The following is a 55,293-nucleotide window of genomic DNA, read 5'->3' as shown; positions in this document are numbered from 1 at the left end:
TGGTCGTTCCTCCCGTCCTGAGATGCGGACAGGGCCGATGCAAGACAGAGAAGACGTTCTTCAGCTCGTCACCGAGACGGCGACGATCGAAAAGCGTGACCTGCTTACGAGCCGGGTCCGCGTCACCACCCAGACCGAGACAGCCGAGCAATTGGTGTCGGCGGCGCTGGAGCGGCAGGATGTGGAAGTTGTTCGAGTACGCCTCGATCGCGAGATTGATGCGGCCCCTCCGGTTCGTACCGAGGATGGGGTGACCATCGTTCCCGTGGTCGAAGAAATCCTCGTGGTCGAGAAGCGCCTCGTGCTTCGGGAAGAAATCCACATTCGTCAGACCAAGACCACCCAAACCGTTGAACTGCCGGTGGAGCTACGCAAGCAGCACGCCAAAATCGAACGCGAAGACGTCAAATCGAACCCAATCGAAGAGGATATTTGAAATGAGCCAGTATTCCGCGACCGCATCGACAACCCTTTCCGCCATTTTCGACAGCCAGCATGACGCGCAGCGCGCCGTCGATCGCCTGATCGAGGCCGGTATCTCCCGCGACAGCATCAGCCTCATGCCCGGCTATGAAAGCGATACGCCCGTCACCGAGCGCCGCGAACAACACCAGGGCTTCTTCTCCGCCCTTGCCGATTTCTTCATGCCCGACGAAGACCGCTATTCTTATGCCGAGGGCCTGAGCCGCGGCGGCTATCTCGTTGCCGTCAGCAACCTGCCTGCCGCCCATTATGACGTCGCCCTCGACATTCTCGACGATGAAGGCTCGATCGACCTCAACGAACGCGAAGAAAGCTGGCGTTCGGAAGGCTGGACCGGCTACCAGGCCGGCACCAGCGAAGCCCTTGGCTATGGCGCAGGCACGACTGCCGGCTCCACCACCGCTGCTTCTACCGGTTCGTTCGGCGCCGCCGGCTCGGCCGACTATGCCAGCGACAACACGCTCTCCTCGCGCAGCGATGAAGACGTGATCCCAGTGGTCGACGAGCGCCTCGTCGTCGGCAAGCGCGACGTCAATCTCGGCCGCGTCCGCGTGCGCTCCTATATTCGCGAAGAAGGCGTCAGCGAGAATGTCAACCTCCATGAAGAGCGCGTCAACATCGAGCGCCGTCCGGTCGACCGTCGGGTGAGCGATGCCGATATCGCCTTCCAGGATCGCACGATCGAAGCCGAAGAGCATGCCGAACAGGCAGTGGTCGGCAAGGAAGCGCGCGTGACCGAAGAAATCGCCCTGCGCAAGGACGTTTCGGACCGTCAGGAAACGATCAACGACACGGTTCGCAAGACCGAAGTCGAGATCGAAGACGATCGCGATGCCTTGGATCGCCAGAGCATCAACCGCCGCTAAAGGCAGCGAGGATATCGGAGAAAGCGGGCCCTTCGGCCCGCTTTTTCTTTGCGCTAACCAGCGATCTCATCCACCGCCGAGGCCAGCGGAATAGCCGGCTGCGCGCCGGGATTGAGGCAAGCCAGGCTGCCGGCAACCGCGGCACGGCGGAGCGCAGCTTCGAGGCTTAGTCCGGCGTCGAGGCCTGCGGCAAGGTAGCCGCAGAAGGTGTCGCCTGCGCCCACAGTATCGACGGGCTTCACCTTGTGTGCCGGGACCGAAAGATCGCCTTCGGGGGTGCGGGCGCGAGCACCATCGGGACCGAGCGTAACGACGATGCTCCGTCCCGTCTCCTTCACCCAATCGGCCATGGCGGCGTCGAGCTCGGCGATGGGCCGTCCGGTCAGAAGCGAGAACTCGGTTTCGTTGGCAACGACGATGTCCGCCAGTGGCGCCATCTCTGCCGTGTCGGGCAAGAAGGGCGCCGTGTTGAGAACGCTACGAGCGCCCCGTTCCCGCGCAATTTCGAGGGCGCGGCGGGTGGCGGCTTGCGGCACTTCCTGCTGCACCAGAATGGTGTCGTTCGCGGTGAGATGGGTAAGACCCGCTTCGGCATCGGCGGCGCTCACCGTTCCGTTGGCCCCCGGCAGGATGGCGATGACGTTTTCGCCTTCGGCATCGACGAAGATCATGGCGATGCCGGTCGCGGCCTCGGCCTGGCGCATCTGCCCAAGATCGACGCCGCCGGATCTCAGAAGTTCCAGCGCCATGTCGGCGAAGGCATCGTCCCCCACGGCCGAGACGTGCCGCACCTGGGCACCGGCCCGGCGGGCAGCCAGGGCTTGATTGGCTCCCTTGCCGCCTGGCGCCATCGAGAAGGTGCCGCCGGCAACGGTTTCGCCGGGCTTGGGAAGGCGCGAAACGGTGCCGACCTGATCGAGATTGGTGGAGCCGAAGACGGTGATCACTTGAGGATCTTCTCCATGGTGTTCCAGTTGCGCATCGTACCGGGATTGGTCTTGCCGATGGCCTTGCCGAGCGGTTTGAGCACGACCTCTACATTTTCGGTATAGCGGCCATTGGGCTGGCGGTATCCGGCAAAATAGAGTTCGCGCTCGTCGACGCGCAGGATTTCGACGTCGCCCGGACGGCTTTCGAGTTCGACCGTCGGTAGCGGCTTGTCATAAAGGATGACGTGGCGGGTAAGATCGGCTTCGGCATCGAGGCTGGCGAAGGGATGGTTGGCCAGAAGCCCTCCCATTTCCTCGCCGCTGCGCAGGATCACGTCGGACTTGAAGCCGAAGGTCGCGGCGATGATGGTTTCAAGATCGGACTTGATCGCTTCGGCAGTGGCCGTCGTCGTGAAGCGCACATTGCCGCTGGCGAGGATGGTCTTGACGTCGCCATAGCCGTTTTCTTCGAGAAGCAAGCGCAGCGCGCCCATCTTCATCTGGCGCTTGCCGATATTGACGCCACAGAGGAAGGCGACCCAAAGGCTCATGGCTTGGCTTTCTGCGGATAAATGGTTTCGCCCCGCGCCAGCATCTGCGCAAAGGCTTTGACTTTCTTTTCGCGCGCCGCGGCAGTCTTGAGCGCATTGGTGCGAAAGATAAGGGCGAAGCGGTTTTGCGAGGAGAGCTGTTCGAACATGGCCAGCGCACCGGGCGTCTGCCTGATCGCTGCCATCAGGTCCTCTGGCGGGTCCATGCTCATGGCATAAGCTGCGTCCCAGCGGCCATCGGCCTTCGCAGCCTCGACATGGACCATGCCGTGCTCGGTCATGAGGTTCGACTGCAGGAGCCGCTCGACATTGTCGCGGTTGACCTGGCTCCAGACAGACTTGGGCCGCCGGCGGCAATAGCGCTGGACGAAGCTTTCATCGTCCCAGCCCTTGCGGATGGCATCGATCCAGCCCCAACAAAGCACCGCGTCGATGGCCTCTAGCGGCGTGATCGTCGGCTTGCCCGTGCTCTTCTTGAAAATGCGGATCCAGACCTCGTCTTCAAGGTCGCGATGCTTTTCGAGCCAGGTGTAGAAGCTGTCGAAATCGGCAAATTCATGCAGCCTGTCCAGCCGAACCTCCACCGGCGGCGCCATGGTTCAGAGCGGAGCCTGGTCGGGGGTGTCGGGCGGCAGAGGGAACAGGCGCGACAAGGCGAGGTCGAGCCGCTCGTCATTGGGAAGGGTAAGGCCGAACTCTTCGCTGAGCACCGAGCGAAGCGCTTCCATGCTCTCGAGCTCGCGCTTTTCCGCTTCGCCACCACTGGTCTGGATCGTCAATCGCAGGTCGCGCAGCTTGAGACGGCGACCCGGCGGGGAAAGCGCAACCCGCAACTCCTCAGTCATGCCAGGATCGCGCGACATCAATTGCGCTGCCTCGACCAGCTGCTCGGGCTCGACCGCATCGAGGGTAAAGGCAAAAACGTCGCGCCAGTCATCTGCGATCTTGACCTCGAGCGTCCATTCGGGCGCACCACCGACAAGGCGGAAGGTTTCATGCGGCGTTGCCTGTTCGACATCGGCGCGCAGCCGCAGCGGCGCCGTCAGCGTCAGCCCGCCAAAACCGACATCGGCGATGTAGTTCTGGCCATTGATGATGTCGATCAGCAGCACCATGTGGCCCGCCGGACCACTGCGGCCATCGGGGTTGTTCCAAAGACCACGCGCCAGCAGCGGCCGAACGGAAAAGTCCAGGTCCTCCAGCACGCGCATCAGGAGCGTGTTGTGTTCAAAGCAAAAGCCGCCGCGCCGCTCGGCCAGGAGCTTGCGCTCCAGCGCGGGTTGATCGAGCGCGACCGGGCTTCCGGTCAGCGGGTTAAGGTTCTCAAACGGGATGCTGGCGGCGTGGAGCGCCAGCAGCGTTTCAAGCGTCGCTACGGTCGGGGCAATGGAGCCGGCAAAACCGATGCGCTCGAAATAGGCGTTGAGACTGACCTTTACAGGCATCAGCCACCCTTGATGCTGTTGAAACGGCGCGCACTATGGCCTTGCAGGATGGGTTTGTCACGGGCGACCGGAGCCGGACGCCCTTGACCCCCAGATTACTCAGGCTGCGACTTGCGAACGCGGATCACCACGTCGACATGGGCCACTTCCATGCCGCTCGGCGCGCGCGGCAGGGTCTTGAACTCGACCGCATCGGCCGGAATATCGATCATCCGCTGCTCGTCTTCGACAAAGAAGTGGTGGTGATCGGACGTATCGGTATCGAAATAGGAGCGCGAGGCGTCGATGGCGACTTCGCGCAGCAGGCCGGCTTCGTGGAACTGGTGCAGCGTATTGTAGATCGTTGCCAGCGATACATTGACATTGGCCGTGCTCGCCTCGGCATGCAGCTGTTCGGCGCTGATATGGCGGTGTGGACCATGAAACAGGAGTTCGGCCAGGGCCACGCGCTGCCGTGTGGGGCGCAGGCCCGCAATGCGCAATACCGCCGTCACGCAGGGGCGGTGGGAAGGATGAGCGGCAAGGCTGCGATCGGGCATTGGGCCGGAAGGTCTCGTTATCGTGGTCGAAATGCTGGATTTCTTATACTTGGACGATGGGTTTGAGACAAGCGGCGGCTCGCCGCGCCCAGCAGCCGGGGCTCTTCGGCTTGACCCTCCCCGTGCCCCCTATACGAAGCGAGGCTTTGAAGCATCTTGGGAACGGCGCGATGAGGCAGCAGAACGCATTCAACAAGCAGGAACTGCTGGCGCATGGCCGCGGCGAATTGCCGGGCCAGGGCGACGCGCGCTTGCCCGCCCCTCCCATGCTGATGTTTGATCGCATCACCCAGATCGACGAGACCGGCGGCGCTTTCGGCAAGGGCCAAGTGCGGGCCGAGCTCGACGTCAATCCGGACCTCTGGTTCTTCCAGTGCCACTTTATCGGCGACCCGGTGATGCCGGGGTGCCTGGGGCTCGATGCCATCTGGCAGATGACCGGCTTTTACCTCTCCTGGATCGGCCAGCCGGGCAAAGGCCGCGCCCTTGGCGGCGAGATCAAGTTCACCGGCCAGGTGACCAATGACGTCAAGCTCGTCGAATACGGCATCGACCTCAAGCGCGTCATGCGCTCGCGGCTGACGCTCGGGATTGCCGATGGCTGGGTCAAGGCTGACGGCAAAGTGATCTATGAAGCCAAGGACTTACGCGTTGGTCTCTTTACCGACGCGCAGCTGGCCGACCAGAAGGTCTCCGCCTGATCGGCCTTAAAGCTGCGCCGTTTGCCACCTATATGGGCGCCGACGAGAAGCGCTCGCTAATAAGACCTATGAGGAAAAGCAAAGCATGAGACGAGTTGTCGTAACCGGGATGGGTATCATTTCCTCGATCGGCAATTCGCTCGACGAGGTGACGCAGAGCCTGCGCGACGCCAAGCCGGGCATCATCTTTGCCGAGGACTATGCCGAGCTGGGCTTTCGTTCGCAGGTCAAGGGCGATCCGCGCCTTGATCCCTTCGAGCAGCTCGATCGCCGCGTGACCCGCTTCATGGGCCGTGGCGCGGCGTGGAACTATCTCGCCATGCAGCAGGCCATCGCCGATGCGGGCCTGACCGAAGCCGACATCACCAATCCGATGACCGGCATCGTCATGGGGTCGGGCGGCGCCTCTACCCGCACCATCGTCGAAGCTGCCGACATCACGCGCGAGAAGAAGTCGCCCAAGCGCATCGGGCCGCTGGCCGTGCCCAAGGCCATGGGATCGACGGCGTCTGCGACGCTTGCCACGTCCTTTGGCATCAAGGGCATCAACTATTCCATCACCGCGGCCTGCGCGACCTCCAAGCACTGCATCGGCAATGCGGCCGAAGCCATCATGCTGGGCAAGCAGGACATCGTCTTTGCCGGCGGCCACGAAGACCTCGACTGGACCTTGTCCGACCTTTTCGACGCTATGGGCGCCATGAGCTCGGACTTCAACGACAATCCGAGCAAGGCCAGCCGCTGCTATGATGCGGCGCGCGATGGTTTCGTCATCTCGGGCGGCGCCGGCGTGCTGGTGCTCGAAGAGCTGGAACACGCCAAGGCCCGCGGCGCCAAGATCTGGGCTGAAGTCGTCGGTTATGGCGCGACGTCGGATGGCGTCGACATGGTCGCCCCGTCCGGCGAAGGCGCCGCCGAGCTGCATGCGCATGGCGCTCCAGAACGTCAAGGCGCCAATAGACTATATCAATCCGCACGCCACCTCGACCCCGGTGGGCGACCTCAAGGAAATGGAAGCCTTGCGCGCCGTTTTCGGCTACGAGGACAAGTGCCCGCCGATCTCGGCCACCAAGTCGCTGACCGGTCATTCACAGGGCGCGACGGGCGTCCATGAATCGATTTATTCGATCCTGATGATGAAGCACCGCTTCATCGCCGAAAGCGCCAATATCGAGAATCTCGACCCGGCCTTTGCCGACATGCCGATCATCCGGCAGCGACGCGACGATGTCGACCTCGGATACGTTCTGTCGAACTCGTTCGGCTTCGGCGGCACCAATGCGGCGCTGGTGTTCAAGCACCCCGACGCTTAAAACCTACTTCCGTTCATCGAGATAGTCGCGGCCGGTCTGCGTCAAGACCGGCCCACCCTCCTTCTGCTCCAGCAGAGCCATCGACAAAAGCTTATCGAAGTGGAGCGGATCAACGTCTTGCGGCTGTTCCGCACCGGCAAAGCTTTGGAGCGTTGCGCGCTCTTCCCTTGTCAGGTCGTCATCGGTCATCTGCAGTCCCCAGATCTGGTCCTGCGAGAATGGCTTTGGCGCCCGAGAAGTTGCCCTTAGTAGCTGAGTTCGGAAAAACTCGCGTCGCGTGCATCATAAACCAGGAGCCGTCCAAGCAGCGGTGTGCCGATGCCGATGATGAGCTTGATCGCCTCCATGGCCATCAGCGTGCCGATAACCCCGGTCACGGGCCCGATGATGCCATTGGCTTCGCAGGATGGCAGCGCATCGTCGCTGGCCTCCGGCGGGTAAAGCGCATGGTGCGGCGGACTGCCAAGATGGGGCGCAAAGACCGTGAGCTGGCCGGAAAACATCGACACAGCGCCGCTGACCAGCGGTAGGCGCAAGCCTTCGGCGGCCGCGGCAACGGCACGGCGGGTGACAAGATTGTCGGTCCCGTCGAGCACGAGATCGTAGTTTTCGAGGATTCCGGCGGCGTTCTCGGCCGTCAGCGCGAGCGGATGGAGGTCCAGCGTGACATAGGGATTGCGGGCCGCGACGAATTCGGCGGCGCTTTCGGTCTTGGAGCGGCCGACTGTAGCATCGCTGTGGATCACCTGACGCTGCAGGTTCGAGAGCGACACCGTATCCGGATCGATCAGCCCAAGGCGACCGATACCGGCAGCGGCAAGATAGGCGATCGCCGGGCTGCCGAGCCCCCCGCCCCGACGACGGCCACGCGAGCGGCCTTGAGCTTTTGCTGGCCGGCGCCCCCGACGCCCTTGAGCACCAGATGGCGGGCGTAACGCCGAGTTTCTTCGGGCGAGAGTGCCGGGTCAGAGGCCAAGCGGCACCGCGAGAAAGCGCCGGTCCGGCCCTTCGAAGCCGCCGGGATAGACCGAAACGATGGCCACGGCATTGCCCATGGTCGTGCCGCCATAGGGCATGACGACGGCATAGAGCCGGTAATCGAGCGGACAGCCGCGCGAGCGGGGCAGGTCGTCGTCCCGATACACCAGCCGTTCGGCACCCGCATCCGAGATGCGCAGCTCATAGCCAAGCGGGCCAGTGCCGAACCAGTCGCCGCAGGGTTCGGCGGCTGTGGTGTCAAACGTCGAGAGGCTCAGGGTGTAATCTCCGGAAACATTGCCGGGATTGTAGCTCGGCGCACCGAACCGGAGGCTTTTGGCATCGGTATTGGGAACACCGTCACCGATCAGCGCGGCGACTTCCACCGGAACGGTCAGGCCAAAATCGTCCACATAGTTGTCGGCCAGTTCGGCGGATTTGGCGCGAATGGCGGCAAGCTTCTCCTCCTCGCTGTCGGCGCGGACACGGATAGGCGTGCCGACAACCCAGCTGTCGTTGCTGAGATCGACGACATAAACGTTGGAGTAAGCAAAGCCGGAGCCGTCCTGCTCACCGAATTCCTCGAAGGCGAAATAGCGGAAGTCTTCGGAAAAGCCGACGAAATCGATCAGCGCCCGATCGCCCGCTATGGCAGGGGAGGCAAGAGCAATTGCCGCAAGGAAAAGGCTAGTAGCGACCCGTAGAACCGAAGCCGCCCGTGCCGCGTGTCGTTGCATCAAGATCCTCTCCCACCACAAAAGCCGGCTGCACCACCGGCGCCACGATCATCTGCGCGATGCGCTCGCCGCGCTCGATCACAAAACTCTCCTGGCCCAGATTGATCAAGATCACCATGACCTCGCCCCGGTAATCGGCGTCGATCGTGCCGGGAGAATTCAGCACGGTGACGCCATGCTTGGCGGCAAGGCCCGATCGCGGCCGTACCTGCGCCTCAAGACCCTCTGGCAGCGCCATGGCGAAGCCGCAGGGCACGATGGCGCGCATACCGGACGCGAGCGTCAGCGGGGCATCGGCGGAAAGCGCCGCGCGCAGGTCGGCGCCCGCCGATTGCGCAGTAGCAAAATGCGGCAGGGGCAGCCCTTCGCCATGCGGCAGCCATTTGATCGTTACGGCAACACTCATTGCGCACGTACCACGGCGTAAAACTCCTGCGGCAGCTCGATCTCGCCCTTAATGATGTCGATGATCGGAAGCGACTTCGTGGCAATAGTTGCGTCTTCGCTCAAGGTCATATTGGTGTCGGTGATCTCGGCGCCGGAAAAGCTCAGCGTGAAAGTGCGACCGATAAAGATCGCTTCGGCAAGGCTTGCAGTTTCAGCATCCAGCGGTTCGCCACCGCTGATTTCTTCGCTCAGCGCTTCAGTTGCCATGGCAATGCGGACGAGCCCGTCACCAGCAGGGCTGAAGGTGATGCCGCCCTCCTGCTGGCCGAGGTCGAGATCGGCGAAAGCCCCGACTTCGGAGATGATGCAGGTGGCGCTGCCATCGGCGTTCTCGGTGAGGTCGCCCTCCTGGCAGAAGACGTCGGCAGCGCTTTGCTGCTCGGGGTCTTCGCTCATCCCCTTCATGGCATAAAAGTCGGCAACCATGGTCTGCGTCAGCGTTGCCTCTCCGCCATGGTGGAGCTGGTCAGCCCCACGTCGACCGCGACATCGACACAACCGGCAAGCGACAGGGCTAGACCTGTGGCAGTCACGATTTTCCAGAGCGTGCGCATGGTCATCGGCTCCCTCAGAGCAGTTGCAGGGCGGCAAAGGTCGCGGTGCCGAGCGCGACAAAGGCCATGGCCAATACTGCCAATAAGGCAAAGCGCAACATGCCGTCGCGCGGGCGATGCATCATGGCGCGGTGTTCGGCCATGGTGAGTTCGGCCTGGGCGATGAGGTTGGGCACGCGACCCAAAGCTTCGGTCACGCGAGCAACGTGGCCGGAGAGATCCTCGATGCGGCCGAGCGGGCCTTCTTCGCGCCGCAGCCAGTCGCCGACCACGGGTTCGGCCACGGTCCAGATGTCGAGATCGGGATCGAGGTTGCGGGCGACGCCTTCCACCAGGACCATCGACTTTTGTAAGAGGATCAGTTCCGGCCGCGACTGCATCTGGAAAAGTTCGGTAATGGTGAAAAGCTGACCCAGAACCTTGGCCATGGAAATGTCGGCGGCGGTGCGGCCATGCAGCGGTTCGCCGATGGAGCGGATGGCGAGGGTGAAATCGTCCACCGATTGCGCCGCCGGCACATAGCCGATGTCGAAATGGCGCTGCGCCACGAGGCGATAATTGCGGGTAATGAAGCCATATAGGATGTCGGCAAGGAAGCGCCGCTCGTATTTTGTGATACGGCCCATGATGCCGAAATCGACGGCAATGACATCGCCGGTGCGCGGATCGGCGAAGAGATTGCCCGGATGCATGTCGGCATGAAAGAAGCCGTCGCGAATGGCATGGCGCAAAAAGGACTGCAGCAGCTTTGCCGCTAGCGCCTTGCGATCGATGCCGGCCCTGTCGAGGGCGGCATGGTCGCGGATCGGGATGCCATCGACCCAGGTCGTGGTGAGAACGTTCTGGGCGACGTGGTTCCACTGCACCGAGGGAATGGTGAAACCGGTATCGTCCTTGATGTTCTCGCTCATCTCGGAGATGGCGGCCGCCTCGAGGCGCAGGTCGAGTTCGAGCCGCATGGAATGGTCGAGGGTGCGGACAATTTCGGTGGGTTTTAAGCGCCGCGACGAGCGGGCAAAGGTTTCGGCGAGGCGGGCGCCGGCATAAAGCGATTGCGTATCGGCGTTGAAGCGCTCGGCGACGCCGGGCCGCAGCAGTTTAACCGCCACGACCTTTGGCGAGTCGCCGGGTTCGCGCAGCGTCGCCTTGTGCACCTGCGCAATCGAGGCCGCGGCAACCGGTGGCGTGATGTCGTGCAGCTGCGCGGCCTTTGGCCCGAGCGCATCTCTGAGGATCGTTGGCACCAGAGCTGGCGCGAAGGGCGGCATGCGGTCCTGGAGGCCGGCAAGATCAGCCGCCGCCTCGGCGCCGACGATATCGGGCCGGGTGGCCAGAGTCTGGCCGAACTTGACATAGGACGGTCCAAGCTTGTGCAGCGCAGTATTCAGCCGCTCGATCCGCCCGGTCTCACGCACCGACCGGCGTTCCACCAGCCGCGCGAGGCCGATACCGGCCTTCATCATCGGCGGCAGTGACTGGCTCGGCAACACGGAAAAAGCGCCCTCGCGCGCCAGCACCCAGCCGGCATGGAGGAGACGGAAGGTAGAAGCTATTGAACTCAAGCGATGGCCTCGATGTCAGCGGCTCCTGCGCCTCCCTCCCCTCGATGGGGAGGGAATGAGGGTGGGGTGGGGCCATGCATGCCGACCCCAGTGCCAAGGTTCACCCCACCCCGCTTTGCTACGGCCTTGCGGCCTAGCGCCGCTACCCTCCCCTCAAGGGGAGGGAGTGGCCCTGTGCCAAAATGCTCAAAGCTTCCAGCCCGAATGCAACGTCGCGATATTGCCCGTAAAGCTCTGGTGCTTGACGCGTTTAAAGCCCGCCTTGCCGACCATGGAGTCAAAGGTCAGGGGATCGGGGAACTTGCGGATGGACTCGATGAAATACTGGTAGGGCTGGGCGTCGCCGGTCACCAGCCGCCCCATGGGCGGTATGACGGTGTCCGAGTACATGCGGTAGGCGGCGTCAAAGCCCGGAATATCGACCTGCGAGAATTCGAGCACCAGGATGCGCCCGCCACGCTTCAAAACGCGATGGGCTTCGTCCAAAGCCTTCTGGATACGCGGCACGTTGCGGATGCCGAAGGCGATCGTATAGGCATCGAAGCTCTTGTCCTCGAAGGGCAGCTCTTCGGCATTGGCTTCGGTGAAGGTCACCTGCTGCGGATAGCGCCAGTTCAGCGCCCGCTCGGCGCCGACTTGGAGCATATCGGCATTGATGTCGGAAACGACCACTTCGGCATAGCCGAGCGAGGAGTTGACGATGCGCTCGCCGACATCGCCGGTGCCGCCTGCCATGTCGAGCACGCGATAGGGACGCGTGCCGGCGCGGGGTGGCGCCAGTTCTGCCACCATCGCATCCTTCCAGAGCCGATGAACCCCGCCGCTCATCAGATCGTTCATCAGGTCATAGCGGCTGGCGACGTCGTGGAACACCTTGTTGACCAAGCCCTGCTTGTCTTGGAGAGCAACGGTCTGCTCGCCGAAATGGGTGGTTTCATAGGGCTGGGTCATGGCGGCGCTCCGATAGCGTGTCTCGGTCGGGCGCACCATATATAAGGCGCTGGAAATTGCCCATGGCCCAAAGGGGCGCAGGGCAAAAGGAGTTGCGATGCCGGAATTGCCGGAAGTGGAAACGGTGCGACGGGGGCTCGAACCCTGGCTGGAAGGGGCGACGATCCTCTCGGTGACGCTCAACCGCAAGGATCTGCGCTTTCCGTTTCCGCGAAATTTGAAGGAGGGGATTGAGGGGCAGACCGTCACGCGCGTCGGCCGCCGGGCCAAGTATCTCCTCATGAGCCTTTCGAACGGCAAGACGCTTTTGAGTCATCTCGGCATGACCGGTTCCTGGCGCTTTGCCGAGCACGGCATCGACAAGCCGCCGCGCTATTACGAGCCAGGCACCGAGCCCAAGCACGACCATATGATCTGGGAGCTGTTCCACCCCCAGCATGGCAAGAGCCACCTCATCTATGCCGATCCGCGCCGCTTCGGCTTCATCGATCTTTACGACGACATCGAGCAGAGTCCCTATTTGAAAGGCCTCGGCCCCGAGCCGCTCGGCAATGACTTCAACGCCGCCGAAATGGCCGCCGCCTTCAAGGGCAAGAAGGCACCGATGAAGGCAGCGCTCCTCGACCAGCGCGTCGTCGCCGGCCTGGGCAATATCTATGTCGCCGAGGCCCTCCATCGCGCCCATATCCTGCCCACCGTTGCAGCCGGCAGACTGGTGACCAAGACCGGAAAACCCAAAAAGGCGCTGGAGGATCTGTCAGCCGCCGTCCGGGAAGTGTTGATCGCGGCCATCGAGGTCGGCGGCTCGACCATTCGCGATTTCCGCAGCACGACGGGCGAAGGCTATTTCCAGCACAATTTTGCGGTTTATGACCGAGAGGGCGATCCATGTCCGACCCCGCTGTGCACCGGCGTGGTCAAACGCATCGTCCAGTCCGGGCGCTCGACCTTCTACTGCCCGGTGTGCCAGAAGGCGCCGTGAGGGGTCGCCGAACACCAAGTAGCCCTCATCCTGAGGTGCGAAGCCTCGAAGGACGAGGGCGTGGCACACAGGTCTCCACTCTCTCGCCCTCGTGGCTCGAGGCTACCTACGCTGCGCACCTCACCATGAGGGCTCCGTGCCTTGGCATCTTGGATCCGCCTGAATCTTATTGACGCTCCCCCGCCTTTCCCCTATACCGCGCCCAACTTGGCGGCAGTCGATGTGCCGCCGATTTCATTTTTTCTCCGGACGTCTGCGACTTTGAGCGCTGATCCGGCTTGGTTAGATCAAGAGGACCAACATGGCCAATACGCCGTCAGCCAAGAAGGCGACCCGCAAGATTGCCGCCCGCACCGCGATCAACAAGTCGCGTCGTAGCCGCGTGCGCACCTTTATCCGCAAGGTTGAAGAAGCGATCACCGCCGGCGACCACGCCACCGCTTTTGCCGCCCTCAAGGCTGCCGAACCCGAGATCCACCGCGCTGCTGGCAAGGGCATCGTCCATTCCAATCTTGCCTCCCGCAAGGTGTCGCGCCTCAACTCGCGCGTGAAGGCCCTGGCGGTCTAAACTGCCCTGCTGCCGGGCGCCTGCCTGGCGCTTCCGAAACTGCCCGATGGGCTCCTCGCGGAGCCCATTTTCTTTGGCCTCGGCGGGCAAGCTTTTTCGCAACACAACTGTCATGTGTCTCTTTGGTGACGGTTCTGCCAGCACCAGAACGGATCGCGTACGACAGGATTTTTCCAGTGCCACGAAGATCTTAGCTTCGTCGCTGTACGAAAGGCCGGGCAGCCAAAAGGTCGCATCCCGGTCTTGAACGAAATTAATTTTTCACCATCTCAAAGACGCTAAGTGATCGAATCTGCATTGAGTCACAGCGGCTTGCACGCCCTCACAAAAACTGAGTCCGGAGCCGGGTTTTGAGCACTTCTGAGTCAAGCCCCTATTTCAACGATTCACGTGTTGCGGGGGCAAATCGAGCCATTTAAGGTACTTTGGCCGGCGGGGAAAAAGGGGATTGAACGACCCCTTCAAGCCAAGTCGGCGGGTCTCGCAAGAGACCAAATCAGTAGGGTAGATTCTGGGGCAGTTCCTCAAGGAAAGCCAGAAGAGATTGGCGCCTGTGCACAACAGTCGTCATTTTGAATTTGGTGCGATCCTTTCGTCCTTCGGCTGATCAAGCCGGGTTCACGCGAGAAAAGCATAGGCAAACGGCGGCTCAACCGCCGAACGAAAACGTGCGTCCGCTTGGCGGAGGCAGGGCGAAGCCGTGCCTGATATCCTTCGGGATCAGGCACGATCAGCGACAGGCAACATCCCGGGTTTTGCGGACCCGGGGCAACTTTATGGGGCTAAAAAGCAATGATGCGACAGGCGACCGTGGAAAAGGATCAGTGGGCAAGCCCTGCACCTTCTTCCCAAACTCTTTCCCCCAAAGGCACCAATCCTGTCATGTCCGATAGCTCTTCCGAAACGCAGCGCGACCTTTGGAACCGCGTGCGGGCGCGGCTCAAGACTGCCGTCGGCGAAGATGTCTTTACCTCCTGGTTTGCCCGGCTCGAGCTTGAAGAAATCGTCGAGGACACGGTGCACCTGTCCGCGCCGACCCGGTTCCTTTGCTCCTGGGTTCAGTCCAACTATGCCGAGCGCATCGTCGAGACCTTCCGCAATGACGTGCCAGAAGTGGCGCGTCTCCAGGTCACCATGCGCGTCAATGGCCAGGCCCGCCCCCGACTTGCCCCTGTTGCCGAAGCGGTAAGCGAAGCCCCAGTTGCCGAAAGCGCCGCCCCGCCCCCGTTGCCGCCACCGCCACGCCGCGTCTCGTTCGCGAAACCGCCAAGGGCGATGCCCTGTCCGGCAGCGCCATCGACCCGCGCATGACGTTTGAGAGCTTTGTTTCCGGCGAAGCCAACGAAATGGCCTTTGGCGTTGCCAAGCAGATCGCCAATGCAGCCGCCAACAACACCGTGACCTTCAATCCGGTCTATATCCATTCCACCGTTGGCCTCGGAAAATCGCACCTCCTCAACGCCATCGCCCATCAGGTGCAGACGGCGGATCCGAGCAAGAACATCGTTTATCTCACCGCCGACCACTTCATGTACCATTTCATCACGGCCGTGCAGCGCCAGTCGGCGCTGGGCTTCAAGGAATGGCTGCGCCGGGTCGACCTGCTGCTGATCGACGACATGCAGTTTCTCCAGGGCAAGTCGGCGACCGAATTCGGCCATACGCTGGGCACGCTGCTGACCGGCGCCAAGCAGGTCGTGGTGGCTGGCGATGCGCCGCCGCGCGATCTGGAAATGCTCGATGAACGCGTGCGTTCGCGCCTTTCGGGCGGCCTTGTCGTGCCGATCTCAACCTTCGACCTTGATCTCCGCCGCGCCATTGTCGAGCGCGCCGCGCCGCGCATGTGAATTCGCGCTTCGGCATGGCCTTCCCGACCGCAGTGATCGATTATGTCGCTCGCGCCGTGGTCAGCCATGGCCGCGATCTCGATGGTGCCGTCAATCGCCTCGTTGCCGCCAATCAGCTTACCGGCGAATTGATCACCGTGCCGCTGGCGGAAAAGACGCTGGCCGACCTGATCCGCGCCCGCGATGCCAAGCGCGTGCGCATCGAGGACATCCTCAAGGCCGTGTCGCGCCACTATAAGGTGCCGCGCAACGAGCTCCTTTCCGCCCGTCGCTCGCGCGACGTGGTCCGCCCGCGACAGATCGCCATGTATCTGGCCAAGGCCCTTACCGCCCGCTCGCTGCCCGAAATCGGCCGGCGCTTCGGTGGCCGCGACCACACCACCGTCCTCCACTCGGTGCGTAAGGTCGAGCAGATGATCAAGGACGACATCGAGCTCGGCCAGGAGATCGAGCTCCTGAAGCGGATGCTCGAAGAATAAAAAACACCAGCTCGCTCCTCCCCCACCACAGGGGGAGGCCGGGTGAAGCTCTTTCCACACACGCCTTCGTCAGGTGCCTTGATCAGACCGTGCGACGCAGACAAGAGCGAGCCATGTTGCGATTCATCCTGCCGCTCCTTGCCGCCTTTGCCATTCCTGCCGAAGCCCAGCCGCTGACTGCGGAGCAGCGTGTGGAGCAGACCCTTGCCGTCGCGCTCGAAGTGCAGGACCAGATTCTCCAATGCTGGAGCCTGCCCTCCGGTTATGAGGACAAGCTGGTTTCCGTGCGCCTCGCCTTTTTCGGCGACGGTACGCTCGATGGCGATCCATCGATCGAGCCGCAGAGCCTGATCATTGCCCGGCGCTATCCCGAGCTGATGCGATCGATCGCCGGAGCCATCGAAAACTGCCTCCCCTATACCGGTCTTGAAGCCCTCGGCGCCGGCCCGGGTGAGCGCTTCGACATCACCGTGCATTTCCAGAGCTAGTCCACAGCTTGGCAAGGGCGAAAAGCCGCGCCGGCCTTGCCAATCTCTGATGAAACTGTAAACGTCCCAGCCCGGCTTCCGGCCGGGTTTTGCCGTCGCGTAATGCCAGGATTTGTCGCTCATGAAAGTCACGCTCGAACGCAATCATCTGCTCAAATCGCTGAGCCATGTGCATCGGGTGGTGGAACGCCGCAATACCTATCCGATCCTTGCCAACGTCCTGTTCAAGGCCGGTGACGACCGGGTCGAACTGCGCGCCACGGACCTCGACATCGAAGTGACCGAAAGCGTGCCGGCCATGGTCTCGACGCCGGGCACGACGACGGTGCCGGCGCATACGCTTTATGAAATCGTGCGCAAGCTTTCCGACGGCGCCGAAGTGCGCCTCGAAACCGATGGCGGCGAGAACATGGTTCTCACGTCCGGCCGCTCGCGCTTCAACCTCGCCTGCCTCTCGCCCGACAGCTTCCCGGATTTGAAGTCCGGTGCCTTTCCGCATGAATTCGATATGCCCGCCGCCTCGCTTCGCGAGCTGATCGAGCGCACGCAGTTCGCGATCTCCAACGAAGAAACGCGCTACTACCTCAACGGCATCTATTTCCACGCCGTGCAGAACACGCAATCCGGCGCCCTCTTCCGCGCCGTGGCCACCGACGGCCACCGAATGGCGCGCGCCGAGATCGCCGCACCCGCCGGCTCGGAAGGCATGAGCGGCATCATCGTGCCCAAAAAGACCGTGGGCGAAGTGCAAAAGCTGCTCGACGGCGTCGATGGCGACGTCAAGGTCGAGGTTTCCGACACCAAGATCCGCTTCACCGTCGGCCCGGTCGTGCTGCTGTCCAAGCTGATCGAAGGCACCTTCCCCGATTATGATCGGGTGACACCCAAGAACAACGACAAGCAGATGATGGTCGACAAGGCCGGCTTCGCCATTGCCGTCGATCGCGTCTCGACCATTGCCTCCGACCGCGGCGGCAAGGCCGTCAAGCTCCAGGCCCGCGATGGCCTGCTCGAGCTTTCGGTCACCAATCCGGACCACGGCACCGCTTCCGAAGAAGTGGCGGTCGAGTTCGACACCGATGGCTTCGAGATCGGCTTCAATGCCCGCTACCTCCTCGACATCATCCAGCAGATCCGCTCCGAAAGCGCCGTCTTCCTCTTCAACGACGCCAACTCCCCGACGCTGGTCAAGGAACAGGGCACCGAGGCAAATGCACTTTACGTGTTGATGCCGATGCGGGTTTGAGCGAGCACATTTCGGCACTTATGAAGGCCCCCTCACCCGCCGCATGGCGGCGACCTCTCCCCCAGGGAGAGGTAAGAGTGGCCCCCAAGCTGCGCAGCAGCACCTCTCCCTTTGGGGGAGAGGTCGGCCGCAGGCCGGGTGAGGGGCCTTGTTGATCCGCCACATCTCCCGCCTGCGCCTGACGGCCTTTCGCAATTACACCTCCGCCGCGCTCGATCTGGACGAGCGCCACGTCGTGCTGACCGGGCCCAATGGCTCGGGCAAGACCAATCTGCTGGAGGCCATTTCCGTTCTGTCGCCGGGCCGGGGCCTGCGCGGCGCGAGTTTTGAGACGTTGCAGCAGCATGGCTCGGACCATGGCTGGGCGGTGGCGGCGACGGTCGAAACCGGGGATGGTCCATCTGATATCGGCACCGGTGCTACTCCCGATGGCGGGCGACGGGTGCGGATCAATGGCGCCAATGCCCGGTCTATTGAAGCCATGAGCGACTACCTGCGCGTGCTTTGGCTGACGCCGGCCATGGACGGACTTTTCTCCGGTCCCGCGGGCGAGCGGCGGCGCTTCCTCGACCGGCTGGTGACGACGCTTATTCCATCCCACTCCGCGGCGGTCGGCGACTTCGAAAAGCTGATGCGGCAGCGCAATAAGCTCCTCGAAGAAGAGGGTGATCCGCGCTGGCTCAGTGCCGTCGAGGCGCAGATGGCCGAGCTTGGTGCCTCGATCCACCTCAACCGCACCGATAGCCTCCAGCACCTTCAGGCGCTGGTGTCCGAAAGCCTCGACGACGGCTCTTTCCCCGCCGCCGAACTGGCGCTGACGCCGCTATTCGACACCGGGCCTGTGCCCGAGACGTCTGCAGCGCTCGAAAGCCTTATGGCGCAGCGCTGGCATGCGCTGCGCCTCCTTGATCGAGCGGCCGGACGCACCACATTAGGACCACACCGGGTGGACCTCGAAGTCATGCACGCGCAAAAGCGCATGCCGGCGGCTTTGGGCTCGACCGGCGAGCAGAAGGCGCTGCTGATCGGCCTGATCCTCGCCCATGCCCGCCTGGTGCGTTTGCGGACCGGCATCGTGCCCTTCCTCCTTCTCGACGAAATCGCCGCCCATCTCGATCCCGATCGGCGACGGGCGCTGTTTTCGGCTTTGGACGGGCTCGAGACGCAGTGTTTTTTGACCGGCACCGACGCGGTGCTGTTCGAGGCGCTGGAGGATCGGGCGCAGCGCATTCCGGTGCGGGACGGGCGCTTAGGGTAATCCCCCGCGAAAAGCCCGCAAACAGGCAAATTCCTTGGGGTTTGAGCCCCATTCCGCTAGAACAAACTTGACGTGAAAACGACTGATTCGGACCCCATGACCGAGAGCCAAAATCCCGCCCCCACCGAATATGGCGCCGACAGCATCAAGGTGCTCAAGGGCCTCGACGCCGTGCGCAAGCGCCCCGGCATGTATATCGGGGACACGGATGACGGTTCAGGCCTCCACCACATGGTCTATGAAGTGGTCGACAACGCCATCGACGAGGCGCTGGCAGGCCATGCCGACCTTGTGACGGTGACGCTAAATCCCGATGGCTCGGTGTCGGTCAACGACAATGGCCGCGGCATCCCCACCGACATCCACAAGGAAGAAGGCGTTTCGGCAGCCGAGGTCATCATGACCCAGCTCCATGCCGGCGGTAAGTTCGACCAGAATTCCTATAAGGTCTCCGGCGGCCTCCATGGCGTGGGCGTCTCGGTCGTCAACGCCCTCAGCCAATGGCTCAAGCTCAACATCCGCCGCGGCGGCAAGATTTTCGAGATGAGCTTCTCGCATGGCGATGCCGATGCACCGCTTAAGGAAATCGGCAGCTATGTCGAGGACAAGAAGCCCGGCACCTATGAAGGCCGCAGCGGCTCCGAGATCACCTTCTTCCCTTCGGCCGAAACCTTCACCATGGTGGAGTTCGACTTCAAGACGCTTGAGCATCGCCTGCGCGAGCTCGCTTTCCTCAATTCCGGCGTCCGCATCCTCCTCAATGACCTGCGTCATCCCGAGCCGGTGCATGTCGAGCTTTTCTATGAGGGCGGCCTCGAAGCCTTCGTCAACTACCTCGACAAGTCCAAGGCGCCGGTGGTCGAGCGTCCGATCACCATGATCTCGGAAAAGGACGGCATCACCGTCGAGGTGGCGCTGCAGTGGAACGACAGCTACCACGAAAACGTCCTTTGCTTCACCAACAACATCCCGCAGCGCGATGGGGGCACGCATCTCGCCGGCCTCCGCGGCGCACTGACGCGCCAGGTCGTGGGCTATGCCAATTCTTCCGGCATTGCGAAAAAGGAAAAGGTCGAGCTCACCGGCGACGACACGCGCGAAGGCCTCACCTGCGTACTGTCGGTCAAGGTGCCGGATCCCAAATTCTCCTCGCAAACCAAGGACAAGCTGGTTTCCTCCGAAGTGCGCCCCGTGGTCGAAAACATCGTCAACGAGAAGCTCGGCCAGTGGTTTGAAGAGCATCCCAACGAAGCCAAGACCATCGTCGGCAAGGTGGCGGAAGCCGCCGCGGCCCGTGAAGCCGCGCGCAAGGCGCGTGAGCTCACCCGCCGCAAGGGGGCGCTCGAGATCTCGTCCCTCCCAGGCAAGCTTGCCGATTGCCAGGAACGCGACCCAGCCAAGTCCGAAATCTTCATCGTCGAGGGCGACTCTGCCGGTGGCTCCGCCAAGCAGGGCCGCGACCGCTCCAACCAGGCCGTTCTGCCGCTGCGCGGCAAGATCCTCAATGTGGAACGCGCCCGCTTTGATCGCATGATCTCGTCCGACCAGGTCGGCACGCTGATTACCGCGCTCGGCACCGGCATCGGTCGCGAAGAGTTCAACCCGGACAAGCTGCGCTACCACAAGATCATCATCATGACGGACGCCGATGTCGACGGCGCCCATATCCGCACGCTGCTGCTCACCTTCTTCTACCGGCAGACACGCGAGTTGATCGAGCGGGGCCACATCTACATCGCTCAGCCGCCGCTCTATAAAGCTACGCGCGGCCGCTCCGAACAGTATCTCAAGGACGAAGATGCACTCACCGACTATCTGATCGATGCCGGGCTCGAGGATGCCGTCTTCACCACGCGCGACGGCCACCAGCTGGCCGGACACGATCTTCGAGCCGTGCTGCAGCAGGCGCGAGGCATTGTCGCCGCCATCGACAATCTCAACACGCGCTACAATCGCAACCTCGTCGAACAGGCTGCCATCGTCGGCGGGCTCGATCCGGATGGCCTTGCCGATGCCGAGCGCATGGGCGAAGTGCTGACACGCGTCGGCAACCGACTCGACCGCATTTCCGACGAATGGGAACGCGGCTGGACCGGCGAAATCACCGATGCCGACGAACTGGCCTTTTCGCGCACGGTCCGCGGTGTGGCCGAGCGGCACCTGCTCGACAAGGGCCTGTTGCAGAGCGCCGATGCGCGCAAGCTGCGCCAGCTGGCCGACCGGCTCGACGAAATCTATGGCGGCGTGCCGACCCTCACGCGCAAGGGCGACACGACGCCGGTTTTCGGACCAACGAGCCTTTTCAAGGCCGTGACCGATGCCGGACGCAAGGGCGTCTCGCTGCAGCGCTACAAGGGCCTCGGTGAAATGAACGCCGAGCAGCTCTGGGAAACAACGCTCGACCCCAATGCGCGCACTCTTTTGCGTGTCGAGATGGGCCAGACCGACGAAGCCGACCAGATCTTTACCGCTCTGATGGGTGACCTCGTCGAGCCGCGCCGTGACTTCATCCAGGACAACGCGCTCAACGTCTCCAATCTGGACGTCTAGCCCCGCCAAGCGGCGATCACGCCGGGTTGTGATCGCCGCTTCGGAACAGCGCAAAGCCTTCCTCGTTAGCTTAAGCCGGTCCTGGCGTACCAACGAAGGAGAATGTCTTGGCCAACGAACCGATCAACATCTTTACCCAGGATAATGGCGGCAGTGGCCGTCCCGTGATCCTGATCCATGGCTGGCCGCTTTCGGGCGAAGCATGGAAGCCGCAGATCGCGGCACTGAGCGAAGCGGGCTATCGCGTTATAGCCTATGATCGCCGTGGCTTCGGCCGCTCCGACAAGCCCGCTGACGGCTATGACTACGATACCCTTGCAGCTGACCTCGCCGGCCTGATCGACAGCCGCAACCTTTCCGACGTGACGCTGGTCGGCTTTTCCATGGGTGGCGGCGAAGTGGCGCGCTATGTCGCCAACTATGGCGAAGACAAGCTTCATTCCGTCGTCTTCGCAGCCGCCGTGCCGCCCTACCTAATGCAGGGCCCGGACAATCCGGACGGGCCGCTGACCAAGGAAAAAGCCAAGGAAATGGAAGACGGTCTCAAGGCCGATCGCGCCACGTTCTTTGATGGCTTTACCAAGGACTTCTTCTCCGCCAAGGGCGAACTCAAGGTCACCGAGGCGCAGCGCCAGGAAGCCATCGCCCTCTGCCAGCAGTCGGACCAGACCGCGGCTTTGGGCGCCATGAAGGCCTTCGGCACTACCGATTTCCGCGAGGATCTCAAGAAGATCACGGTGCCCACCCTGATCATCCATGGCGACAGTGACGGCATCGTGCCGCTGGAGGGCTCGGGGCAACGGACCCATGAGGCTATCCCAGGCAGCAAGCTGGTCGTCGTCGAAGGCGCGCCGCATGGCTTTAATGTCAGCCACGCCGACCGCTTCAACAGCGAACTGATCGCTTTCCTCAAGCAGTAGAAGACGCAACGAAGTCCCCGCCGAGGCGGGGACTTTCTCGTTAGTGCTCGAGCTTTTTTCGACCGCCTGGCGCGAATTGCCTTCGGACTTTACCGCGTCCTTGACCTCTTGCTTGCTTGCCCCGGTCTTTTCCGCCTCATAGCGGACTTCATGGTCCTGTCCGCCGGCAACCTTTGCCCGATCCTGGGCGCGACCGCGCGCCGTATGCGTTGACGTTGTCATCGTAGAACTCCTTTCGGCTTTTCATCGCATTGCTAACGCCTGGCGGATTCCGCGGGTTCAATCGGTCTGTTGTTCACCGGGCGATGCAAGTGTGTTCACTTGTTGGCTTGGTCACGAACGCCTAGTTAGAGCGGGCCGCAATCGAGCGGCGCAGCAGCGAGGCACGGCATGAAGAAGATCGGCTTTTTGAGCTTTGGACACTGGAGCCCCTCGCCCCAGTCCGGCACGCGCTCGGCCGGTGATGCCCTGCTGCAGTCGATCGACCTTGCGGTTGCCGCAGAAGAACTGGGTGCCGATGGCGCCTATTTCCGCGTGCACCATTTTGCCCGCCAGCTTGCCTCGCCGTTCCCGCTTCTCGCGGCCGCAGGCGCCAAGACCAAGTCGATCGAGCTCGGTACGGCGGTCATCGACATGCGCTACGAGAACCCGCTCTATATGGCCGAAGATGCCGGCGCCGCCGACCTGATCGCCGGTGGCCGCCTGCAACTGGGCATTTCCCGCGGCTCGCCCGAGCAGGTCATCGATGGCTGGCGCTATTTCGGCTTTGCCCCTGAAGAGGGCAGGACCGACCAGGACATGGCGCGCCAACATGCCGAAGTTTTCCTCGAAGTCATCAAGGGTAATGGCTTTGCCCAGCCCAACCCGCGGCCCATGTTCCCCAACCCGCCCGGCATGCTGCGGCTCGAGCCCCATGCGCCGGGCCTTCGCGACCGTATCTGGTGGGGGCAGCGAGCGACGCCACGGCCATCTGGGCTGCCAAGATGGGCATGCACCTGCAGTCCTCGACCCTGAAATTCGATGAATCAGGCAAGCCGTTTCACATCCAGCAGGCTGAACAGATCCGGGCCTATCGCGCCGCCTGGAAGGACGCCGGCCACGCCCACGAACCGCGCGTTTCGGTCAGCCGCTCGATCTTTGCCCTCGTTTCCGACGAGGACCGGATGTATTTCGGCTCCGGCCGCCCGGAAGAAGATCAATTCGGCTATATCGAGCCTGAAAAGCGCGCCGTCTTCGGCCGCGGCTATACCGCCGAGCCAGACAAGCTCATCGAGGAACTCCGCAAGGACGAAGCCATCGCTGAAGCCGACACGCTCCTGCTGACCGTCCCCAACCAGCTGGGCGTCGACTACAACGCCCATGTCATCGAGAACATTCTCAAGCATGTGGCCCCCGCACTGGGCTGGCGATAAAGCTTGACGGCGTTTGGCCATGTGCTGACATAGTGCATGGCCAAGCATTTGCGTGACAGCCGCGAAATCATCCGCCGCTTGGAGCGGGAGGGCTTCGCGCTTGTATCCGTGCGTGGCTCACACCATAAATATCGGGATAAGCTAAGTGGCCGTGTGGTGATCCTGCCCCATCCGCGCAGAGACATTCCAATCGGCACTGTGAAGTCCATATATCAGCAGGCAGGGTGGGACGATGGCTCGACTTGATACCCATTATTTGGGGCTGATTCACAAGGACGAGGGTTCCGGATACGGCGTATCGTTCCCGGACGTGCCCGGAGTGATTGCTGTCGCCGATAGTCTCGACGAGGCGATCTCCGAGGCCGCGGCCGCTCTCGATTTTGCTTTCGAAGACTGGTCTGGGGCCCTGCCAACACCGCGCACGCTTGACCAATTGCGCAACGATCCGCAGTTCCTCTCCCGCTCGGAAGATGCGGTGGTCGCCGCGATCAGGCCGTCGCCCAGCTACTATGCGGCGGCGGAGTAGCTAGGGCAGCGCAAACCCCGATCCCCCGCACCCATTCGCCTGCCAATATCGGTCAACCGGGGTAAAGCCGCCCGTTGCCAAAAACTCCACGCGCGCCGCAAAGGCCATGGCGCGACATTCGTTCGGGCCGGCAACCACATGCACCATCTCGTGCAAAATGGTCAGCGTGCGCAGTTCCAGCGTGCCACCGTTGATAAATTGCGGGCAGAGGCTGAGGGTAATGGCGCCGTTTTGCGGCGGCGAGGTCACGAAGGCAGCAAAGCGCGCGCAATCGCCGCCGTCGCCGCTGCGCCGGACATCGACGGCAAGACTTTGCCCCCAGTGCCGCGAGGTAAAGCTGCCCGAGGTCAAAGCGTCGCGGTAAGCGCCAACGTCGACGCCAAACTCGTCTTTAGCCATTTGCGGGGACGCCGCTGCAAGATAGGACGCGGCAGCGTTGAGCGCGTCGTCGATGACGTCCGCGCGAGCCGGGGTCAGGGATATCAGGAAGGCGACGAGGAGCAGGACAAAGCGCATGGCTCTTCTTCGCCTTGCAAATGCGACCCAAGCAAGGCGCCAAGCCCTCTGTTGCAGGGCGGTCACAACCGCATCAGCGCCGCAAAATCCCTCATAAACCGGCCACAATCATCCCGGAGAAGCGTCCCATGAGCTGCTGGATGCGGCGGGAGAAGCGACAGCTGAACTGGCGCGAAACAGTCCCCGAGCAAAAAGCCATCTGTTTGCCTCAGGGGCGAACAGGATTATGAAGCAGCGTTCCCGTTTCTCGACAGGTTTGCCCCAATGGATTTCCGCATTTCGGCCGATGACCGCGTAGGTAGACCAGCCGCCCGCCAGGCCAAGCCGCAAACACGCGCCAAGGCCAAGGGTGAACGCGTCGAGCCAACCATCGGTTCGTCGGCCATGGGTCATTCGGTCGGTTTTTCGGTCGATGATCGCGTCGGCACCGCTGGCAAGGGTGGCGGCGGGGGCAAGCCGCCCAAGGGCAAGGGCAGGCCACCGCGTCGCGGCCGGGCCGAAACGGCACGTCCGCGCAAGAAGAAGCGCGGCGGCGGTTTCCTTATGGGTGTGCTCTGGTGGGGCTTTGTCGCCTGCCTCTGGGCCGGCCTCGCCGTGATCGGCGTCATCGTTTACTACGGCGCGCAGCTTCCGGCTTCCAACACCTGGGCCATTCCCGAGCGTCCGCCCAATATCCGCATTCTCGCCGCTGACGGTAGCTTGCTTTCCAACCGCGGGCAGACCGGCGGCGAAGCCGTGACCTTCCGCGAACTGCCGCACTTCGTGCCCGCCGCCTTTATCGCTTCGGAAGACCGACGCTTCATGAGCCATTTCGGCGTCGACCCGATCGGTCTTCTGGCCGTGGCCGTGGAATCGGTGCAGGCGCGAGAAGTGACGCGCGGCGCCTCGACGCTGACGCAGCAGGTCGCCAAGAACCTCTTCCTCACCCCCGACCAGACCCTGGGCCGCAAGGTGCAGGAAGCCATCCTTGCCGTCTGGCTCGAGCAGAATTTCACCAAGGAAGAAATTCTCGAACTCTATATGAACCGCGTTTATTTCGGTTCGGGCGCCACCGGCATCGAAGCGGCGGCGCAGACCTATTTCGGCGTTTCCGCCCGCAACCTGTCGCTGGGCCAGGCCGCCATGCTGGTCGGCATCCTGCCAGCTCCATCTGCCTATAACCCCAAGGCCAATCCCGAGCGTGCCAAGGAACGCCAGCGCATCGTGCTCAATGCCATGGCGCAGGAAGGCTATATCACTCGCGAGGAAGCCGACGCCGCCCGCATCGATCCCGATCAGGAAGTGCGCACCGTCATCGCCGGCTCGGAATCCTACGTGGCCGACTGGGTCGAGTCGCTGATGACCTCCTATATCGGGGAAATAGGCTCGGACGTGATCGTCCAGACCACGATCGACTACAAGCTGCAAAAGGACGCCGAGTTCATCGTCCGCGAAGCGGTTGCCACCGAAGGCCCCAAGCGCGGCTTCACGCAGGGCGCGCTCGTGTCGATGGACGTCAATGGCACCGTGCGTGCCATGGTGGGCGGCGTCGATTACCAGGCCAGCCAGTATAACCGCGCCGTCACCGCCAAGCGCCAGCCGGGCTCGACCTTCAAGCCCTTCGTCTACATGGCCGCGATGGAAAAGGGCTATACGCCCGATACCTTGGCCGAGGATGCGCAGTTCGAATACAATGGTTGGAGCCCGCGCAATGCCAATGGCAAATATGCCGGCACGGTGACGCTGCGCCAGGGCCTTGCCTATTCGCTCAACACCATTGCCGGGCGCCTCGCCATCGACGTCACCCCGGAAAAGGTGATCGAAGTGGCCATGCGCATGGGCATTTCCTCCTCGCTGACGCCGGTGCCGTCGATCGCGCTCGGCACGCAGGAAGTAAACCTTCTCGAGCTCACCTCCGCCTATGCGCCCTTTGCCAATGGCGGCATGGGGGTCATCCCCAATGTCATCACCAAGATCACCGACGTCGAAGGCAAGGTGCTCTATGAAAGCTCCGATGCCGGCCCCGGACGCGTCATCGATCCCAACATCCTTGCCGAAATGAACGACATGCTGGAGACCGCCGTCGAAGTCGGTACCGGCAAGGGCGCCCCCGAATAGGCGCCTGGGAGATGGGCGGCAAGACCGGCACGTCGCAGGAATCGCGCGACGCCCTTTTCGTCGGCTATACCTCGGCCATGGTCACCGGCGTCTGGCTCGGCAATGACGACAACAAGGGCACTTCGCTTTCGGGCGGCAACGTCCCGGCGGCGATCTGGTCGGACTTCATGACCAAGGCCCTGGCCGGTCGCGAACCGACGCCGATCCCCGGCGGGTCCTATTCCGGCCAGCTCGTGGCCCAGCAGATGGTCGACCCGGCAACGGGCCTGCCCATCATCGACCCCGCCACCGGTCAGCCGCAGGTGCAATATGTCGATGGCGGTACCGGCCAGCCGGTGCAGACGCAGATCGATCCGGCCACCGGCCAGGTCGTGGCCATCGATCCGGCTACGGGTCTGCCCATGCAGGGCATGCAGCCGCTGCAGAGTGCCGCCGCACCGGTGCAGACCCAGCAGATCGACCCCGCCACTGGCCTGCCGGTCCAGCAGATCGATCCGCAGACCGGCATGCCGCTCGATACGTCTGGCCAGACGCAGCAGGTGACCTATGACGCCAATGGCCAGGCCATCGATCCGGTCACCGGCTTCCCACTGCAGGCGCCGACCACGGCAACGCCAATCGACCCGGATACCGGCCTGCCGATGACGCTGGTCACCGATCCGGCAACCGGCCAGCAGGTCTGGGTGCCGAGCGCGCCAGCGCAGCAGGGCTTCCAGCAGGCCCAGCCACAGCAGTTCGCGCCGCCCGCCGAGGTGCAGCAGCAGCAGCCGCAAGTGGTCTACGACGCGCCGCAACAGCAGCGAACGCTGATGGACATGATCTTCGGCAACTAAAACAAAGCCCCGGACACCGATCCGGGGCTTTTCGTTTCAACCGTCGCTGCCGGGCGCCTGCCAGTTCATCAGCTCGCGTCCATGCGCCTTGAGCCAGGCCCGGCCGCGTTCCATGTCCGGCAGGGTCCGGGTGACCGTCGCCCAGAAGGCGGCCGAGTGGTTCATCTCGACGAGATGGGCCACTTCATGCGCCGCCACATAATCGAGCACATGCGGCGGCGCGAGGATCAGCCGCCAATTGTAGTTGATGTTGCCGGTCGATGAGCACGACCCCCAGCGGCTCGACTGGCTGCGCAACCGCACCTGCCTCACCTCGACACCGAGCCGGTCGGCATGGATCTGGCTCTGCCGCACGAGGTCGTCCAGCGCTTGGCGCTTCAGCCAATCGTAAAGCCGCCGCGGCTGGTGTTCGGATGCGCCGGGCACGCGGATGTCGCCATCGACCACCTCTACCCGCCCACGCAAGGCGCCGGTGGACACGACTTGATGCGGCACGCCGCGCAGCGGCAGCTCGATCCCCGCTCCTAACCGCCGCGCCCCGACCGTCCGCGGCAGCCGCGCCGCCAGCCAGTGGCGGTGACGCTGGAGAAACGCCTCGGCATCGGTCCAGCGCGCCTTTTCCGGAACGGTCAGCAACGGCCCGGTCGCGGGAATGGAGAGCCGAAAGCTCTTGGCGCGCTTGCTGGTGCGCACCGCAACGGCCGTCGAAACCCCATCGAGGTCAAGATGCGTCACCGAAGGCGGCGCGCTGCGCTGGCGGAGAAAGGAGAACATTGGCGACCGAAGAATCGTAGACGAGGAGTGTAGCGCAGGTACGATAACCTGTGGGCGTAGAGTTTGCGGCATCGAGCATATGCGCCGGCCGAACTCCTCCCCCTCCTCAAGGGGGAGGGGGTGGGGGTGGTTTGGTACACCCCACAAAAAAGCGCCCCTTGCGGGGCGCCAGTCGTCGTCAGGGAAGGAGGTCGTCTGAGGCCAACGGGGCTTAGCCGTTGTTGTTGCCCCAGTTATCTTGTGAGGTGTTGCTGTTGCCATAGCCCTGGCGGCTGCCGCGGCGGTCGTTCATGAAGCGATCGAATTCCTCGCGATCCTTGGCCTTGTTGAGGTTCGCCATATATTCGTGGAAGGCGTCGATCTCGGCGTCGAGGCGGGCACGTTCTTCTTCGAGGCGCTTCAGCTGTTCGGCGCGATATTCGTCAAAGGCGGCATTGCCCGAAGAGGTGGCAAAGTTCGGACGGCCAAAGCCGGTATTCTTGGTGTTGCTGCGCACGAAAGAGCATCCCTTGTTCCAGTAGCGTTGAGCCTGCTCGGCCGAGCCGCCGAACTTTTCACCCCAAAGAATGTAGCCCAGCACCGCCAGGCCCAGCGGCCAGAAGACGATGAAGCCGATAACCATGAGGGTAATGGTCAGGGGAGACCATTGCGGTTTAATCAGTGCAGTGTTCATATCGTTCAAACTCCCAGTCACGATGGTCCTAACGTGGTCCCGCAAGAGTCGGGATCAAGAATGTGCCTGTCGTTTTTTTGAACTTGAATTTTTGGCCGCGCGTCCCATGAGCCCCCGATGACCGAGCAAACCGCCATATCCGCGCTGTTCCCGACTGGCTGGCGGCCGATGCGGCTCCAAACCCTGGTCGTGCTGCGCTGGCTGGCCGTCGCGGGGCAAACCATCGGCGTCCTGTTCGTCACCTGGGGCCTCGGCTTCCCGCTGCCGCTCCTGCCCTGCCTGATCCTGATCGGGCTCTCCGCCGCCCTCAATATCGGCCTCGTCCTGCGCTATGGCGCTCATTTCCGCCTGTCGTCGCGTGTCGCAGCGCTGCAGCTGGTGTTCGACCTGTTCCAGCTCGGCGGGCTTCTGGCGCTGACCGGTGGCCTCGAAAACCCCTTTGCGCTTCTGCTCCTGGCGCCGGTTTCGGTTTCAGCCACCACCCTGCCCTCGCGCCAGACCTGGGTGATTGCCGGCGTCGCCGCCGTTATCGCCACCATCATTTCGGTGGTGCACCTGCCCCTGCCCTGGGATCCGGTGCAGACCATCACCTTCAACCGCATCTATGTGATCGGCATCTGGGTCTCGATCATCTGCGGCGTGGTCTTTGTGTCCGCCTACACCAATCGCGTCGCCCATGATGCGCGCCAGATCGCCGATGCCTTGGCCGCTACCGAACTTGCCCTTTCCCGCCGCGAGCAATTGTCGGCGCTCGATGGCCTTGCCGCCGCGGCCGCGCATGAACTGGGCACGCCGCTTTCCACCATCGCCCTTGCCGCCAAGGAAATGCGCGCCGAAGTGGAAAGCGGCAGCCAGCTCGCCGAAGACGTCGAGCTCATCATCGCCCAGTCGGCGCGCTGCCGGGCGATCCTTGCAAAGCTGCGTAACCTCGGCAGCGAACCGGCCGATCTTTTTGCCCAGGCGCCGCTCACCGACATCCTCGACGAGGTCGCCGCCCCCATGAAGGGCGCGGCAAGGTCATCCTTTTTTATTCCGAAAACGCCACCGGCCCCGATCCGATCTTCCCGCGCAGCGTCGGGCTGCTCTACGGGCTCGGCAATCTCATCGAAAATGCCAGCGACTACGCGCGGCAAACAGTGCGCATCGAAAGCGCGTGGGACCCGGCCTCGATCACCGTCCGCATCACCGATGACGGTCCCGGCTTTGCTCCCGAGCTGATCGCCCGGCTGGGCGAGCCTTATCTGACCAGCCGGCCGCGCGATCCTTCCGGCAGCGATGCGCACCAGCCAGGAGGTCTCGGCCTCGGCATTTTCATCGCCAAGACGCTTCTCGAGCGGACCGGCGCGCGCCTAACCTTCGACAATGCCGATGGCGCCCAGCATGCGCGGGTCAGTATTCGCTGGCAGCGCCAAGATTTGACAGATCGTTCACCCAGCTGAGTTTTGACGAAAGCCCCCAGAGCGCCTATGTGAGAGGCATGGAAACGATCGAACAACTTTTGGCGGGCGATCCGAGCCTTCTGCTCGTCGACGACGACGCCGCCTTCCTCCAGCGCCTCGAACGCGCCATGGCCCGTCGCGGCTTTGACGTGCGCATCGCCGGCAGCGTCGCCGATGGCCTCGCCGCGGTCGCCGAAAAGCCCCCGCCTTCGCCGTGGTCGACCTCCGCCTCGAAGACGGCAATGGACTCGACGTCGTCTCGGCCCTGCATCAGAAGCGCGCCGACGCGCGCGCCGTGGTGCTGACCGGCTATGGCAATATCGCCACCGCCGTCACCGCGGTGAAGCTTGGGGCCATGGATTATCTCAGCAAGCCCGCCGACGCCGACGACGTCATCAACGCCCTCCTCGCGACCGGCGAAGACAAGCCCGAGCCGCCTGAAAACCCGATGTCCGCCGACCGGGTGCGCTGGGAACACATTCAGCGCGTCTATGAACTGTGCGACCGCAACGTCTCGGAAACCGCAAGGCGATTGAACATGCACCGGCGGACCTTGCAGCGGATTTTGGCGAAGCGCGCCCCACGATAGAGGCACGCTGAGCCTTCGGCTCCTTCACCTCCCTCCCCTCGATGGGGAGGGTAGCTGCGCTAGGTTGGCAGAACCGTAGCAAAGCTGGGTGGGGTGGGGTGGGGTCACGAGCGCTGCGCCCAGGGCTACACCCCACCCAGCTACGCTAGGACCTATCGGTCCAAGCTGCGCTACCCTCCCCCTCAAGGGGAGGGAGATCCCGGGTCCATAACCTCGTTTTGCGCAACCTAACACCAGCCGAACTCCTCCCCCTTCTTCAGGGGAGGCCGGGTGGGGGCCTACCTATTCCCCACATCAAAAATCGTCTGAAACCCACCATAAATCATACGTGCTCCATCGAAGGGCATCTGCATGTTGGCCATGCCAGGATCGTTCATCATCTTTTCGCTGGCGGCATCACACGTCGCCTTGTCGGGATATTCCACCCAGGAAAAGACGATCACCTCGTCGTCCTTGGCCAGCACCGAGCGCTGGAAGTCGGTGAGTTCGCCCTTGGGAACGTCTTCACCCCAGTTCTCGACGCAGCGCGTTGCTCCCCATTTGAGGAAGTATTCGGAGGCTTCCTTAGCGTGGGCCATATAGGCCTCCTTGTTGGCGGCGGGCACGGCGGCGATAAAACCTTGGACATAGGTCATGCTGGTCTCCTGTTGCTCGGTTCACCCTTGAGACGAACAAGAAGAGCCTACTCCGACACCCGCCCTCGAGAAAGTCAGGCCTCCGCCGCTTCGAGCGCGCGCACACGGGCCGCCAGCTCCTGCACTGCCGCAACCAGCGGGGCAATGAACTGATCATAGCGCAGCGCCTGGAGGCTATCGACATCTTCCTTGTCGCTCAGCACATGGCCGCCAAAATCGCGCACGCCGCAGCGCGTCACCGCCGCGGCGACCTCCTGGGCCAGAAAACCGTAATGGGTGCGGCCGTCATCTTCCTGCCAGTGAAAGCGCACCGGCTCCAGCGCTTCGATAAAGGCCAGACCCAGATCGGTAGGCGCGATCGCGGTCTTGCTGCGCCGATCCGAGGTCTGGATCGTGCCCGTGGCCGACCATACGGCGGACCAACGCGCGCTGCTGCTGCCCAGGCTCTGGACGTTGTCGCTGGCCGGGCGCAACACGCCGCCGATGCTGACGGCGCCGGAAACGGCATCGACGCTGATCGCATCGGTCCAGTTCGCGCCATCGGCGCTGACCTTGATGCGCCATTGATTGTCGCCCATCAGCCCCATCTCGGCCCGTCCGGACCAGTTGGACTGAAAAAGGAGGCTCGCCGTATCGGAAGCAGAAGCCTTGTTGAGCTTGAGCTGGTGGCTCGCCCCTGCATGCGTCAGAAGCGTTGCTTCCGAGGCCACAGCCAGCCGGTTCGTGGTGTCGGCGCTGGTGTTGACGCCTAGTTTTGGCAGCCCGCTGCCGATGGCGGCCACGGCGGTCCAAGCCGTGCCCGAATAAACCAGCAAAGCTTTCTTCTCGCGATCATAGACCTGCCAGCCCTCGGCCGGATCAAAGAATGTCCAGGCACCGGACTGGAAGGCCGCGATCTCGTCACCGTGTCCGGCCCAGGCGCCACTCGCACCGTCGGGCACGATATAGCTCTCGCCCGGCAATGGTGTCGCCGGCGGCGTTGTCTCGAGGCAGCTCTCGACGATCGGCTGCACCAAGGCATCGAGGCGCTGCAAGGCGTCGTTGTGGGTGATGTGCTTGAGAGCCTGCCCCGCCATGATGAAGGGCAGGTCGAGGCGTGCTGTATTGTCCATGATGCGCTCCGGTTTTCGCTGGAGCGCAGTTTGGCGCCGCCTCATCCCGCGGGGATAAGCGGTGTAGATCAGGCCGCTGCCGGTGCCCGTAATTGGGTTCGGATGAAAGCGGCGACAAAGCAAAGGCTCATCAGCAAGACGATGGTGGGCGCCGGGGCGCTGTCGAGGAAAAAGCTGAGATAAACCCCGACGAGACTGCACACCACCGACACAGCGATGGCCAGCCACAGCATGACGCCAAAGCGCTTGGTGAGCAGAAAGGCAATGGCACCGGGGGCGATCAGCAGGGCGATCACCAGCACGATTCCCACTGCCTGCAGCGCACCCACCACGGCCAGCGAGATCATCGCCAGGAGCCCGTAATGCAGGAGCTGCGTCGGCAGGCCTATGGCGCCGGCCTGCTGCGGATCGAAGATGAAGAGCATGAGGTCGCGCCACTTGGCGCCGAGCAGGACCACCACCACGAGAGCAATGATGCCGGCCGTGATCAGGTCCGAGGCACCGACGCCCAGCATGTTGCCGAACAGAATATGGTCAAGATGCACATCGGTTTCGATGGCGGTGTAGAGGACGATGCCGAGGCCGAAGAGCCCGGCAAAGACCACACCCATCACCGTATCTTCCTTGATGCGGCTGTTCTCCTTGAGGAACCCGACCGAAAGCGCGCAGACCATGCCGGCGACGAAGGCGCCGATGCCGAGCGGCAGGCCGACGATATAGGCCAGCACCACGCCGGGCAGCACGGCATGGGAGATGGCGTCGCCCATCAGCGACCAGCCCTTGAGCACGAGGAAGCAGGACAACATCGCCGTCGGCACCGCCACCAGCACGGCAATGATCATGGCCTGCACCATGAAGGGGAAGCTGAAGGGCCAGAGCGCCATCTCATACCACGGGATCATGCTGCTTCCTTTCGGACGCGGCGCCGGGCGGCGAGCATGCCGTGCTTGGGGGCAAAGACGAAGGCTGCAAGGAAAACCAGCGTCTGCAGCAGGACGATGATCCCGCCTGTTGCGCCATCGAGGAAATAGCTCGCATAAGCGCCGACAAAGGATGTCGCAGTGCCGACAAAGACGGCGATAACGATCACTCGTGAGAAGCGGTCGGCCAGAAGATAAGCGGTCGCGCCCGGCGTGATCACCATGGCGATGACGAGGAACGCCCCCACCGTCTGCATCGCCGCAACCGTCGCGGCGCTGAGGAGGGTGAAGAAGATGATCCGCAACAGCTGGGTCCGAATGCCGATGGAGCGGGCATGGCTTTCATCGAAAAACGTGACCATGAGGTCCTTCCAGATCAAGGCCATGACCCCAAGCGTCACCACGGAAATGATCACCAGCTGGATGGTTTCGCTGGGCGTGATGGCCAGGATGTTCCCCAGCACGATCGACTGCACATCCACCGGCGTCGGCGAAATCGAGACCATGAAGAGCCCCAGCCCGAAAAAGCCGGTAAAGATCAGCCCGATCACCGCGTCTTCCTTGAGCTTGGTGCGCTGGCTCAGAAACAACATCGCCGCTGCCGCCATGCCGCCGGACAAAAATGCGCCGATCGAAAACGGCAGGCCCAGCATATAGGCGCCGGCAACGCCCGGCACGATCGAGTGGCTCAAGGCATCGCCGATCAGCGACCAACCCTTGAGCATGAGATATGCCGAAAGGAAGGCGCAGATGGCGCCCACCAGGGCCGAAACCCACATGGCATTGACCATGTAGTGGTAGCCGAAGGGCTCGATCAGGGTGTCGATCATGGCGCGTCCGGTCGCCGGTTCTGCTGCGCCTCGTGGCCCTTTTCGCCGTAGAACACCAGTGGCCGCTCGTCGTCGGTCAAGACCGACAGGTGCCGCGGATCGTCATCGTCGTGAAGGCCCGGCCCCGACAGGACGAAATGGCGCAAGACGCCACCAAAGGCCTGTTCGAGCTTTTCGCGGGTGAACACATCTTCCGTTGGCCCGTAGGCCAGCACCGTGCCCTTGACCAAGACTGTGCGGTCACAGAACTCGGGCACCGAGCCCAAATTATGGGTCGATACAAGGATCACCTTGCCCTCGTCGCGCAGGTCGCGCAGCAGGGCGATGATGGCGTCCTCAGTCTGCACATCGACGCCGGTAAACGGCTCGTCGAGCAAAATAACCTCACCCTCCTGCGCCAGCGCCCGCGCCAAAAACACGCGCTTTTTCTGCCCGCCCGAAAGCTCGCCGATCTGGCGCTTGGCAAAGTCGGTCATGTTGACGCGCGCCAATGCCGACGCGACCTTTTCGCGATCGACCGGGCGCGGGATACGCAGCATGTTCATGTGGCCAAAGCGGCCCATCATCACCACGTCCTCGACCAGGACCGGAAAATTCCAGTCGACTTCCTCCGATTGCGGCACATAGGCGACAAGGTTCTTGCGCTGCGCCTTGCGGCCTTCCTCACCCAGAATGGTGATGCTGCCGTTGACCAGCGACACAAAGCCCATGATGGCCTTGAAGATCGTCGATTTGCCGGCCCCGTTGACGCCAACCAGCGCCGTGATCGAGCCGCGCGGCGAAGAAAATGTGGCGTGCTTGAGCGCCAGCGTGCCATTGCGATAGGCCACGGTGATGTCGTTGACGACAATGCCTTGGGTCATGACGTAAGGCCTTCGAGAATGGTCGAGGTGGTGACGCGCAAAAGGTCGAGATAGGTGGGCACCGGACCATCCGGCTCGGAGAGCGAATCCACATAGAGCACCCCGCCATAGGCAATGCCGGTTTCGCGCGCCACCTGCTCGGCCGGCCGGGACGAAATGGTGGATTCCGAAAAGATCACCGGTATCGCATTGGCCCGCACCGCATCGATCACCTCGCGCACCTGCCGCGGCGAGCCCTGCTGGTCCGAATTGATGGGCCAGAGGTAAAGCTCCTTAAGCTCGAAATCGCGCGCCAGATAAGCAAACGCCCCTTCCGACGTCAGCAGCCACCGCCGCTTCTCGGGGATCGCCGCCAGCGATGCACGGATCGGCTCGACCGTCGCGGTGATCGCTTCGGCATAAGCCGCAGCATTGGCGGAATAGATCGCCTCGTTTGCCGGATCGGCCGCGACAAACGCCTTGCGGATATTTTCGACATAGATCAGCGCGTCGGACGGCGACATCCAGGCATGCGGATTGGGCTTGCCTTCATAGGGCCCGGCCCCGATGCCGATCGGCGCGATGCCTTCAGTCAGGACCACGCTGGGGACATCGGGCAGGTTGTCGAGGAATTGGGCGAACCACTGCTCGAGATTGAGCCCGTTCCACAAAATAAGATCCGCATCCTGCGCCGCCACCAGATCACCCGGCGTCGGCTGGTAATTATGGATTTCGGCACCGGGCTTGGTGATCGACACCACATCGGCAGCATCACCCGCCACATTGCGCGCCATGTCGGCCAGAATGGTAAAACTCGTCACAGCCTTAAGGCGATCTTGAGCCTGGGTGGGAAGCGTCAGCGACACCAGCGCCAGCGCCAGAACATAGAGAAAGCGAACCACGTCACACTCCTGATTGCCCAAAAGCTAGTGCGACTGCAAATCATTTGCAAGTAGCGATCTGATCGGAAGTTGACGCGGCAAGCCCGAGGCGACACAACGGCACGGATAACAGGATGGTCCCTTGCCGCAGCTCGTCAGTCTTCTTGCCGCCTTGGCGCTGTTTGCCGGTCTCGTGCTCAGCACCCCGCTTCCGGAAGTGGCAAACATCATCGGCCTCGTGCTTATGGTGGTGGCGCTGATCGCGCTGTTCTTTGACCGCCGGGCACGAGAGATCGCCAGGCAACCGCATTTCCTCGCGATCTACGGCGCCGGCCTGCTGCTGCTCCTTGCGCTCATCCCCACCGCCACCAGCGCCGAGCATATCGCTGCCATCCTGATCCTCGCGCCGCTGTGGCTGGCCGGCCCCTATGCAGGACTGATTACCGGTGCGCCGCGACAACTCTTGTCGCCGCTTGGTATCGGCGTTCTGGCGCTGATCGGCACCACTGCGTCGACGCTGATCGCCGGCTACGATGTTTTCGTGCTGCAGATGCCGAGGGGCGGTTTTTCGGTCAATAACCCGATCCACCTCGCGGACCTTGCCGTATCTCTCGGCTTTCTGTCGCTGCTCGGCCTCTTCAGCCGCAGCCGCTGGCGCTTCATCGTGCTCTTGGGACCGGTTCTTGCGCTGGCGACCGTGCTGCTTTCGGCGTCGCGGGGGCCGCTCTTGGCCTTCTGCGTGCTCGCGGCAGTCAGCGTGGTTTTCTATGTCGCCGCAATTTGGCGACCCCGTAAGGCCATCGCACTTGGCCTCGGTCTTGCCTTTGCGTGCCTCGTCCTCGCCGCGCCCTTTGTCAGCGTCGATCTCAGCGGTCGAAAGTTCCAGCTGGCAGATATCGCGCAACAGGTCCTTACAGGCTCGACCGAAGACGGATCGACCAGCGAGCGCCTGTTCATGCTTCAAACCGCTTGGGGAGCCTTTCAGGCGTCACCAGTCTACGGTTTTGGCATGATCGACTACCCCTCCAAGGCCGCGCCCTTTGGCCCCTCTGACAATCCCTTCAGGCCTTCCCAGCATCTTCACAACGACATCGCGGATTTTGCCGTGATCGCAGGCTCGCTGGGCCTCCTGAGCTATGCCTTGATCATCCTCGCTCCCCTTATCGGCGGCCTGCGCACCCGACGCGCCGATGCACTGTTTATCGGCCTCATGGCCACCGCGGGCTATTTCACCATGGGGCTCACCAATGCCATGATAGGCATTCTGACCCAGACAATGCTGTTCGGACTGATGCTGGCGCTTATCGGCATGCTGTCGCACAAGGATCAGACGTGAACGCCATCCATATCGCTCTCACCTTTGACGACAACTTCTGGGCCCCGGCCTACGCGACGATGCGGTCGGTCTGTTTGTTCACTTTTCGCCGCCACGATCTTATATTTCACCTGTGCCACCGGACCCTGACCGATCAGCATCGCGAAGACCTCGCGGCAATTGCCGATGAGTTTCCCGTTGAACTGCGTTGGTACGATCTCGACCAGTCCGAAATGTTTCGCGACATCGCAAAGCGCATGCCCGAAAACAAACGGCTGTCGAACATCGTTTACGCCAGATTGATGCTGGACCGCCTCGTCGGACCAGAGGTGGAGCGCATCCTATATCTTGACTGCGACATGCTGGTGCGTGACAGGATCGAAGCGCTTTTCGACATCGACATGCAAGGCAATGCCATCGCTGCGGTCCGAGACACGATTGGCGCATTCATTACCGGTGGCCGTGATCTCAAAGGCAATCGTGATCTGTTTGATCCGGCCAATTATTATTTCAATGCAGGCATGGTGCTGATCGACACCGCCAAGTGGCGGGACGCCGACATCATCGGGCGGATGGAAGAGGCCTTTGCCAGTGGGGTCATGGCGCGCATCTACTACGACCAGGATTTGCTGAACCTGATCTTTCATGGCAAGTGGCTGAAACTTCCCTGGCGCTGGAACACGGTGGATGCAAGACACGCACATGAAGGATTGGACCCCGCAATCCTCCACTACACCGGCGAGAACAAGCCCTGGGGCGTATTTGCGGGTATGCGGCAGTCGGTAGCCTTTGCCAGGCTTTACCGACACGTGATGACCAACGAGCTGTTTTACCGTTTCGCGCGGCATCGCTGGAAGCGGTGGTGGCGCAAGACGCTGCGGCTTGGTCGCTAGACCGCCGCGGGATCAAGACCTTCCCGGATGCAAAGAGCGTCCAACACGCTGCCTGGTTCGGGAAGCGGCAGCCCCGCTCGCCCGCGGTCGGTCAGTTGGCTCCGCCAAAGGTGGATGCCCAGGGTTTCCGGCGTTATGGCAGCGTCGAGGCTCGAACCCTTCTTCATCAGCGCCGGAATGCCCTCATAGGGGACGGGATAAAAGGTCGTGGCCGGGAAGACCTTTTCGGTCAGCCCATGCGCTGCCACGTAGTGGGTCAGCGCCATCGGACCGGTTGCCCCATACTGCATGTGCTCGGGCGAGACGCGGTCTCCGAAGAGGCGGCGAATAGCAACTTCCCAGCGACGGAGCGGCGGGAGGTGCGGCTCGAACAGGGGCCGATGCGGGTGCTCGAAAATCGAAAGCAGGTCCTCGATAAGTGGAGCGTCCCTGGGGATGCGAAGAACGGCGCCGTTAACCGAGCCAGGCCGCTCCCAGGCCATCATGAAGTCTGACGAATTGTCGAAGGGGCGCAGGCAGTAGATGTCGAGATCGGCATAAATGCCGAGCCCGGCGCGCAGGGCCGCATAGCGGAAGTGGTCGGAAAAAACGCCGGGCGTGCCCTTGCCCTTGTAGAACACCAACCTGTCCTCGGGCAGCACCTGGCTGGCGTCGCGCCATTCGGCGCCGGCGGGGAGGTCGGCGATGGGTGCGTAGGAATAGACCGCCACATTGTGGCCGTGGCGGCGAAAGCTCTTGATCGACAAATGTTCGAGCCAGCTCAGCGGCCCGTGCCAGAAGCTGACGATGGTGGGCAGGGTCATGGCATCGATCTAGCAGGCCAAAGGCCGCGCGGGAAGCGCGGCCCGAGGGTCAGTTGGCAGCCGCACGGCGGCGGTATTCGGCAGCGATGATGATGACGATCACGGCAAAACCCGCGCCGATCCCCACCTGCAGCCAGTCGAACTTCTGCAGGAGATCGGTGAGGAAGAGACCGGAATTCCACGGCGCCGCGCCGTCGAAGACGCTTTCGAGATAGTCGAGCGACACCGGCACCTGCGAGCGATAGTTGAGAAAATTCCAGGTGCGAGTGGCAAAGGGATGCATGCCGCCCAGCGTCACCCATTCCAGTGCGGAGATTACCGTCGGCAGCAGAAAAGTCAGCGGGATGGCCCAGCGGCCGACCACCGAGCCAAGGGCGCCGACCAGCGCCATATAGGGCAGATACCAGAGGAGGGCGCAGACCAGGACGACGAGGAAGACCAGCGCCATCTGAAAGTATGTGGAGACGATGCTGCCCAGGAGCGCGCCGGTGCCCAAGCCACCCACCATGGTGGTGATATAGGCGACGGTGAACATCAGCAGGATGCTGAAGAGCGCAACGCCGAACACCGAGCCGGGCAGGATGGTCAGTGCCGCGGCAAGCTTGCTCAGCAAGACTTTTAGGTCGCTGACCGGCATGGATTTCCAGAACAGCATGGCATTGTTGCGCTTGTCGGCGGCAAAGCCATCGGCGCAGTAAAAGAACAGCACGAAGCCCAGATACAGCATCCAGCCGACGGCGAGACCCGCAAAGCCGGCCTCGAAAACCCAGGTCGGCACGACAGTCGCCAGCTGGCCGGTGAGGCGGGTGTCGAGCCGGTTGACGCTGAAGGCGAGAATGGTCAGCGCCAGGACTATGGCGACAAGGATCAGCGGGCCATAAAGAAACGGCCCCCGATGCTCGATGAATTCGCGGCGCACGAGGGCGATAAAGGCCTTCATCGAGCACTCTCCGGGTTGGCGGTCGGCCGCTGCATCAGCGCGACGAACAGGTCCGACATGGTGGGTGTCGAAACGCGGCCCAGGGGTTCGAGCGCGGTGCGATCGGCACCTTCATAGATAAAGACAGTCTGGCCGAAGCGCGTTTCCTCGTAGACGGGGTTGAGCGCGCGTGCCGCCTCGGCATCTTCGGGGCTGTTGATCACCAGCTGGCTGAATTTTTCGCTGACGGTTTCCATCTGCATGTGGAGGATCAGCGCGCCATCGCGGATGAACATGATGTCGGAAAGCATAAATTCGATCTCGTCCACCTGGTGGGTGGTGATGATCAGGGTCCGTTCCTCGGTCATGTAGTCTTCAAGGAGACGTCGATAGAAGCGCTTGCGGTAGGTGATATCAAGGCCGAGCGTCGGCTCGTCGAGCACCAGGAGCTTGGCATCGATGGCCATGACCACTGCCAGGTGCAGCTGCGCCAGCATGCCCTTGGAGAGGGTTTTGATCTTCATTTCCGGCTTGATGTCGGTGCCTTCAAGAAAGCTCCGCGCCTTGTCCGGGCTGAAGTTGGGGTGGATATTGGTCAGAAGCGCAAAGAGCTCGCGAACGCGCAGGAAGCGCGGCAGACTGGCCACGTCGGAGATGAAGGCGACGTTTTCCATAAGCTTGGCGCGCTGGGCGAAGGGATCCTCGCCGAGGACGCGAATGGTGCCTTCATAGCTCGTGAGGCCCAGCATGGCATTGAGCGTCGTGGTCTTGCCGGCGCCGTTATGGCCGATCAGCCCATAGATGCGCCCGGCCGGAATATCGAAATCGAGGCCATGGAGGATTTCCTTGCGGCCGAAATTCTTGCGCAGGCTGCGGGCCGAAACGATGGGTTCGACGTGTGACATGTCGGTCATTTGCGGTCTCCAGTAGCGGCCTTATCGATCAAGGTTTCCATGTCGAGCTCCAGCGCCCTTATCTGGGCGGCAATGCGCGGCCAGTCTTCGCGCAGGAATTTGTCCCGTTCATGCGCCAGAAGTGCCGGGCGCGCGCCGGTGGTAACGAACATTCCCAGACCCCTTCGTTTCTCGACAACGCCGATTTCGACCAAGGCCTCGAAAGCCTTGGTGACGGTTAACGGATTGACTGAAAGTTCTCCCGCAATCTGGCGAACGGAGGGGAGAGCATCCCCCTCGTTCACCTGGCCGCGGAGGATCATCTCGATCAGCCGTTGCCGGATCTGAACGAAGATCGGCTCCTTGGCGTGAAAATCATCCATAAAGCTTTGCCTCTAGTGTGCTATATACCTATCACACCAGAACAGCTCGTCAAGCACTGTGTTAGCCGACCAGCACAGCCTTGTGGCAGCGCACGCCATAGACGCGAATATCCGCTTCGCCGACGCCTAGCCCGAGGGTGGCGAGGGCGGCATTGATTGTCATGTCCAGCGTCGGTGCCAGCGGCATGATCAGGGCGCGAACGGCCTGCGCAATAACGGATGAAGGCGAAAGGCCAAGACCGAGCACATCGACCTCGATCGTCATGCCGGAAAGAAGCGATTGCGCCAAAGCCGTCGCCATGGTCTGGCTGCGCGCCGTCTTGACCGCGCCCTGCGTGATCTCTGCAGAGGTAAAGTCTAGCCGCAAGGGCGTGGTCTGCTTCGCCTCGATCTGAGCCGAGCCGGTGACCCGGAGCAGCAGCAGATCGATGAGGCGCACCGAGCCCACCGCTGGCGCCGTGCCGAAATTGCGGAAGACGCTATCGGCAAGCTCGCCCAGCGCCATCGTCGTGCCGCCGGGCAAGACTTCGATGCGGGCGGTGCCGGCACTGGTTTCCGTGGGGCAGGTTGCCGAGACGACGCGCGCTTCGGCCGAAGCGAGGTCGAGCCAGAGCGGCAGGTTCACAGCGGCACCCAGCAGCACCGGACCACCCAGGAGCTTGGCTCGCAACCGTAACCGCACTTGCGCCGTCCGCAAGACAGTGCCGACCGGGCCGATAGCGAACCATCCACTGCCCTGTGGTGGCTGGCCTATCGCAAGATCGAGCCCGAGACTGACGAGGCCGGGAACATTGGCGCCCAGGACCAGCGATGCCTGCCGATCGCCATCGGCAAGCGCTGCCGCCGCGGACAGCACTTCCATGGCGGAAAGCGATAGTCCCGCCATGGCGCCTTCGCTGCCGAGCGCGAGCTTGCCCAGGTCGCCCAGTGAAAACAGCTCCGCAAGCGGCACCTTGTTGCCGCGTCCCGCCAGCGTCAGATTTTGCAGCGCGGTTCGCGTCGACCCGGTCGTCAGCGTCGCGAGCGCCGCAGCAATCGTGCCGCTCCGTGCCTCGGCGGCCAGCACATCGTTGTAGCTCCCCGCGGTGACGTTGAGCTGGGTGGCAAGGGCATCGAGAAACGCAAAAGCATCGATGCGGGCAGCGGCGAGGGCATTGTAGTCCAGCACTGAAAGGTTGACCGTCGTGCCGGTGAGTTTGCTCAGAAGTGCATTGGCGATGCCACCATTGAGGCTCGCCAGCCGCGACCCCACCGAGAAGGAAACCTCCGGGGTGACGGCGGCGATGCCGCTAGCGCCAAGCGTTGGTGCGCCCAGAATCTGCGCCGAAAAATGCAGGGTGCCCTTGCGTTGCAGCACCACGCGCACAGCATTGGCCGGCAGCCTGCCCGGTTGGAAGCGGGCAGCGATGACGGGTTCTGTCGGGTCGTAATTGCCCGTCGTGACCGTCAACCCATCCCTGCTCCCCGGCACAAGAAGCCCCGCATCCGCAAGGCTCGCCTGCGCCCGCGCCTCGGCTCTCGACGTATCGGCGACGGCATAGATGGCAGCCAGATCGACGGCGGCCTGCAATTGCCGGCGCTCCCCGTAGAGCGAGGCCGTGTCGATCACCAGAACCGACATCGTCGCTGCCGCCGAAAAGCCCAGGGCAAAAAGGATCGCCATATTGCCCGAGCAATCCCGCAGGAAGTGCCGCAGCCTCATATCCCGCCCCGGCGGATGGTGGCGCCGTTGACGATTTGCGTGCTGGGCAGCGGCAACGGCGGATAAAGGTTCCAGATCGGCAGCTCCGTCGCGTCATAGCGCAGCCGCACCACATATTGATTGGGATCCTTGGGATTATCGCCAATCTCGTAGCTGAGCTTGCGGGGATCAAGCAGCAGATAGGCCCCGGCATTTTGTCCGATAAAGGCAGCGACAAGAGCATTTCGCTCCCGCTCGTCCTGCCCAGCGATGGCCGTGCGCGCCGCATCGGCCGCCAATTGCCCGAGCGCATGGGCCGCGCCGAAATAGATGCCATAGGCGAGCATGCCGGTGAGCATGAGCAAAAACACCGGGGTCAGGATGGCAAATTCCAAAGCCACGGTGCCGTTCTGGTCTTTGGCCCATCCGGTTCTGCTGAAAACCATCGCTGGCCTCCAGGGCAGTTGGTCGTCCCTCAAATCTCCACCCGCCGGTGCCGCAGGGTGGTGAAGAGGGGCATGGGGAAAAACCCGGGCCCCCTATGGGGAAAGCCCGATCAGAGAAGCGGACTTTTCTTGTCCGGTTTATTGCGCTAGAGGTCGTTCGCCCTCCAGGGGAATGAAACCGTGACGGCTCGCAACTACCTTTTTGCCCCTGCCCAGGACGATGTGGCGCTGACCCGCTTCATCGCGGCCGGTGCCCAAGCGACCGGTTTCTTGAAGGGCGCGCCGGGCGGCCACCTGCCGGGCTGGCATCGGGCCGGGCTCGACAACGGCGATTTTTTGCGCACGCTCTACGCACGGCTCGAGGAAACCTATCCCCATGCCGGGCAGCCCTTCTATTCGGTGCGGCTCTGGACCAACCTCATGTGGCAGCCGGCCTATCTTGCCGCCATCGGCGTCCACGTGCACCGGGCGCTGCCGGATTTAACCCTACTCAGCCAGTCACGGCAGAACATCGACATCAATGGCTATCGGCTGGAAGCGGCGCCCCAGCGCACCGGCTCCACCGACGGGCTCGTGGCGCTGGCCGGCCGTGAACTGCGCGCCATGGCCGAAACCGTGCTGGCCGAGATCAACACCGTCACCAAGCTCAAGCGCATCCCGGCGCTGCGGCTCCTGACCGATCGCATGCTGGGCCTGATGACCCGGCTCGATCATTACGACCCCAGCATCGGGATCGCGGAAAAGCAGCGGCTCTGCGACCTGTGGCTTTCGTCCATGGGTCTCACCGGCCACGGCAATCTCGAAAAGATCACGCTCCATGACGGGCACGACGTCCTGATCACCGCCCGCAAGGGATGCTGCATGGACTATCTGGCATTTCCCGGCACCTATTGCAGTTCCTGTCCCAAGCAGGACGAAGATCTGCGCCTTGCTCGCCAGCGGCAGATTGCCACTGACGAGTGGGAGGCGGCGCGCGCAGCCGCAGAGTAGTTACTCCGCCGCCGCAGCCTTTTCTTCCTCGGTGCGCTGATCGGTGATCGCCAGCGGTTCTTCCACGACCTCGCGCTTGCGGCGAATGCGCAACCGCTTGATGCGGCGGCTGTCAGCCGCCAGCACTTCAAACTCGAAACCGTCGAGGCCCAATATGCGCTCGCCGCGCTTGGGCACGTGGCCGGCAAGGTCGAAAACGAGACCACCGATCGTATCCACCTCTTCGGCAAATTCGCCCGGATCGAAATCGGGACCGATCAGCGCCTGCACGTCTTCGAGTTCGGCGCGGGCATTGGCGATATAGGTGTCCTCGCCGACCTTGCGGATCAGCGCCGCTTCGGTGACGTCGTGCTCGTCCTCGATCTCGCCGACCACTGCTTCGAGCAGGTCCTCGATGGTCACGAGGCCATCGGTGCCGCCATATTCGTCGACGACGATGGCCATGTGGGTGCGGCTGGCACGCATCTGCTGCAGCAAGTCCGCGGCCGGCATGAAAGTGGGCACGAACATGGCCGTGCGCATGATGTTGAGCTTGCCGATCTTCTGCTTCAGCGCCGCCGAAAGCAGGCGCACCGGCACATCCTTTTCGGGATCGGTCACCTGCTCGGTGATCCGCGACATGGCATCCTTGATGTGGATGAAGCCCAAGATATTGTCGAGCTCGCCCTCATAGACCGGCAGGCGTGAGTGGCCGACCTGGCGGAAGCGATCGATCAGCACGCCCAGATTGATGTCGGCGGGCACGGCCTGCATGTCGGAACGCTCGACCATGACGTCGTCGACCGACACTTTCGAGAGCTTGAGCACATTCTGGAGAATAATGCGTTCGCTTTCGGAAAAGTCAGCGGTTTCGGCGCTGCCCTTTTCATCAAGCGCGACCTGAAGGTCGTCGCGAAGCGAAACCGTGCGCAGGGCCGCGAGGCCCTTGATGCGGTTCCAGATGCTTGGCCCCCGCGCTGCAGCGGAGGCGGGACTAGAAGGAGGCTCGGGGTTTTCAGCCGCCCGAAGGGCCTTGTTGTCAGTGTCGTTCATCATCTCGTGCCGCGTAAGCAAAGCGGCTCTGGTTGAAACCGAAGAAGCAATGGACCCCGGCTGCAGGAGTTCCCTGCAGCGCCGTCAATCGGCATAGGGATCGTCGATGCCGAGCCCAGCCAATATCTGGGTTTCGAGCCCTTCCATCTGAAGCGCCTCTGCATCGTCGAGGTGATCATAGCCCAAAATGTGGAGAAAGCCATGCACCATAAGGTGGGTGAAATGGTCGTCGAGACTTTTGCCCAGATCGGCCGCCTCGCGCTCCAGCGTTTCGCGCGCCATGGTGATGTCGCCTAGAAGGCCCATGACCGGCCCGAACGGCTCGATCTGGGGAAAACTCAAGACATTGGTGGCGCTGTCCTTGCCGCGCCATTGCCGGTTGAGCTCGCGCTGCTCTTCGTCATCGGTGAGCAGCACCGAAATCTCGGCCGCGCCCTTGAGCCTGGCCTTCGAACCGGCCAGCGCGGCAAACACTGCTTTTTCCGCCAGCGCGTCGAAATGCTCGGGCCAGCCATCCACATTGCGGATGACGGCAACTTCCAGGGGAGGTGTTGCAGGCATGATCGCGCCTCAGCTCCGCGGTGCGGCGCCGAGAACGCGCTCAAGGCCCTGCCGGTCGCCTTCCTTGTCGGCGATGCGGCGCGCCGTGTCGGCCTCGTAGGCGCGCACGATGCGACCGACGAGAGCGTGGCGCACCACGTCCTTGTCGTCGAAGCGCGAAATATGGACGCTTTCGACGCCATCGAGGAGATTGACCGCCTCAACGAGACCCGAGCGCTCGCCGCGCGGCAAGTCGACCTGGGTCGGGTCACCGGTGACGATCATTTTCGAGTTCTCGCCTAGGCGGGTCAGAAACATCTTCATCTGCATCGAGGTCGTGTTCTGCGCCTCGTCGAGGATGACCACGGCATTGGCCAAGGTGCGGCCGCGCATGAAGGCGAGCGGCGCCACTTCGATAATGCCCGAGGTGATGCAGCGCTCGACGTTTTCGGGCTTCATCATGTCGTAAAGCGCGTCGTAGAGCGGACGCAGGTAGGGGTCGACCTTTTCCTTCATGTCGCCGGGCAAAAAGCCCAGGCGCTCGCCGGCTTCGACGGCCGGGCGGGAAAGGATGATGCGGTTGATGTCGCCGCGTTCCAAGAGCGATGCGGCGTGGGCCACGGCAAGATAGGTCTTGCCGGTCCCGGCAGGGCCGACGCCGAAGACCAGTTCGCTGCGCTCCATGGCGCGCATATAGGCGTCCTGCGCCGGCGTGCGGGCGAGGATCGTCGACTTACGGGTGGCAATCTGGGCCATCCGCACCTTGCCGCGCCGTTCCAGCGTCGGCAGCGACAGCTGCGAATCCTCGGTTTCCACCATGCGGATCACCGCATCGACATCGGCGATATCGACGGTCCGGCCATCTTCGAGATTGGCATAGAGCGATTCCAGCACGCGACGCGCCTGATCGACCTTGGAGGCCGCGCCCTTGAGCAGCACATGGTTGCCCCGCGGCGTCGCCGTCACCGCAAGGCGCTGTTCGACAAGGGCAAGGTTCTGGTCGAAATCGCCGTAAAGCTGAGCCGCCAGGCGATTGTCATCAAAGGCGAGTTCGAGTTGCGATGCGAGGGCGTTGTCTGCGGTAGGTGGCAAGTGCCTGCTCAAACTTTCTTTGGCTCCAATGGACAGCGCCCCATGCGCGGTCGAGGCGGTAACGAGGCTAGGACGTTTTCGGTGCAGTGTCTGTAGATATTTTGTGACAGCACCCCCGGAGTCAAGGCTGCAGCATACTCGGTGCCCACCTTCCCCCTCAGAGGGGAAGGCAAGCAGAGCTTGGCGAGGGACGAGCCTAGCGTCGCTCGGAAGGGGGTGCCTCATCCCGCGCACTCAAACAAAAACACCGCCAGGGCTGCCCCCGGCGGTGTTTTAAAACTCCCCTGCGAAACCCCTTAGGCCGCGTGGCCCTCGAGCCATTTGGTCAGACCTGCCTTGGGCGTGCCGGCGCCGATCTTCATGTCGGCGGCCTGGCCGCCCTTGAAGAGGATCATGGTCGGGATCGAGCGCACGCCATATTGGGCGGCGAGCGATGGGTTCTCGTCGACATTGAGCTTGACGATCTTCACTTTGCCTTCGAGCTCGGTCGAGAGCTGCTCGAGCACGGGCGCGATCGCGCGGCAGGGGCCACACCATTCCGCCCAGAAATCCACCAAAACGGGCTCGCTGGAGCTGAGGACTTCCTGGCCGAAGGTGGCTTCGGATACGGCTTTAGTCATGGTTTTGTGCCTTTGAAATGCGCTTCAGCCTTTGTGACTGCCACTCTGCCACTGAAACGCAAAAACATGTCACCGAAAGGGGCGGGACGCCCGGTCCGGAAAGCGGCGGTCTCTTTGCTCCCAAAGCTGGTATCTGTCCAGCCTCCCGGCAAGATCGCTCACCTGAGGGTGAAGTCCGCGCGGGCCGCCTCCATGAGCCCCGCAGGCAAATTCATCAGCGATTCCAACTCTGTCCACAGGATTGCCGCTTCCACTTTCCGTCCGGGGAACAGCTGACCTGCAACCAGTGCATATAATCCGATCTGGGTTATATAGTTCCTCGGCACATCGGCGACCGACCGGGGCGCCTTGGCGTCGGATTTGTAATCCACCACCAAGACCTTGCTGTCGTCAACCACCAGCCGGTCGATACGCCCGGAAACCCGCACCGGCTCACCATTGCGCAGGAGATCGAACAAAAACGGCACTTCGGCCCGGCTGTCGGATCCAAAATGTACTGGAAGTCGAGCCGGTCGAGGATGGCGATGGCTTTGGCTGTCACCCGCTGGTGAAGTTCGGGAAATTCCGGCAACAGCGTTTCCAAGGCACGCGGCGCGACCTGCCGCCATTGCGGGCGCTCGACCCGGCCCAGATGCTGCAGCAAGGCATGAAGCGCTAGCCCCTCCTTGCGCGCGGCCTCGGCATCGCGAACTTCCTCGGCCACGCTTTGCAATAGCCGGAAGGGCGCCGCTTCGACGCCGACGCGCGAGGGCGATACGATCGGCAGCACTGGTGGGGGCGGCACAGGGGCCAGAATAAGCGGCTGGTGGCTGCTCGACGGGACAGAGCCGCGACCCGACCGGCGTGCGGGTTCGAGCCGAGGGAAGACGCGAGCGACCAGCATGCCATCGTCGGTGACAGGATGAAGGTCGGCCTCCAGCGCCTGTTCCACCGCCTGGTACCAGGAGCCGTCGAGTTGCTTGTCCACCGTCTTTGACGCGCTCAGCGTGCCGGTCAGATAGAGTTCGTCCTCGGCACGGGTCATCGCGACATAGAGGCGGCGCCAATATTCCTCGAGCAGCGTTGCGTCCGCCTCATCCTTGATGGTGACGGTTTCGACCGTGTGCTGGTCCTTGGCAGAGGCATGGATCAGCATGGGGCCGGGCGCCTCGTTCAGCAGATAGACCGGCTTGCCGGTCATCTGCACCGAAGGCTTAGTGGTGGCATCGGCCAGGATGACGATCGGGGCCTCAAGGCCCTTGGCGCCGTGCACGGTCATGACCCGCACGCCACCGCCGCTTTCGGCCAGTTCGCGCTTGATTGTCACCGTGCGGCGCCGCATTTCGGCGGCAAAGCCCTGAAGCGAAGGCTGCTCGTTCTGCTCATGCGCCAGCGCCAGTTCCAAGAGTTCGGACAGGACCTCGTCCACCTCGGTGCCGAGCCGCGCATGAAAGCGCTTCAGCCCGCCTTCGGTATAAAGAACATGGGTCAGGAACTCGAATGGCCGCTCCCGGCTGAGCGCGCCACGCCAGCGGCCGAGGGCCTCGGCGGCGATCTCGGCCGATGGAATGGAAGAAGCGAAGAGCGCTTCCCAAAGGCTCTGCCGCTCGCGCCCATGTGCCAGCGCGAAAAGATCGTCCTCGCTGACGTCGAAGAGCGGCGAACGCAAGAGCGCGGCCAGTTGCAGATCCTCGGCCGGGTTCAGGAGCACGTCGATCAGCGCCAAAAGATCGAGCACGGCGATGTGCCCGGTGACCGTCAGCCGGTCGGCGCCGGGCGTCGGCAGGTCGGCATTGCGCAGGGCGCGGATGATTTCCTGGAACAGGGCACCGCGCTTTTGCACGAGGATCAGAACATCGTCGGCAACCACCGCCCGGTCGCGGTCGCCAAGCATGCGGCCGTTGTCGATCCAGTTCTTGATCTCGGTCGCGATGCGGGTCGCGACCTGCCGCTGGGCACTCTGCTCCGCCTCGACCGGCGCCTGCGGCCATTCCGTTGTTGTTCGTTCATACTTGACGTCCTGGACCGGCGGCCAGAGCGTCACCGTCCCCCCGCCTGCGTCCGCGCCGCCTGGTGGATCACCTTATCCACCGACAGCAAAGCCTGTTGAATATCGGGCCGGTCAGTGACCCGATCCACCGCATCCAGAATACCCTGGAGGGTCCGGAAGCTCGTATGGAGCTTGACCGCCTCGAACTGCTTTTCCGCTTCCCGCGCCCGCCGCGCCATCTCGCGACCGGTCTCGCCGAACAGCACCGGCTGCGCGCCCTGGAAGGAATAGATCGACTGTTTCTGGTCCCCTACGGCAAACAGCGAGCGCGGCCGGCTGACCGCCCCGGCGCCGGTAAAAACTCGTCGGCCAGCGCCCGCACCACCCGCCATTGTCGCGCATTGGTGTCCTGCGATTCATCGACCAGGATATGGTCGATACCGGCATCGAGCTTGTACTGCACCCAGGGCCCGAGCGCCCGGTCGGCAAAAAGGTCGCCGAGCTTTTCGATCAGGTCGTCGAAGTCGAGCAGCGAGTGCCGGCGCTTGTCGTCCTCGTAGCGCTTGCGAATGGCCTGCAACACGTCGAGCAGGGCCTCGCTGCGCTGCACGAGAAGCGCGGAGGTGACGCGCTCATCGAGCCGCACCAGCCGCTCCTGTTCGGCAAGCAGCAGGTCATGCAAATCCGGATTGGCCGTGATCTCGGCCTTGCTCATGAGCCGGCCGCGCGGCGTGCCCTTGTCGGTGAAAAAGCTTTGCGGAGGGCATCAGCCGTCAGGTTTTCGCAGTCGAGGTCATCGTACTTGCCCTTGCACGCCGCTTGAACACGCTTGAGCACGTCCGAGGTTAGCAGGGTGCCAGCAATTGCCTCGTGAGTGAGACTCTCGATCGACGATCCGTCAAAGCCCACATGCTTCCTGAGCCGGTTCTTTGAAGCTTCCACGCTTTGGAGCACTGCATCAAGCCGTGCCCCTTCGCTCAGGGCCGAGTTGATCGCCTTGGCGATAGCGTCGTCGCTGAGAAGCCCGAACAGCACTTCGACGGCCCCGGCATGCTCGCCTCCCTTGAGCCCTTCGGCGAGCACTTTTTCCTTGGCTGCCAAGACCATATTGATCTGGCGATCGTCCTCGATCACCGCGAAATCGAACGGCACCCCGGCTTCGATCGGAAAGCGGTGCAGCACCGCTTCGCAGAAGGCGTGGATCGTGAGGATCCGCAGACCGCCCGGGGTCTCCAGCGCCCGGGCAAACAGGGTCCGAGCATCCTCCAACATTTTCTCTTCGGGCCACGAACCAACCAAGTCGTTAATTTCAGTCGCTAATTTGCGTTCGTCCGCAACCGCCCAGCCCGCCAGCCGATCGCCCACGCGGCGGCGCATTTCTGCTGCGGCCGCCTTGGTATAGGTCAGGCAGAGTATCGATTGCGGCCGCACCCCGGCGAGCAAGAGGCGCAGCACGCGGTGGGTTAGCACATAGGTCTTGCCGGAGCCGGCATTGGCCTCCACCCAGATCGAATAGGCAGGGTCGCTGGCGCGGGCCTGGTTTCTGCTGGTGTTGGAGGGAACGACAAGCCTGCCGCGCTCGCTCATGGCTCTTCCTCGCCATCCACAAGCGTCCACTCGGGGACGCGTGCAAGATGATCGTAGGCGCCCGAAAACCTCTGCGTTTTCAGCGGCATCAGGCGTGCGGGCATCGGCGTGTCGCGCATGAGAAAGAGTTCGATATGTCCTTGCATGCGCCGCCCGACTTCGTCAGCAAGCGCCATGACATCCATGTCCTCGGGCAGCGCGAAACTGCTTGGCTTGAAGGCCTCCGGCCCCAGGCCGATCTTGATATAGGTCAGGGCCGAGGTCGGCGCAGCCTCTAGCTCCTCCATCGCGCCAGCGCCGGCCATCAGCGCTTCGACCGGCAATTGCGGAGCCTCAAAGCCGCGCATGCTGGCTGGTGCGGGGGCGAGCCGGTTTTGAAATCGAGGATTACTAACGATCCATCGGCCAGAACATCGATGCGGTCGGCCGTGCCGGTAATGTGGAAGGGCTCCGCCAGTTTCAGGCCCCAACGACCGGAAATTTCGGCATGGCGCTTGCGGACATTGGTGGCTCGCCCGCGCTCGAAATCCAGGAACTGGTGTGCGGCCGTGGCAAAGCGCCGGAGCCAGATATCGCGCCGTTCGCCGATCGTATCGAGCCCGCCGAACTCTTCGGCAGCAATCAGCATCAATCGCTCGAAGGCATCCTCGGCGACCGGGTCGTGACCCTCTTGGACGAACCGCCCGAAAATGGCGTGGACGATGGTACCCCGCTCCCGCGCGTCGGGGTCGTCGCCCAGGACATCGAGCGGACGCAGGCGCAAAACGTATTTGGCATAAAGGTCATAGGGCGAACGCATCAGCGTCTCGACCTCGGTCACCGACAGTTTTCGTGGGCGTATCGCTGCCGGCGGATTTGGGGTCGGCGCATGGATTTTTGCGATGGCCTCGACCGTATCGACACGGCGCGCCGTTTCGATCCAAACCGCCCCACGTGCCTCCATCGCCCTGGTCGCGTCCGCGCCGACGAAAGCATCGAGCCGCTGCACCAGACGCGATGGCAGGGCGGGGCTTGATCCGACTCGGTCGGCATAGCTGACGATGACCTTCCCATTGCCCAGCGCTTGCGCGAAGTCGTGGGCGGCAAGGCCCTGCATGCGCTCCGGCGGCTCGAGCCCAGCGGCCATGCGCATGCCGCGGCTGAGCCACGGCCCGGGATCGGCAGCGCCGGGCCACTTGTCTTCGTTGAGGCCGCCCAGGATCATGAGGTCAGGGCTCATCAGCCGCGCCTCGATCTGGCCCCAGATATAAACGTCGCGGCGCCGCTCCTCGCGGTTGCGAACCTCGAAGCCGGTCATTAGCGCGGACAGCACGCCGTCGAGGCCGAAGGGCGCGAAGCGATGTCCTTCTCCCGCCAGCCCCGCCATCTGCCCGGCCCAATCCGCCATTTCGCGGCGGCCATGAAGCGTCGCGCCCAGGCTCAGTGCTTCAAAGCTCGACCACAAGGCATTGGCGAGGAGGCCGGCATCGATCTGGTCGCTGCCGAGGACGGTTTCAAGCGGCAGGATGGCTGCATGCAGATCGTCGAGCAAGCCGGATATTGCCACGCCTTCTGCTGCAGTAAGGCGCCTCGCGGGGTGCTTGATCTCGTCGCGCAGATGCGCCGCCAGCATTTGCCTTAACCCGGCGATGCCTGGCGCCGGTCGTTGTCCGCGCAGCAATCCAAGATCGACCAGATTGGCGAGACGAACCACTTCTGCCCGCTCGCGGCCCAGCAATGCCGCCTCGTTGCGCAACAGGGCAAGAAGATCGACGGAGTTGCAGCTGCCGGCAACGAGGTTGAGAATTTGGCGCGCCAGCGAGCCGCGGGCGACTGAAACAGCGGCGCGCCGGCGGCGTCGTCGGCGTGAATGCCGAAGCGCTTGAGTTCGGCAGCGATGCGGCGGGCAAGGTTTCGATCGGGCGTGACGATGCCCACCGACTGCCCCCTTTCGAGCGCCGCCCGCGCCGCGACTGCGACGGCGCGCCCTTCTTCGTCTTCGTTGCGTGCCCGGATGATGGAAACGCCGGCAAAGGCCGTTTCGATCGCCGATGGCGCTGGCCGCTGCCCGGCCCAGCGGGCGGTCTCCCGGGTGAGGGCCAGGGCGTGGTTGACGATGCTGGTGCGGCTATCCGTGCCGTCGCAAAGCTCGGTCACCTGTCCGACACCGGCGCCAAACTGCCGCAGCAGATGCGCGAGGCCATATTGGGGATGGCCATGCGGATTGCTCTCGGGATCGAGCAGCGCTTCGTGCGTCGCCGGGGTCATGGCCAGGTCGAGGCCTGGAAGCACGACGGCGCCGCGGGGAAGTTTGGCGATCGCCGCCAAAAGCCTTGCAGTCGCCGGGATCGAGCCGGTGGAACCGGCCGCGATCACCGGGCGGTCGCGATAAAGGTACTGTGCTGCGGCCGCTTGCCGGTCGAGCCGGATACGGCGCAGCGTCGCCATGTCCGCGCGGTCGTCGTGCCTAAGCAGCGCTGGCCACGCTGCAAGCGCAATGTCCAAGAACTCGAGCGTCTGTTGCCAGTATTCGCCGAGATCCTGCGCCATGTCTTCGCCCAGCGCGCGGATGTCGGCAGGCGTTTTCTCCTCGATGGTCAGATCATCGATGAGCTGGCCCAGCGACTCCGCCATCGAGAAAATCTCGGCGGCAGTCGGCGGGGTGGAAAAGGCCAGCCGTCCGCGCTCGCTCTGCGCCCATTGCGCCACCAGCCGCGACAGCACCAGCCGCCGCTGCAGGCTCGAAGCCGCATGGGGCAATGCTGGCGCATCAAAGGGCGGCAGGAAAGGCTCCTCGTCAGCCTCGTCGCCGCCAAAGGTTCGAATATCGGGGAGGAGACCCGTAAAATCGGGATGCCTGGCGAAAGCTTCGGCGAGGCCCTGACGGGCGCGCTGCGTCGGCACGATGATGCTGACATCGCTTAGCCAGAACGGCCCCGAGCGCTCCCAGCCGCCCAGCAGACGGCCATCCATGATGGCGTCGGTCAGGCAAAGGAGGAAGGGCGTGCTGGGCGCGATGGAAAAAATTCTCATGCGAGCGCTGCCTCGGCCGCCGCCAGCCCCGCCGCATCGCCGACATGAAACCAGTCGGCATCGAGCACCACGCCCTTGAGGCGCTCTTCTTCCAGCGCCCGATCGAACAAGAGGCTGAGCGAAAACGGCCCATCAGGCGTGTCGGCGGATAAATTTTTGCCCAGGAGGGCAACGCCGGCGTAAATGATCGGCGCGCCATAATCGCGGGTGATGATGCCGTGGGGATCAAGGCAAAAGTCGTGGCTGCGGCCAAAGCCGAAGGCACGTCGCGGCTGAGCGCAGAGGAGGACGATGTCGCCATCCTCGTAGCGCCCGATCATGCGCTCGAGCGGCCGGTCGGCCCCCGGCTTCCAGAACGCATCGGTGTTCATGACGAAGAATGGATTGGAATGGAGCAGCGGCAGTGCCGCCTTGACGCCGCCGCCGGTGCCCAGCAGCACGTCCTCGCGGTTGGTCTTCAGGAGGCCACCGAAATGCGCCAGCACCTGATCGGCAAGGTAATGGGCGTTGGCGGCAAAGCGGTTTGCGCCCTCGGCCCGCGCATTGGCCATGACACGCTCGATCAACGGCACGCCCGCGACCGGAACTAAGGGCTTAGGCAGCGACTCGGTGATCGGCCGCAGTCGGGTGCCGAGCCCGGCGGCA

The 55,293-nt window shown here is 63.0% G+C and carries 56 protein-coding genes and 8 pseudogenes (1 of these 64 cut by a window edge); 23 read left to right on the top strand and 41 right to left on the bottom strand.

Annotation, left to right across the window (positions count from 1 at the left end):
- Positions 1–37: 37 nt before the first annotated feature.
- Both G5575_RS03555 and G5575_RS03550 read left to right on the top strand, forming a co-directional pair.
- Entirely contained in the window at positions 38–436 is a 399-nt protein-coding gene (locus tag G5575_RS03555; RefSeq protein ID WP_164533115.1) for a DUF2382 domain-containing protein, read from the top strand.
- A 1-nt stretch (position 437) separates the two neighbouring features.
- Positions 438–1,349 (top strand): YsnF/AvaK domain-containing protein, encoded by a 912-nt coding sequence (locus tag G5575_RS03550; protein ID WP_164533114.1) that lies wholly within the window; start codon positions 438–440, stop codon positions 1,347–1,349.
- Positions 1,350–1,402: 53 nt separating this feature from the next.
- Here G5575_RS03550 and G5575_RS03545 read toward each other — a convergent pair whose 3' ends face one another.
- The 5 genes from G5575_RS03545 to irrA all read right to left on the bottom strand — a co-directional run bounded on the left by G5575_RS03545 (position 1,403) and on the right by irrA (position 4,813).
- Complete coding sequence (locus G5575_RS03545) at positions 1,403–2,296, bottom strand: ribokinase (RefSeq protein WP_164533113.1); 894 nt, start codon at positions 2,294–2,296, stop codon at positions 1,403–1,405.
- Entirely contained in the window at positions 2,293–2,829 is a 537-nt protein-coding gene (locus G5575_RS03540; protein WP_164533112.1) for a DUF1697 domain-containing protein, read from the bottom strand. The genes G5575_RS03545 and G5575_RS03540 overlap by 4 nt, the downstream gene beginning before the upstream one ends.
- The gene (locus tag G5575_RS03535) at positions 2,826–3,425 is read right to left on the bottom strand and encodes a YdeI/OmpD-associated family protein (RefSeq protein WP_164533111.1); all 600 of its coding nucleotides are present in this window, start codon (positions 3,423–3,425) and stop codon (positions 2,826–2,828) included. Before G5575_RS03535 ends, G5575_RS03540 begins: the two co-directional genes overlap by 4 nt.
- A gap of 3 nt (positions 3,426–3,428) precedes the next feature.
- A complete protein-coding gene (locus G5575_RS03530; protein WP_164533110.1) occupies positions 3,429–4,274 on the bottom strand; it encodes an arylamine N-acetyltransferase family protein in 846 nt (281 codons plus the stop codon).
- A 95-nt stretch (positions 4,275–4,369) separates the two neighbouring features.
- The gene (gene irrA / locus G5575_RS03525) at positions 4,370–4,813 is read right to left on the bottom strand and encodes an iron response transcriptional regulator IrrA (RefSeq protein ID WP_164533109.1); all 444 of its coding nucleotides are present in this window, start codon (positions 4,811–4,813) and stop codon (positions 4,370–4,372) included.
- Between the two features lie 170 nt (positions 4,814–4,983).
- Here irrA and fabA point away from each other — a divergent pair, with 170 nt between their 5' ends.
- Together fabA and fabB are read left to right on the top strand one after the other, a co-directional pair.
- Positions 4,984–5,514: a 3-hydroxyacyl-[acyl-carrier-protein] dehydratase FabA gene (gene fabA, locus G5575_RS03520; RefSeq protein WP_164533108.1), complete on the top strand. Its 531-nt coding sequence runs from the start codon at positions 4,984–4,986 to the stop codon at positions 5,512–5,514.
- 85 nt (positions 5,515–5,599) lie between these two features.
- A pseudogene (gene fabB, locus G5575_RS03515) lies at positions 5,600–6,827 on the top strand (beta-ketoacyl-ACP synthase I).
- 3 nt (positions 6,828–6,830) lie between these two features.
- Here fabB and G5575_RS03510 read toward each other — a convergent pair.
- The 7 genes and pseudogenes from G5575_RS03510 to ubiE form a co-directional block, all read right to left on the bottom strand.
- Positions 6,831–7,016, bottom strand: coding sequence for a hypothetical protein (locus tag G5575_RS03510; protein WP_164533107.1), 186 nt, complete (start codon positions 7,014–7,016; stop codon positions 6,831–6,833).
- A gap of 56 nt (positions 7,017–7,072) precedes the next feature.
- Positions 7,073–7,803 (bottom strand): annotated as a pseudogene (moeB, locus tag G5575_RS03505) (molybdopterin-synthase adenylyltransferase MoeB).
- Positions 7,793–8,542, bottom strand: a complete 750-nt coding sequence (locus tag G5575_RS03500; protein WP_235935766.1) for a DUF2259 domain-containing protein — start codon at positions 8,540–8,542, stop codon at positions 7,793–7,795. Before G5575_RS03500 ends, moeB begins: the two are co-directional and overlap by 11 nt.
- Positions 8,493–8,948: a dUTP diphosphatase gene (dut, locus tag G5575_RS03495; protein WP_164533105.1), complete on the bottom strand. Its 456-nt coding sequence runs from the start codon at positions 8,946–8,948 to the stop codon at positions 8,493–8,495. The genes G5575_RS03500 and dut overlap by 50 nt, the downstream gene beginning before the upstream one ends.
- Entirely contained in the window at positions 8,945–9,415 is a 471-nt protein-coding gene (locus G5575_RS03490; protein ID WP_164533104.1) for a hypothetical protein, read from the bottom strand. Before G5575_RS03490 ends, dut begins: the two co-directional genes overlap by 4 nt.
- A 142-nt stretch (positions 9,416–9,557) precedes the next feature.
- Positions 9,558–11,105 carry a 2-polyprenylphenol 6-hydroxylase gene (gene ubiB, locus G5575_RS03485; RefSeq protein ID WP_164533103.1) on the bottom strand — a complete coding sequence of 516 codons (1,548 nt, stop codon included), beginning with the start codon at positions 11,103–11,105 and terminating at the stop codon, positions 9,558–9,560.
- A gap of 186 nt (positions 11,106–11,291) precedes the next feature.
- Positions 11,292–12,056 (bottom strand): bifunctional demethylmenaquinone methyltransferase/2-methoxy-6-polyprenyl-1,4-benzoquinol methylase UbiE, encoded by a 765-nt coding sequence (gene ubiE / locus G5575_RS03480; protein ID WP_164533102.1) that lies wholly within the window; start codon positions 12,054–12,056, stop codon positions 11,292–11,294.
- A gap of 97 nt (positions 12,057–12,153) precedes the next feature.
- Here ubiE and mutM point away from each other — a divergent pair, with 97 nt between their 5' ends.
- The 8 genes and pseudogenes from mutM (at position 12,154) to G5575_RS03440 (ending at position 22,394) form a co-directional block, all read left to right on the top strand.
- Positions 12,154–13,038, top strand: a complete 885-nt coding sequence (gene mutM / locus G5575_RS03475) for a bifunctional DNA-formamidopyrimidine glycosylase/DNA-(apurinic or apyrimidinic site) lyase (protein ID WP_164533101.1) — start codon at positions 12,154–12,156, stop codon at positions 13,036–13,038.
- Between the two features lie 301 nt (positions 13,039–13,339).
- Positions 13,340–13,606, top strand: coding sequence for a 30S ribosomal protein S20 (gene rpsT, locus G5575_RS03470; RefSeq protein ID WP_164533100.1), 267 nt, complete (start codon positions 13,340–13,342; stop codon positions 13,604–13,606).
- 882 nt (positions 13,607–14,488) lie between these two features.
- Positions 14,489–15,932 (top strand): annotated as a pseudogene (gene dnaA / locus G5575_RS03465) (chromosomal replication initiator protein DnaA).
- Positions 15,933–16,045: 113 nt separating this feature from the next.
- The gene (locus G5575_RS03460; protein ID WP_164533099.1) at positions 16,046–16,420 is read left to right on the top strand and encodes a hypothetical protein; all 375 of its coding nucleotides are present in this window, start codon (positions 16,046–16,048) and stop codon (positions 16,418–16,420) included.
- A 121-nt stretch (positions 16,421–16,541) separates the two neighbouring features.
- Positions 16,542–17,666: a DNA polymerase III subunit beta gene (gene dnaN / locus G5575_RS03455; RefSeq protein ID WP_164533098.1), complete on the top strand. Its 1,125-nt coding sequence runs from the start codon at positions 16,542–16,544 to the stop codon at positions 17,664–17,666.
- Between the two features lie 151 nt (positions 17,667–17,817).
- Positions 17,818–18,924 (top strand): DNA replication/repair protein RecF, encoded by a 1,107-nt coding sequence (recF, locus tag G5575_RS03450; protein ID WP_235935545.1) that lies wholly within the window; start codon positions 17,818–17,820, stop codon positions 18,922–18,924.
- Positions 18,925–19,020: 96 nt separating this feature from the next.
- Entirely contained in the window at positions 19,021–21,474 is a 2,454-nt protein-coding gene (gyrB, locus tag G5575_RS03445; RefSeq protein WP_164533096.1) for a DNA topoisomerase (ATP-hydrolyzing) subunit B, read from the top strand.
- A gap of 107 nt (positions 21,475–21,581) precedes the next feature.
- Positions 21,582–22,394: an alpha/beta fold hydrolase gene (locus G5575_RS03440; protein WP_164533095.1), complete on the top strand. Its 813-nt coding sequence runs from the start codon at positions 21,582–21,584 to the stop codon at positions 22,392–22,394.
- A 57-nt stretch (positions 22,395–22,451) separates the two neighbouring features.
- Here the strand turns inward: G5575_RS03440 and G5575_RS03435 are convergent.
- A pseudogene (locus G5575_RS03435) lies at positions 22,452–22,616 on the bottom strand (DUF3606 domain-containing protein); the annotation flags it as partial.
- 168 nt (positions 22,617–22,784) lie between these two features.
- Here G5575_RS03435 and G5575_RS03430 point away from each other — a divergent pair.
- From G5575_RS03430 to G5575_RS03420, 3 genes and pseudogenes are all read left to right on the top strand, one after another.
- A pseudogene (locus tag G5575_RS03430) lies at positions 22,785–23,806 on the top strand (LLM class flavin-dependent oxidoreductase).
- Between the two features lie 36 nt (positions 23,807–23,842).
- Complete coding sequence (locus tag G5575_RS03425) at positions 23,843–24,052, top strand: type II toxin-antitoxin system HicA family toxin (protein WP_164533094.1); 210 nt, start codon at positions 23,843–23,845, stop codon at positions 24,050–24,052.
- Positions 24,039–24,332: a type II toxin-antitoxin system HicB family antitoxin gene (locus G5575_RS03420; RefSeq protein WP_164533093.1), complete on the top strand. Its 294-nt coding sequence runs from the start codon at positions 24,039–24,041 to the stop codon at positions 24,330–24,332. The genes G5575_RS03425 and G5575_RS03420 overlap by 14 nt, the downstream gene beginning before the upstream one ends.
- On the opposite strand, the gene G5575_RS03415 is transcribed toward G5575_RS03420, so the two are convergent.
- The gene (locus tag G5575_RS03415; RefSeq protein ID WP_164533092.1) at positions 24,333–24,848 is read right to left on the bottom strand and encodes a hypothetical protein; all 516 of its coding nucleotides are present in this window, start codon (positions 24,846–24,848) and stop codon (positions 24,333–24,335) included.
- A 264-nt stretch (positions 24,849–25,112) separates the two neighbouring features.
- Between G5575_RS03415 and G5575_RS03410 the strand changes: the two genes are divergently transcribed.
- Both G5575_RS03410 and G5575_RS03405 read left to right on the top strand, forming a co-directional pair.
- Positions 25,113–26,945 (top strand): transglycosylase domain-containing protein, encoded by a 1,833-nt coding sequence (locus G5575_RS03410; RefSeq protein ID WP_164533091.1) that lies wholly within the window; start codon positions 25,113–25,115, stop codon positions 26,943–26,945.
- An 11-nt stretch (positions 26,946–26,956) separates the two neighbouring features.
- The gene (locus tag G5575_RS03405; RefSeq protein ID WP_164533090.1) at positions 26,957–27,778 is read left to right on the top strand and encodes a penicillin-binding protein 1C; all 822 of its coding nucleotides are present in this window, start codon (positions 26,957–26,959) and stop codon (positions 27,776–27,778) included.
- Between the two features lie 36 nt (positions 27,779–27,814).
- On the opposite strand, the gene G5575_RS03400 is transcribed toward G5575_RS03405, so the two are convergent.
- Both G5575_RS03400 and G5575_RS03395 read right to left on the bottom strand, forming a co-directional pair.
- The gene (locus G5575_RS03400) at positions 27,815–28,552 is read right to left on the bottom strand and encodes a M48 family metallopeptidase (protein WP_164533089.1); all 738 of its coding nucleotides are present in this window, start codon (positions 28,550–28,552) and stop codon (positions 27,815–27,817) included.
- A 211-nt stretch (positions 28,553–28,763) separates the two neighbouring features.
- Positions 28,764–29,225 carry a DUF2852 domain-containing protein gene (locus G5575_RS03395; protein ID WP_164533088.1) on the bottom strand — a complete coding sequence of 154 codons (462 nt, stop codon included), beginning with the start codon at positions 29,223–29,225 and terminating at the stop codon, positions 28,764–28,766.
- Between the two features lie 117 nt (positions 29,226–29,342).
- Between G5575_RS03395 and G5575_RS19935 the strand changes: the two genes are divergently transcribed.
- The 3 genes and pseudogenes from G5575_RS19935 to G5575_RS03385 all read left to right on the top strand — a co-directional run bounded on the left by G5575_RS19935 (position 29,343) and on the right by G5575_RS03385 (position 31,253).
- On the top strand, positions 29,343–30,443 hold the full coding sequence (locus tag G5575_RS19935; protein WP_328765822.1) for an ActS/PrrB/RegB family redox-sensitive histidine kinase: 1,101 nt from the start codon (positions 29,343–29,345) through the stop codon (positions 30,441–30,443).
- Positions 30,362–30,664, top strand: a complete 303-nt coding sequence (locus tag G5575_RS19930; RefSeq protein ID WP_328765821.1) for an ATP-binding protein — start codon at positions 30,362–30,364, stop codon at positions 30,662–30,664. Before G5575_RS19935 ends, G5575_RS19930 begins: the two co-directional genes overlap by 82 nt.
- A 38-nt stretch (positions 30,665–30,702) precedes the next feature.
- Positions 30,703–31,253 (top strand): annotated as a pseudogene (locus G5575_RS03385) (ActR/PrrA/RegA family redox response regulator transcription factor).
- 278 nt (positions 31,254–31,531) lie between these two features.
- On the opposite strand, the gene G5575_RS03380 reads toward G5575_RS03385, so the two are convergent.
- From G5575_RS03380 to G5575_RS03355, 6 genes are all read right to left on the bottom strand, one after another.
- Positions 31,532–31,888, bottom strand: a complete 357-nt coding sequence (locus G5575_RS03380; protein ID WP_164533087.1) for a DUF1428 domain-containing protein — start codon at positions 31,886–31,888, stop codon at positions 31,532–31,534.
- A 74-nt stretch (positions 31,889–31,962) separates the two neighbouring features.
- Positions 31,963–33,000: a DUF2793 domain-containing protein gene (locus tag G5575_RS03375; protein WP_164533086.1), complete on the bottom strand. Its 1,038-nt coding sequence runs from the start codon at positions 32,998–33,000 to the stop codon at positions 31,963–31,965.
- Positions 33,001–33,068: 68 nt separating this feature from the next.
- A complete protein-coding gene (locus G5575_RS03370) occupies positions 33,069–33,902 on the bottom strand; it encodes a metal ABC transporter permease (RefSeq protein ID WP_164533085.1) in 834 nt (277 codons plus the stop codon).
- The gene (locus tag G5575_RS03365) at positions 33,899–34,750 is read right to left on the bottom strand and encodes a metal ABC transporter permease (protein WP_164533084.1); all 852 of its coding nucleotides are present in this window, start codon (positions 34,748–34,750) and stop codon (positions 33,899–33,901) included. Before G5575_RS03365 ends, G5575_RS03370 begins: the two co-directional genes overlap by 4 nt.
- A complete protein-coding gene (locus G5575_RS03360; protein ID WP_164533083.1) occupies positions 34,747–35,613 on the bottom strand; it encodes a manganese/iron ABC transporter ATP-binding protein in 867 nt (288 codons plus the stop codon). Before G5575_RS03360 ends, G5575_RS03365 begins: the two co-directional genes overlap by 4 nt.
- Positions 35,610–36,473, bottom strand: coding sequence for a metal ABC transporter substrate-binding protein (locus tag G5575_RS03355; protein ID WP_235935762.1), 864 nt, complete (start codon positions 36,471–36,473; stop codon positions 35,610–35,612). Before G5575_RS03355 ends, G5575_RS03360 begins: the two co-directional genes overlap by 4 nt.
- Positions 36,474–36,615: 142 nt before the next feature.
- Here G5575_RS03355 and G5575_RS03350 point away from each other — a divergent pair, with 142 nt between their 5' ends.
- On the top strand, positions 36,616–37,809 hold the full coding sequence (locus tag G5575_RS03350) for an O-antigen ligase family protein (protein WP_164533081.1): 1,194 nt from the start codon (positions 36,616–36,618) through the stop codon (positions 37,807–37,809).
- The gene (locus G5575_RS03345; RefSeq protein ID WP_164533080.1) at positions 37,806–38,681 is read left to right on the top strand and encodes a glycosyltransferase family 8 protein; all 876 of its coding nucleotides are present in this window, start codon (positions 37,806–37,808) and stop codon (positions 38,679–38,681) included. The genes G5575_RS03350 and G5575_RS03345 overlap by 4 nt, the downstream gene beginning before the upstream one ends.
- Here G5575_RS03345 and G5575_RS03340 read toward each other — a convergent pair.
- From G5575_RS03340 to G5575_RS03315, 6 genes are all read right to left on the bottom strand, one after another.
- Positions 38,678–39,484: a hypothetical protein gene (locus tag G5575_RS03340; RefSeq protein WP_164533079.1), complete on the bottom strand. Its 807-nt coding sequence runs from the start codon at positions 39,482–39,484 to the stop codon at positions 38,678–38,680. The two genes, G5575_RS03345 and G5575_RS03340, sit on opposite strands and share 4 nt — an antisense overlap.
- 49 nt (positions 39,485–39,533) lie before the next feature.
- Positions 39,534–40,424, bottom strand: a complete 891-nt coding sequence (locus tag G5575_RS03335) for a hypothetical protein (RefSeq protein WP_164533078.1) — start codon at positions 40,422–40,424, stop codon at positions 39,534–39,536.
- A complete protein-coding gene (locus G5575_RS03330; protein ID WP_235935543.1) occupies positions 40,421–41,317 on the bottom strand; it encodes an ABC transporter ATP-binding protein in 897 nt (298 codons plus the stop codon). The genes G5575_RS03335 and G5575_RS03330 overlap by 4 nt, the downstream gene beginning before the upstream one ends.
- Positions 41,314–41,679, bottom strand: a complete 366-nt coding sequence (locus G5575_RS03325) for a GntR family transcriptional regulator (RefSeq protein ID WP_164533077.1) — start codon at positions 41,677–41,679, stop codon at positions 41,314–41,316. Before G5575_RS03325 ends, G5575_RS03330 begins: the two co-directional genes overlap by 4 nt.
- A 61-nt stretch (positions 41,680–41,740) precedes the next feature.
- Entirely contained in the window at positions 41,741–43,381 is a 1,641-nt protein-coding gene (locus tag G5575_RS03320) for a TadG family pilus assembly protein (RefSeq protein WP_164533076.1), read from the bottom strand.
- Positions 43,378–43,806, bottom strand: a complete 429-nt coding sequence (locus G5575_RS03315) for a TadE family protein (protein ID WP_164533075.1) — start codon at positions 43,804–43,806, stop codon at positions 43,378–43,380. Before G5575_RS03315 ends, G5575_RS03320 begins: the two co-directional genes overlap by 4 nt.
- A gap of 180 nt (positions 43,807–43,986) precedes the next feature.
- Here G5575_RS03315 and G5575_RS03310 point away from each other — a divergent pair, with 180 nt between their 5' ends.
- Complete coding sequence (locus G5575_RS03310) at positions 43,987–44,796, top strand: siderophore ferric iron reductase (RefSeq protein ID WP_164533074.1); 810 nt, start codon at positions 43,987–43,989, stop codon at positions 44,794–44,796.
- On the opposite strand, the gene G5575_RS03305 is transcribed toward G5575_RS03310, so the two are convergent.
- From G5575_RS03305 to G5575_RS03245, 13 genes and pseudogenes are all read right to left on the bottom strand, one after another.
- Complete coding sequence (locus G5575_RS03305; protein WP_164533073.1) at positions 44,797–45,828, bottom strand: hemolysin family protein; 1,032 nt, start codon at positions 45,826–45,828, stop codon at positions 44,797–44,799.
- A gap of 84 nt (positions 45,829–45,912) precedes the next feature.
- On the bottom strand, positions 45,913–46,389 hold the full coding sequence (gene ybeY / locus G5575_RS03300; RefSeq protein WP_164533072.1) for an rRNA maturation RNase YbeY: 477 nt from the start codon (positions 46,387–46,389) through the stop codon (positions 45,913–45,915).
- Positions 46,390–46,398: 9 nt separating this feature from the next.
- Complete coding sequence (locus G5575_RS03295) at positions 46,399–47,460, bottom strand: PhoH family protein (RefSeq protein WP_233280540.1); 1,062 nt, start codon at positions 47,458–47,460, stop codon at positions 46,399–46,401.
- Positions 47,461–47,756: 296 nt separating this feature from the next.
- On the bottom strand, positions 47,757–48,080 hold the full coding sequence (trxA, locus tag G5575_RS03290; protein ID WP_164533071.1) for a thioredoxin: 324 nt from the start codon (positions 48,078–48,080) through the stop codon (positions 47,757–47,759).
- A 158-nt stretch (positions 48,081–48,238) separates the two neighbouring features.
- Positions 48,239–48,688, bottom strand: coding sequence for a PD-(D/E)XK nuclease family protein (locus tag G5575_RS22075; protein WP_164533070.1), 450 nt, complete (start codon positions 48,686–48,688; stop codon positions 48,239–48,241).
- 395 nt (positions 48,689–49,083) lie between these two features.
- Positions 49,084–49,953: pseudogene (locus G5575_RS22070) on the bottom strand (3'-5' exonuclease); the annotation flags it as partial.
- 146 nt (positions 49,954–50,099) lie between these two features.
- Positions 50,100–50,315: a hypothetical protein gene (locus G5575_RS19920; protein WP_235935541.1), complete on the bottom strand. Its 216-nt coding sequence runs from the start codon at positions 50,313–50,315 to the stop codon at positions 50,100–50,102.
- 44 nt (positions 50,316–50,359) lie between these two features.
- Positions 50,360–50,764, bottom strand: a complete 405-nt coding sequence (locus tag G5575_RS03270) for a UvrD-helicase domain-containing protein (RefSeq protein WP_164533067.1) — start codon at positions 50,762–50,764, stop codon at positions 50,360–50,362.
- A 418-nt stretch (positions 50,765–51,182) separates the two neighbouring features.
- Positions 51,183–51,636: pseudogene (locus G5575_RS22065) on the bottom strand (UvrD-helicase domain-containing protein); the annotation flags it as partial.
- Positions 51,633–51,983, bottom strand: coding sequence for a hypothetical protein (locus G5575_RS03260; RefSeq protein ID WP_164533065.1), 351 nt, complete (start codon positions 51,981–51,983; stop codon positions 51,633–51,635). The pseudogene G5575_RS22065 and the gene G5575_RS03260, both read right to left, overlap by 4 nt.
- Entirely contained in the window at positions 51,941–53,353 is a 1,413-nt protein-coding gene (locus tag G5575_RS03255; protein WP_164533064.1) for a PD-(D/E)XK nuclease family protein, read from the bottom strand. Before G5575_RS03255 ends, G5575_RS03260 begins: the two co-directional genes overlap by 43 nt.
- Positions 53,254–54,648 (bottom strand): PD-(D/E)XK nuclease family protein, encoded by a 1,395-nt coding sequence (locus G5575_RS03250; protein WP_164533063.1) that lies wholly within the window; start codon positions 54,646–54,648, stop codon positions 53,254–53,256. Before G5575_RS03250 ends, G5575_RS03255 begins: the two co-directional genes overlap by 100 nt.
- On the bottom strand, positions 54,645–55,293 hold the 3' portion of the coding sequence (locus tag G5575_RS03245) for a nucleotidyltransferase family protein (RefSeq protein WP_164533062.1). Its footprint extends 38 nt past the window's final position; only the last 649 of its 687 coding nucleotides appear in the window; the start codon falls outside the window, past its right edge — the gene reads right to left on this strand; the stop codon is at positions 54,645–54,647. The genes G5575_RS03250 and G5575_RS03245 overlap by 4 nt, the downstream gene beginning before the upstream one ends.

Source organism: Devosia aurantiaca (assembly GCF_011058215.1).
Taxonomy (GTDB): Bacteria; Pseudomonadota; Alphaproteobacteria; order Rhizobiales; family Devosiaceae; genus Devosia; species Devosia aurantiaca.
The sequence above is the reverse complement of the archived record's forward strand: the minus strand, read 5'-3'. Positions and strand labels throughout refer to the sequence as shown.

Bases quoted from the DNA above. Each gene is read 5' to 3' on its own strand.
- G5575_RS03555 (WP_164533115.1), top strand. From the start codon at position 38: ATGCAAGACAGAGAAGACGTTCTTCAGCTCGTCACCGAGACGGCGACG.
- G5575_RS03550 (WP_164533114.1), top strand. From the start codon at position 438: ATGAGCCAGTATTCCGCGACCGCATCGACAACCCTTTCCGCCATTTTC.
- G5575_RS03540 (WP_164533112.1), bottom strand. From the start codon at position 2,829: ATGAGCCTTTGGGTCGCCTTCCTCTGTGGCGTCAATATCGGCAAGCGC.
- G5575_RS03535 (WP_164533111.1), bottom strand. From the start codon at position 3,425: ATGGCGCCGCCGGTGGAGGTTCGGCTGGACAGGCTGCATGAATTTGCC.
- G5575_RS03530 (WP_164533110.1), bottom strand. From the start codon at position 4,274: ATGCCTGTAAAGGTCAGTCTCAACGCCTATTTCGAGCGCATCGGTTTT.
- irrA (WP_164533109.1), bottom strand. From the start codon at position 4,813: ATGCCCGATCGCAGCCTTGCCGCTCATCCTTCCCACCGCCCCTGCGTG.
- fabA (WP_164533108.1), top strand. From the start codon at position 4,984: ATGAGGCAGCAGAACGCATTCAACAAGCAGGAACTGCTGGCGCATGGC.
- G5575_RS03510 (WP_164533107.1), bottom strand. From the start codon at position 7,016: ATGACCGATGACGACCTGACAAGGGAAGAGCGCGCAACGCTCCAAAGC.
- G5575_RS03500 (WP_235935766.1), bottom strand. From the start codon at position 8,542: ATGCAACGACACGCGGCACGGGCGGCTTCGGTTCTACGGGTCGCTACT.
- dut (WP_164533105.1), bottom strand. From the start codon at position 8,948: ATGAGTGTTGCCGTAACGATCAAATGGCTGCCGCATGGCGAAGGGCTG.
- G5575_RS03490 (WP_164533104.1), bottom strand. From the start codon at position 9,415: ATGGTTGCCGACTTTTATGCCATGAAGGGGATGAGCGAAGACCCCGAG.
- ubiE (WP_164533102.1), bottom strand. From the start codon at position 12,056: ATGACCCAGCCCTATGAAACCACCCATTTCGGCGAGCAGACCGTTGCT.
- mutM (WP_164533101.1), top strand. From the start codon at position 12,154: ATGCCGGAATTGCCGGAAGTGGAAACGGTGCGACGGGGGCTCGAACCC.
- rpsT (WP_164533100.1), top strand. From the start codon at position 13,340: ATGGCCAATACGCCGTCAGCCAAGAAGGCGACCCGCAAGATTGCCGCC.
- G5575_RS03460 (WP_164533099.1), top strand. From the start codon at position 16,046: ATGTTGCGATTCATCCTGCCGCTCCTTGCCGCCTTTGCCATTCCTGCC.
- dnaN (WP_164533098.1), top strand. From the start codon at position 16,542: ATGAAAGTCACGCTCGAACGCAATCATCTGCTCAAATCGCTGAGCCAT.
- gyrB (WP_164533096.1), top strand. From the start codon at position 19,021: ATGACCGAGAGCCAAAATCCCGCCCCCACCGAATATGGCGCCGACAGC.
- G5575_RS03425 (WP_164533094.1), top strand. From the start codon at position 23,843: ATGGCCAAGCATTTGCGTGACAGCCGCGAAATCATCCGCCGCTTGGAG.
- G5575_RS03420 (WP_164533093.1), top strand. From the start codon at position 24,039: ATGGCTCGACTTGATACCCATTATTTGGGGCTGATTCACAAGGACGAG.
- G5575_RS03415 (WP_164533092.1), bottom strand. From the start codon at position 24,848: ATGCGCTTTGTCCTGCTCCTCGTCGCCTTCCTGATATCCCTGACCCCG.
- G5575_RS03410 (WP_164533091.1), top strand. From the start codon at position 25,113: ATGGATTTCCGCATTTCGGCCGATGACCGCGTAGGTAGACCAGCCGCC.
- G5575_RS03405 (WP_164533090.1), top strand. From the start codon at position 26,957: ATGGGCGGCAAGACCGGCACGTCGCAGGAATCGCGCGACGCCCTTTTC.
- G5575_RS03400 (WP_164533089.1), bottom strand. From the start codon at position 28,552: ATGTTCTCCTTTCTCCGCCAGCGCAGCGCGCCGCCTTCGGTGACGCAT.
- G5575_RS03395 (WP_164533088.1), bottom strand. From the start codon at position 29,225: ATGAACACTGCACTGATTAAACCGCAATGGTCTCCCCTGACCATTACC.
- G5575_RS19935 (WP_328765822.1), top strand. From the start codon at position 29,343: ATGACCGAGCAAACCGCCATATCCGCGCTGTTCCCGACTGGCTGGCGG.
- G5575_RS03380 (WP_164533087.1), bottom strand. From the start codon at position 31,888: ATGACCTATGTCCAAGGTTTTATCGCCGCCGTGCCCGCCGCCAACAAG.
- G5575_RS03375 (WP_164533086.1), bottom strand. From the start codon at position 33,000: ATGGACAATACAGCACGCCTCGACCTGCCCTTCATCATGGCGGGGCAG.
- G5575_RS03370 (WP_164533085.1), bottom strand. From the start codon at position 33,902: ATGATCCCGTGGTATGAGATGGCGCTCTGGCCCTTCAGCTTCCCCTTC.
- G5575_RS03365 (WP_164533084.1), bottom strand. From the start codon at position 34,750: ATGATCGACACCCTGATCGAGCCCTTCGGCTACCACTACATGGTCAAT.
- G5575_RS03360 (WP_164533083.1), bottom strand. From the start codon at position 35,613: ATGACCCAAGGCATTGTCGTCAACGACATCACCGTGGCCTATCGCAAT.
- G5575_RS03340 (WP_164533079.1), bottom strand. From the start codon at position 39,484: ATGACCCTGCCCACCATCGTCAGCTTCTGGCACGGGCCGCTGAGCTGG.
- G5575_RS03335 (WP_164533078.1), bottom strand. From the start codon at position 40,424: ATGAAGGCCTTTATCGCCCTCGTGCGCCGCGAATTCATCGAGCATCGG.
- G5575_RS03330 (WP_235935543.1), bottom strand. From the start codon at position 41,317: ATGACCGACATGTCACACGTCGAACCCATCGTTTCGGCCCGCAGCCTG.
- G5575_RS03325 (WP_164533077.1), bottom strand. From the start codon at position 41,679: ATGGATGATTTTCACGCCAAGGAGCCGATCTTCGTTCAGATCCGGCAA.
- G5575_RS03320 (WP_164533076.1), bottom strand. From the start codon at position 43,381: ATGAGGCTGCGGCACTTCCTGCGGGATTGCTCGGGCAATATGGCGATC.
- G5575_RS03315 (WP_164533075.1), bottom strand. From the start codon at position 43,806: ATGGTTTTCAGCAGAACCGGATGGGCCAAAGACCAGAACGGCACCGTG.
- G5575_RS03305 (WP_164533073.1), bottom strand. From the start codon at position 45,828: ATGAACGACACTGACAACAAGGCCCTTCGGGCGGCTGAAAACCCCGAG.
- ybeY (WP_164533072.1), bottom strand. From the start codon at position 46,389: ATGCCTGCAACACCTCCCCTGGAAGTTGCCGTCATCCGCAATGTGGAT.
- trxA (WP_164533071.1), bottom strand. From the start codon at position 48,080: ATGACTAAAGCCGTATCCGAAGCCACCTTCGGCCAGGAAGTCCTCAGC.
- G5575_RS22075 (WP_164533070.1), bottom strand. From the start codon at position 48,688: ATGGCGGCAGGTCGCGCCGCGTGCCTTGGAAACGCTGTTGCCGGAATT.
- G5575_RS03270 (WP_164533067.1), bottom strand. From the start codon at position 50,764: ATGAGCAAGGCCGAGATCACGGCCAATCCGGATTTGCATGACCTGCTG.
- G5575_RS03260 (WP_164533065.1), bottom strand. From the start codon at position 51,983: ATGCGCGGCTTTGAGGCTCCGCAATTGCCGGTCGAAGCGCTGATGGCC.
- G5575_RS03250 (WP_164533063.1), bottom strand. From the start codon at position 54,648: ATGAGAATTTTTTCCATCGCGCCCAGCACGCCCTTCCTCCTTTGCCTG.